Below are 56,964 nucleotides of genomic sequence, written 5' to 3' on the forward strand. Positions count from 1 at the left end.
CGGGCCGCTGATGCGGCTGACCGACCTGTTCCTGGCGCTGCCCCTGCTGCCGCTTCTGCTGGTGATGGTGCTGCTGTTCCGCGACGCGCTGAACCAGGCCTTCGGGCCGGAAACCGGGATCTTCATCCTGATCGTCTGCGCCATCGGCGTGACCAGCTGGATGCCCACCGCGCGGATCGTGCGCGGTGATGTGCTGGCGCTGAAGGAACGCGAATTCGTTCTCGCCGCACGCTCGATCGGCACCCGCAACACGATGATGATCCTGCGCCACGTGCTGCCCAATGTGCTGAGTCCGATCATGGTCTCGGCCACGCTGGGCATCGCCAACGCGATCATCACCGAAAGCGCTTTGTCCTTCCTCGGGCTTGGCTTTCCGCCGGATTTCCCGACCTGGGGCCGGCTGCTGTTCGACGCCACCGATTACCTGCAGCAATATCCCGAACGGGTGTTCTGGCCCGGCGTGGCGATTTCGCTGACGGTGCTGAGCGTGAACTACCTCGGCGACGGCCTGCGCGATGCGCTGGACCCGCGTATCCGGGGGCGGTGATCCGAGCGGCGATCAAAGCGAAATAAGAACAAAGGCAAGGCCCGCAGGTTTTCCTGCGGGCCTTTGTCGTGCCAGCGGCTGCGTTGGACGATACCGTTCCATCGGCCCCGCCTTGAGCAGAACGTTATTCCACCAACACGCCTCCAATCCGCTCCTTGAAAGATTGATTTCCCAAATCCGTTCCGCCAACTGTGCCTCCGTTCCAAACCAATGGGGGCTCCCATGTTCGAAACTTTTGGCTTTGAAAATCTGACCGCGCCCCAGGCCGCCGTTTACGCGGGCCTGATCCTCGGCGCCCTGTTCGGCGCGCTGGCGCAGATCACCCGTTTCTGCTTCCGCCGCGCCGTGGTGGGCGACGACCGCAGAGAGGCCGCAGGCGTCTGGCTGACCGCTTTGGCGCTGGCGATCCTCGGCACCCAGTTCATGGCGATGAACGGGCGGATCGGCTTCGGCGATCACCGCTTCATGGCCACCGACCTGCCCGTCGCCGCCATCGCCATCGGCGGGCTGCTGTTCGGGGCGGGCATGGTGCTGACCCGGGGCTGCGTGTCGCGGCTGACCGTGCTGACCGGGTCGGGCAACCTGCGGGCGCTGCTGGTGCTGGTGGTCTTCGCCACCACCGCCCATGCCACGCTGAAGGGCGTGCTGGCGCCGCTGCGCAGTGCGCTTGGCAACTACACCGTGGCGCTGGACAACGCCGCCCTGCCCGGCGCCGGTCCGATCCTCGCTGTCGTGCTGGCTGCGCTGCTGCTGTCCCAGGCCGCCCGCTCCGGCGCGCGGCCGCTGCACCTGGTCCTGGCCGGGTTCATCGGTCTGATCGCGGCCTCGGGCTGGGCCGTCACCGGTTACGTGCTCTACGACGATTTCGATCCCATCGCGCTGGAAAGCCTCAGCTTCACCCTGCCCGCCGCCGAAACCCTGTTCTGGGGCATCGCGTCCAGCGCGGTCTCGCCCACCTTCGGCACCGGGCTCTGGGGCGGCGTGATCGCGGGGGCTGCGACCGCGGCGCTGATCCGCGGCGAATTCCGCTGGCAAAGCTTCGAGACCCCGCGCCAGACCGGCCGCTACATGGCCGGGGCGGTGTTGATGGGCGTGGGTGGCGTGCTGGCGGGCGGCTGCACCGTGGGCGCCGGGCTGTCGGGCGTGCCGACCCTGTCCATCGCCGCCGTGCTGGCGCTGCTGTCGATCGGCACAGGCGGTTGGATCAGCGGCCGGATGCTCAGTGAAGGTGCCGCGTCATCCGCCGGATCATCAGCCACACGATCGCTACAACCGGCAGAGTGACGATGGCCGTCATTTCCCCCTTGCTGAGCCCCAGCGGTTCGGCAAGGGGATAGGTCGCATAGGACACCAGCGACACCGCGTAATAGCTGATCGCCACCACCGACAGGCCCTCGACCGTCTTCTGCAGCTTCAGTTGCAGATCGGCGCGGCGGTTCATGCTTTCCAGCAGCTTCTGGTTCTGCGCCGAGCGCTCCACGTCGACGCTGGTCCGCAGCAATTCGCCCGCCCGGATCGCCCGGTCGGCCAGCGCCGCCAGCCTCCCCTGCGTCGATTTCACCGTGCGCATCGCCGGGTCATAGCGGCGCATCATGAATTCCTTGAAGGTCTGGCGCCCGTCGAAACGCTGTTCGCGCATCACCTCGATCCGCTGGTGCACGATCGCCTCATAGGCCTCGGTGGCGCCGAAGCGGAAGGCGTTGCGCGCCACCATGTGTTCCAGCTCGGCCGAGGTCGACAACAGCCCCGCCAGGGTGCGGTCGGCCTGCGCCGTTTCCGCGCTCATCTCGTCCATCAACCCGGTCAGCTGATTGTCCAGCTCGGCCATCCGGCCCGACATCTGCTTGACCCGGGCAAAGCCCAGCATCGACAGGCTCTTGTAGGTTTCGATCTCGCACAGGCGCTGCACCACCCGGCCCACCCGGCGGCTGCCGGCGCCGGGATTGACGAAGACGGCAAAGCGCATGTGCCCCGCCGGATCGATGCGGAAATCCCCGGCGATCACCGCCGCATCGTCCAGCACCCGCGACGCGGCCAGGCTTTCGGGCACGAACCACTGGCCGAGCATGTCGCGCATGGCGTCCAGCTCGGGCCGCTCAAGCACCCGGATCAGCGCTGAACTGACCCGCGCGCCCGGCGCGGCGGCCAGCCAATCGGAGGGAAACACCTCGAAATCCGTCGGATCGTAGGGCCGGTCGCTCAGCGTGTTGGAAAAGGCGGTATAGGTCACGAATTCGGTATGGCTTTCCCATTTCAGCAGATGCCGCCCGATCTGGCCGGAATAATGCGTCGCGCCCGGCTTGGGATGCGGCGCGCCGTGGCGGTCCAGCAGCGCCAGCAGGTGATCCAGGTCCGCCTGCCGGTCCCGTCCGGCGGCATCGTCGGTGCGCTTGATCGCCAGATAGGCCGCGGTGCAGGGCACGTCGAGCGACGGGAAGGGTCGCGCGTGCAATTCGTTGGCCAATTCGTAGCGAAGCGGGTGATCTTCCAGCATGGCGCGGCCTTTTCTGATCCTTTTCCCCGTTTCTGACACAGCCCGCATAAAAAACCAATCCTTTTCAATGCGTTGAACGCATACCTTCGCATACGCGCAATAACCTACCAAGCCATAGCGGAAATTTCGGCTACCGGGCTGATCGGGATCAACCCGATCAACAGGTCCAGTCCCGCGAAATCGCGGTGCGGCACCTCATCAATCCGGGTCAACCGCCGAGCGATTGGGCTTAGAAGCCCCCTGCGCCCACACGAAAAAGGGCGCCCCGAGGGGCGCCCTTTCAATTCCGCGTCGACCAGGATCAGGAGATCTTGGTCAGCAGTTCGTCCAGCGACTTCTTCGCGTCGCCATAGAACATGCGGGTGTTTTCCTTGTAGAACAGCGGGTTTTCGATGCCCGAGTACCCGGTGCCCTGACCACGCTTGGACACGAAGACCTGCTTCGCCTTCCAGCATTCCAGAACCGGCATGCCGGCGATGGGCGAGTTCGGATCTTCCTGCGCCGCCGGGTTCACGATGTCGTTCGAGCCGATCACGATCGCCACGTCGGTATCCGGGAAATCGTCGTTGATCTCGTCCATTTCCAGCACGATGTCATAGGGCACCTTGGCTTCGGCCAGCAGCACGTTCATGTGCCCCGGCAGACGGCCCGCAACGGGGTGGATCGCGAAACGCACGTTCTTGCCCTTGGCGCGCAGGCGCTTGGTCAGTTCGGAAACCGACTGCTGGGCCTGTGCCACGGCCATGCCGTAACCCGGGATGATGATGATGCTGTCTGCTTCGTCCAAAGCGGCAGCAACGCCATCGGCGTCGATCGCCACCTGTTCGCCCTCGACTTCCATCGCCGGACCGGTGGTGCCGCCGAAGCCGCCCAGGATCACGCTGATGAAGGACCGGTTCATCGCCTTACACATGATGTAAGACAGGATCGCACCCGAGGAGCCGACCAGCGCGCCGGTCACGATCAGCAGGTCGTTACCCAGCGAGAAGCCGATGGCCGATGCCGCCCAGCCCGAATAGGAGTTCAGCATCGACACCACCACCGGCATGTCGGCGCCGCCGATGCCCATGATCAGGTGATAGCCGATGAAGAAGGCCAGCAGCGTCATCACCAGCAGCGGCCACAGCGCGCCGGTGCTGAAGTAGATCACCAGCAGCACGACCGAACCCAGTGCGGCAGCGGCGTTCAGGTAGTGACCGCCAGGCAGCTTCTTCGCCTTGCCGTCCACCTTGCCGGCCAGCTTGCCGAAGGCAACGACCGACCCGGTGAAGGTCACGGCACCGATGAACACGCCGAGGAAGACTTCGACCTTGAGGATGTTCAGCTCGACCGCGGTCTTGTGCGCGACCTTGCCTGCGAACCCGTCGATGCCCTGGTCATGCAGCCACGACAGCAGCCCGGTTTCGTTCAGCGAGGTGGGCGCGTTTGCCATGATCTCGGCCACGCGGCTCATTTCGAACTGCGCGTTGAAGCCGATGAACACGGCGGCCAGGCCGACGAAGCTGTGCAGCGCCGCAACCAGCTGGGGCATTTCGGTCATTTCGACCTTCTTTGCCACCAGTTGACCGGCAAAGGCGCCCGCCGCGACCATGACCAGCACGATCAGGTAGTTGCCGATGCCCGGGCCGAACACCGTGGCGAGAACCGCCAGGGCCATGCCGACGATGCCGTACCAGACAGCGCGCTTGGCGCTTTCCTGACCGGACAGACCACCCAGAGACAGGATGAAGAGAACAGTTGCCGCGATGTAAGCGGCGGAGACGATACCAATGCTCATTTATCCGCTCCCTCCGATCAAGATTTCTGGAACATCGCCAACATGCGGCGGGTGACCATGAAGCCCCCGACGATGTTGATCGTCGCGATGAGGATGGAGATGGCCGACAGGACCACGACCAGCCAGTTGCCGGACCCGACCTGCAGCAGCGCGCCCAGGATCACGATGCCCGAGATCGCGTTGGTCACCGCCATCAGCGGCGTATGCAGCGAATGCGACACGCCCCAGATCACCTGGAAGCCCACGAAGCAGGCCAGCGCGAAGACGATGAAGTGCGACATGAAGCTGGCCGGAGCGAAGGCGCCGACGATCAGCATCAGGACCGCACCGACGGCCAGAAGCGTAACCTGGAACTTGGTCTGCGCCTTGAACGCGGCCACTTCCTTCGCGCGTTTTTCTTCCGGCGTCAGTTCCTTCGGCGCTTCCTTCTTCTGTGCCGCGATGGCCTGAACTTTCGGCGGCGGCGGCGGGAAGGTGATGTCGCCTTCGAAGGTCACGGTGGCGCCGCGGATCACGTCGTCTTCCATGTTGTGCACGATCTGACCGTCCTTTTCGGGGGTCAGGTCGGCCATCATGTGACGGATGTTGGTGGCGTAAAGGGTCGATGCCTGTGCCGCCATGCGCGAGGGGAAGTCGGTGTAGCCGATGATGGTCACGCCGTTATCGGTGACGATCTTCTCATCCGCGACGGTCAGCTTGCAGTTGCCGCCCTTTTCCGCTGCCAGGTCGACGATGACGGAGCCGGGTTTCATGGCTTTCACCATGTCTTCGGTCCACAGTTCCGGCGCTTCGCGGTTCGGGATCAGCGCGGTGGTGATCACGATATCCATCTCGGGCGCCAGTTCACGGAACTTGGCCAGCTGCGCTTCACGGAATTCGGGGCTGGAAACAGAGGCATAGCCGCCGGTGGCGGCGCCGTCCTGCTGTTCTTCCTCGAAGTCCAGATAGACGAATTCGGCGCCCATCGATTCAACCTGCTCGGCCACTTCGGGCCGCACGTCGAACGCATAGGTGATCGCACCCAGCGAGGTCGAGGTCCCGATCGCGGCCAGACCGGCCACACCGGCGCCCACCACCAGAACCTTGGCCGGGGGCACCTTGCCCGCCGCCGTGATCTGGCCGGTGAAGAAGCGGCCGAAGTTGTTGCCCGCCTCGATCACCGCGCGGTAACCGGCGATGTTGGCCATCGACGACAGCGCGTCCATCTTCTGGGCGCGCGAAATACGCGGCACCATTTCCATGGCGATCACGTTGGCGCCCTTGGACTTGGCGGCCTCCATGCCTTCTTCGTTCCCGGCCGGGTTGAAGAAGCTGATCAGGGTCTTGCCCTTGGTCAGGCGCTTCAGCTCGGTTTCGTTGGGCTGACGCACCTTGGCAACGATATCCGCGGATTTCCACAGCTGGGCGGCGGTCTTGATGACCTCTACGCCGGCTGCTTCATAAGCCGCATCCGAAAAGCCGGCATTCGCACCTGCCCCGCTTTCGATGGCGCATTCGTAACCCAGCTTCTGCAATTGCAGCGCCGAGTCCGGGGTCATCGCGACGCGATTTTCCCCTTCGAACACTTCTTTTGGCGTTCCGATTTTCAACTTTCACGTCCCCCTTCAGAACATTATTGGACCCGCTCCGACAGAACAGAGCTATATAGCTTCGCTTCGCGCAATTATATTGCGCAGAATATCGCACCCCAGATGCACGTATCGACCGCCGCTGTCAAATCCAACGGCGAGTCTTTTCGCAGTATCTGGCAAAATCGGCACGATATTTTAACCTTAAACGATTTTCCTCGGGAATCACGAAGCGTTTTTCGATCACCCAAAGAAACAAAGGGATCAGCGGCAGCGCTAACACCGCGTCAAACCGCAGAATCAACCCGGCCAGGACCAGAAGGTCGCCCAGATAGATCGGGTTGCGCGACCGGCTGAAGATGCCGCTTTGCACCATCGTGCTGGCGTCGCGGTGCGGAATGACGGTGGTGCGGTGCTTGCGCATCTCGGTGAAGGCCAGCGCCATCAGGATCACGCCGCCGCCGACCAGGATACCGCCGAGGAAATCGGCGACCGCGCCGCCGAAGCTCAGCCCCATCGGATAATAGGTCGCCTGCAGCCAGGCCAGCACCACCGCGCCCAGCAGCCAGACCGGCGGGATATCGATCCATTTCATCATGCGCTTATCGCACCCTTTACCTTGGCGCCCGAACCGTCATTCCGGTTTCCAGGCGGCCTCCTGCTGCCAGCCGGTGAACCCGTCCTGCAGCACCAGCACGTTTTCGTGCCCCATCAGCCGCGCGGCGAAGGTCGCCTGCGCCGACAGGCTGCCGGTATTGCAGTACAGGATCACCATGCCGTCTTCGGGCAATTCATCGATCCGCCCCGGAATTTCGCGCCATTCTATATTCACCGCGCCGGGGATATGGCCGGCCTCAAACTGCTGCGCATCGCGGGTATCGACGAAACGCGCGGACTCGAACACCGCCTGGTCGATCTGCTGCGGCAGGATGACGCCGGATTCGTAGGTGGCGAAATCCATGTAGTCGATGATCGCCTCGGCCACGGCGTCGTCCTGCGCCAGAACCGGGCCCGAAAGCCCGATCAGCGTGGCAATACCAATGGCCGACAGACGGATCATTCCCACTCCATTTCCTCGAAGACCCGGCCCGCGTTCTTGGTCGCCAGTTCCTCGAACGTATCGAGATTGCGCCAGCGTTCCTGGTCCACGTAATAGGCCCCGGCCAGGTCGCCGCCATTTTCGATATGTTCGCCGATCTTGGTCCGCAGGTCGACAAGATAATCGTGGGTATACCGGCGCACCTGCGCCAGGTTGGTCGGATGGCCATGGCCCGGGATCACATAGGTCGGGTTCAGCGGCTCCAGCTTGGTTTCCCAGGTTTCGATCCAGCAGCTGGTGCAGGTGCCCTCGAAGATCGGAGGCATCCGTTCGTGGAACGCGATATCGCCCGCGATCATGAAGCCCCATTGCGGCAGCCAGACCTGGGTATCGCCCGGATCATGCGCCGGACCCAGATGCAGCACCTTGATCTCGACCCCGCCCAGGGTCAGGTCGTATTCGTCCTCGAAGCTCAGGTTCGGGGTGACGATCCGGGTGCCCTCGGCCTTGTCGCGGTTATAGCCTTCCATCCCCTGCAGGATGAAATCGGCGTCCGAGGTGAAGGCTTCGATCGCGTCCACATGGGCCAGGATGTCGACCCCCTGGTCGACCCAGTAGGAATTGCCCAGCATCGCGTGACCCTGGCCGTTTTCATTGATCACCAGCTTCACCGGCTGATCGGTCACCTTCTTGATCTCGTCATGCAGCGCCTTGGCCAGGCGCGCGGAGGCGCCGCCGTTCACCACCACCACGCCCTCGTCGGTGACGATGAAGGACAGGTTGTTGTTATGGCCCGAATTTTCATAAGTCGGCGGCGCGGTGGCGCCAATGGCGGAAAACACGTGCGGGATCACCTCGACCGGCTTCGAATACAGCTCGGATTGCGGGTATTGATCGGCGATGTCTTCGCTGGCGGCAGCGGCCTGTGCCGCAAGGGCCAGGGCCCCGGCAAGAATAAGCGGTTTCATGAAAACTCCTCCTGGTACCAAATCAGGCCGCGAAATTCACAGATATGAATTTGATTGTAAAGGCCAGAGCCTACCGTGACGTAACGCTCGTCTTGCGGCACGGTCGCGGGCGGCTACCCTGCCCTGGAAGCTACGGGAGGAGCATAACATGGAATTGACAGGTAAACACGCATTGGTCACCGGCGGCGGCACCGGAATCGGCCTGGCCATCGCCCGGGCGCTGGCCGGCGCCGGGGCGCAGGTGACCATCACCGGACGGCGGCAAAACGTGCTGGAAGAGGTGGCCGAGGCCAACATGTACCCCGCCGCGATGGACGTGACCGATGAGGCCCAGGTGGTGCAGGTGATCGACGATGCGGTCGCCGCGCGCGGCCCGATCCAGATCTGCGTCGCCAATGCCGGCATCGCGGTGGGCAAGAAGCTGCACAAGACCGATACCGAATTCTGGCGCCAGATCATGGCCACCAACCTCGACGGCGCCTTCTTCACCATCCGCGAATCGATGCGCTCGATGCTGACCACCGACTGGGGCCGGGTGATCGCCGTGTCGTCCATCGCGGGCGTTCGCGGCCTGCCCGGCGGCGGCGCCTATTCGGCGTCGAAACACGGGGTGATCGGCATGATCCGCTCGATCTCCGAGGATTTCATGGGCCAGCCCTACACGTTCAATTCGCTCTGCCCCGGTTACGTCGACACCGACATCATCAGCCGCAACGTGGAATCGATTTCCCAACGCTCAGGCATGAACGAAGACCAGGCGCGCGAGGTGATGGTCAACGCCAACCGCCACAAGCGCCTGATCGCCGCCGAAGAGGTCGCCGCCGCCGCGCTGTGGCTCTGCGATCCCAATTCCGGTTCTGTCAACGGCCAGGAAATCCAGATCGCCGGCGGCAAGGTCTGACATAATGAAACATCCGTCCGGCCCGGCATTGCCCCGGGCCGGAGGCCCAAGCTAGACGATTGTGACGACATCCGGGCAGCGCGCCACATCCGCGCCCAGATCGCGCCGATCCGTCCCAGACTTACCTCAATTCCCGCCCAATTCGGTCTCACCGCGATTGTAGTCATTTCGGAAACGGTCGGTCGGCTGCCCCCTTTTGCCTCGGCAAAGCGGAAACAGCCCCCCGGCCCGCGATCTGGAATTGAGTACGATGGCAACGATGAATTCAGGGCTGGGCGGCCCAGCCGGTTACGGTGAAAACACCTTTTCCTCCGCCGTGAAAGCGGTGGGCGGCAACGATGACGGCTCGGTCGAAATCGACGTCACCTCGGTCTTCGGCCCCGAAGGCATCGATTACTTCGGCACCAGCTACGACTCGGTCTTCCTGAATTCAAACGGCACGATCAGCTTCGGCGCGCCCCAGACCGCCTATGCCCCCGATCTGGCCGGCACCGACATCCCCACCATCGCCGTGTTCTGGAGCGATATCGACATCGCCGAGGGCGGTGAGATCTATTGGGATATCGACCCCGACGCGGGCACGGTCACCATGACATGGCTGGATGTCGCGCCCTATTCCGGCCGCGGCGACAATTCCTTCCAGCTGGTGCTGACCTCGACCGGCGACGGCAATTTCACCAGCGAATTCATCTATGAAGACGTCAGCTGGACCAATGGCGGCAGCGGTACCGCGCAAACCGGTTTCAGCGATGGCAACGGCACCGTCATGGCGCTGGACGGATCGGGCGATGGCCGGGCGTTGCGCGATTACGAAACCCGGGATTTCGGGACAGAAGACCCCGCCGGCAGCTTCAGCCAGGACTTCGCCAACGGCACCCCCGCCGATCCCGACGGGGTGGTCGATGGCAGCACCGGCGCGGATGCCATCGACAGCGCCTATTACGACGCCGACGGCGACCGGGTCGGCAGCGGCGCCGATTCCGTGATCGCCGGGGCGGGCGACGACACCGTCCAGTCCGGCGCGGGCAATGACACCGTCTCGGGCGGCTCCGGCGCCGACGCGATCGATGGCGGCGACGGCGACGACCTGATCTATGGCGACAACCAAACCGATCCGGCCCCGACCGCGCAAGTGCTGGACTGGACCGCCCAGGGCAATGACGGCGCCAACCTCAGCGGCGGCTTCACCCAGGACACCGGCGACATTTCGGTCACCGTCGACTTCACCGACGACGGCAACAACAACGCCACCTACGAAGTCGACACCGCGACCCAATATGTCGGCGCGGGCGAGGATTTCGATGCCAATTCCGGCCTGCGGCTTTACGGCAATGGCGACGGCCCCACCTCGACCACCACGCTGAGCTTTGCTGCCAATCCCGGCAGCGACGCGGCGGACGAGGTGCAGAACGTATCCTTCCGACTGAACGACATCGACTGGGGTTCAAACAACCACACCGATGTCGTCACCATCAACGCCTATGACGCCGACGGCAATCCGGTCGCGGTGACGATCACCCCAGGCAGCGGCGACACGGTCAGCGGCAACACGATCACCGCCGAAACGGTCGGCGAAAGCGAAAGCGACCTGGGCGGATCGGCCCTGATCGAAATCGCGGGCCCGGTCGGCAGTATCGAAATCATCTATGGCAACGGCCAGGACGGCACCCAGGCGATCTGGATGACCGACATGCATTTCGACACCATCCCGGTGATCGAAGACGGCAGCGACACCCTGTCGGGCGGGGCGGGCAATGACGCGATCTTCGGCCAGGGCGGCGATGACAGCCTCGACGGTGGCACCGGCAGCGACACGCTGGACGGTGGCGACGACAACGACACGCTGCAGGGCGGCGCGGGCGGCGACAGCCTGTCGGGCGGCGCGGGCATGGATTACCTCGACTATTCCGGTTCCGACGCGGCGGTCGATATCGATCTCGGCGCCGGCACCGCCTCGGGCGGTCATGCGACGGGCGACACGCTGGCGGGCGGGCTCGACGGGATCATCGGGTCGGACTGGAACGACACGCTGACCGGCTATGACGGCGAAGGCGCGGACTGGACCAACGTGTTCTATGGCGGCGCGGGCGACGACCTGATCGACGGCGCGGGCGGCGGCGATCTGCTTTACGGCGAAGACGGCAACGACACGATCATCGGCGGCGCCGGGGCCGACCTGATCGACGGCGGCGCGGGCGACGATGTCATCCACGCCGGATCGGGCGACAGCGCCGTGGGCGGCGCGGGCAACGACCTCTTTCTGATCGATGAGACCGCGCTTGGCGGCGGCACGATCAGCCTCGACGGCGGCGAAAGCGACGAACCCCTCGGCGACACGCTCGATTTCGGCGGGCTGATCGATTGGGACGACGTCACCTATACCAGCACCGACCCGTCCGCCTTGGCCGGGTCCGCCACCCTGTCGGACGGGACGCTGGTGGAATTCTCCAACATGGAGGACGTGATCATCTGCTTCACCGGCGGCACAATGATCCAGACCGCCCGGGGCGCCCGCCCGGTCGAGGACCTGCGCCCCGGCGACCTGGTACTGACCCGCGATCACGGCATGCAGCCGCTGCGCTGGATCGGATCGCGCGGCGTTACCGGCACCGGCAATTTCGCCCCGATCCGCTTCGCCCCCGGCACGCTTGGCAACGACCGCGCCCTGCTGGTGTCGCCGCAGCACCGAATGCTGCACAAATCGACCTCGGCCAATCTCTATTTCAACGATCCCGAGGTGCTGATCCCGGCCAAACACATGATCGACGGCAGCGCGATCCAGCAGATCGAACAGCTGAGGGTCGACTATTACCACCTGCTGTTCGACCGCCACGAAATCGTCTTCGCCGAAGGCGTCGCCTCGGAAAGCTTCCATCCCGGCCACATGGGCCTGCGCGCGCTGTCGCAGCCGTCGCGCGAGGAACTGTTCACCCTGTTCCCGGAGCTGCGCAGCGATCCCAACGGGTTCGGCGATACCGCCCGGCTGTGTCTGAAAGCCAATGAGGCGCGGGTGCTGATGGCCGCCTGAGGCGGAAGAAGGGGCCCTGCCCCTCTTGGCTTTCAGCCAATTCACCCCGGGATATTTTCGAACAGAAGAAGACTTGAAGCCTTCACCCCTTCTCCTGTTTCCCAAATATCCCCGCCGGAGGCATCCCGAAAGAAAATGTCGCAGGCATTTTCTTGAGATATAAAGCGCGCCCGGAACGGGCGCACAATCAGGTCACGCCGTTTGCTTCAGCGCGCCGCGCGCCTTGCCCGCGACCCAATCATGCACGGCGCGGCCGAAGGCTTCGAACAGCGGCCGCGACACCGGATCATTGGCGGCGTCGTATTCCGGGTGCCATTGCACCGACAGGGTGAAGCCCGGCGCGTCCTTGACATAGATCGCCTCGGGCGTGCCGTCGGGGGCGTAGCCGTCGATGACGATCCGTGCGCCCGGCTGCTTGATCCCCTGGCCGTGCAGCGTGTTGGTCATCACCTCGCGCGCGCCCATCAGCCGGTGGAACGGGCCGTTTTCGCTGAATTCGACCGTGTGGCGCAGGGCGAATTTTTCCTCCAGCGTGCCGTCGGGGGGCATCCGGTGGTTCATCCGCCCCGGCAGGTCGCGGATTTCGGGGTAAAGCGATCCGCCCATCGCCACGTTGACCTCCTGGAAGCCGCGGCAGATGCCCAGGAAGGGTTGGCCGCGTTCGACGCAGGCGCGCACCAAAGGCAGGGTGATCGCATCGCGGTGGCGGTCGAAATCGCCATGCGCCTCGGTCGCGGCTTCGCCGTATTCCTCGGGGTGCACGTTGGGGCGGCCGCCGGTCAGCACGAAACCGTCGCAGGTGTCCAGCAATTCCTCGACGCTCAGGAAACGCGGGTCGGTGGGGATCAGGACCGGCAGGCAATCGGACACGGCCGAAACGGCCTCTGTATTCATCTGCCCGCCAGCGTGGACGGGGTAGGAATCGTTGATGATATATTGATTGCCGATGATACCGACGACGGGGCGTGCCATCCTGAGCCTCTGCTAACCTTACGACATATGAAATAATATGATCGCGCGGCGAATGAAATAGCAGATCGCCCAGACTGCACCCTGCGCCAGCGCACATGCCGCAACAATGATCATTCCGCGGTGTCCGGCGTCACCACCACCATCGCGCTGCAGGGATCATCGCCGGCATTGCGATAACTGTGTTCGAAGCTCGGATCGAAATAGACCGAATCCCCCTCCTCCAGCAGCTCGATCCCGCCATGAATGCTCAGCTCCAACCTGCCCGAGATGACATAGACGATTTCGGCCCCGTCATGCCGATGCGGCTGCGACGGGTCGGCCTTGGTGGGGAATTGCGCCAGGTAGGCGTTCAGCTTGCGCGCGGGCACCGGGAAATCGAGGCTTTCGAAGTAATAGCCCGGATCGCCCCGCATCTGGTCCGGCAGCCGCAGCCGGTCCTTGGCCCGCACCACCTCGACCACCGGGCGCGCGGCCCCGTCGGCGAAGAAATGGTCCAGCCCGACGCCGAACACCATGGCGATCCGCAGCAGCGTCGGCAGGGTCGGGAAGACCTGGCCGCGTTCGATCTTCGACAGCATGCCGGCCGACAGCCCGGTATGATCGCCAAGCTGCGCCAGCCCCAGCCCGCGCTCCGATCGCAGGGCCCGGATCTTCGGACCGATTCGGTAATTTTCCAGACCTTCGACCAGGGTTTCGGACAGCATTGCAGACCTTTCCTTTCCCGACACGCAACGGGATCGCGCCCGTTTTTCATGATAATAAAATAATGTTCTCTTCACGCAAATGTGCATTTAGTGAACATTTTTTTCACATCATTCATTTTCCCCACGTTTCGCCGGAAAGGCAACGCAATTCAGCAAGGAGAGACCCAATGCCCTTTGGAAAGACCCTGAAAGCCGCAACCGTCGCCCTGACCTTGGGCCTGGCCCCGCTGGCCGCCTGCGCCGACGGTCATGGCACGAAGATGGATATCGTCGACACCGCCGTGAAAGCGGGCCAGTTTGAAACCCTCGCCGCCGCGCTTGGCGCCGCCGGGCTGGTCGACACGCTGAAGGGCGACGGCCCCTTCACCGTCTTCGCCCCCACCGATGCCGCCTTTGCCGCGCTGCCCGCCGGCACGGTCGATGATCTGCTGAAGCCCGAGAACAAGGACAAGCTGACCGCGATCCTGACCTATCACGTGGTGCCCGGCAAAGTGATGTCGACCGATCTGTCTGACGGCATGATGGCGGACACCGTTCAGGGCGAGGACCTGACGATCAAGCTGGGCGACGCGGTGATGGTGGGCGACGCCAAGGTGGTCAGCGCCGATATCGAAACCTCGAACGGGGTGATCCACGTGATCGACAAGGTGCTGCTGCCCTGACGGCGCGCGCCCCCTGTGAATTCAATCAAACGGAGACATCATCATGAATGCGCTTAATCTTCTCACCCTGATCCTGCTGATCGTCGGCGGCCTGAACTGGGGGCTCGTCGGGTTCGCCGGGTTCGATCTGGTCGCCGCGATCTTCGGCGACGGGTCCGTTCTGGCCCGGATCGTCTATGCCCTCGTGGGCCTGTCGGCGGCCTGGCAGATCGTCGCCGCGAACAAGCGGATGAGCCCCGCAACCAGCTGATTGCCAGCTGAACGAGCACAGCCGGCGGCGGGATCACGACCCGCCGCCGTACCCCTGCCATCGGCTATTGCAGCCCCTGTCCCCTGCGCCTAACGTCTGCGGCAACACCCAAGAACAGGAGAGCCCCCGGATGAAAGACGCCGCCCCTCAGACCATTTTCCTGAAGGATTACACCCCGCCGGCCTATCTGGTGGACAGCGTGCATCTGACCTTCCGGCTGAGCCCCGAACATACCCGTGTGATCAGCCGCATCGCATTCCGCCCCAACCCCGATGCCCAGAGCAAGGACTTCTTCCTGCATGGTGAAAACCTGCGGCTGTTCTGGGCCAAGATTGACGGGCAGGAGGTCGAGCCGGAACAATCACTCGAAGGGCTGACCTGCGCCGTGCCCGACGCGCCGTTCACCTGGGAAGCCGAGGTGGAAATCAGCCCCATCAGCAACACCGCGCTGGAAGGGCTTTATATCTCGGGAGGTATGTATTGCACCCAGTGCGAGGCCGAGGGCTTCCGTAAGATCACCTATTACCCCGACCGCCCCGACGTGATGGCGACCTTCACCGTGCGGATCGAAAGCGACCTGCCCGTGCTGTTGTCCAACGGCAACCCGGTGGCTGAGGGCGAAGGTTTCGCCGAATGGCACGATCCCTGGCCGAAACCGGCCTACCTGTTCGCGCTGGTGGCGGGCGACCTGATCAACCACCCCGACAGGTTCACCACCAAGTCGGGCAAGGAGGTCGAGCTGAACATCTATGTCCGCCCCGGCGACGAAGACAAATGCGCCTTCGGGATGGAGGCGCTGAAGAAGTCGATGAAATGGGATGAAGACGTTTACGGGCGCGAATACGACCTCGACATCTTCAACATCGTCGCGGTGGACGATTTCAACATGGGCGCGATGGAAAACAAGGGGCTGAACGTCTTCAACAGCTCCTGCGTCCTGGCCTCGCCGGAAACCTCGACGGACGCCAATTTCGAACGGATCGAGGCGATCATCGCGCATGAATATTTCCACAACTGGACCGGCAACCGGATCACCTGCCGCGACTGGTTCCAGCTGTGCCTGAAGGAAGGGCTGACGGTTTACCGCGATTCACAGTTCACCTCGGACATGCGGTCGGCCCCGGTGAAGCGGATCGAGGATGTGATCGCCCTGCGCGGCCGCCAGTTCCGCGAAGACAACGGCCCGCTGGCCCACCCGGTGCGCCCCGCCAGCTTCGTCGAGATCAACAACTTCTACACCGCCACCGTCTATGAAAAGGGCGCCGAGCTGATCGGGATGCTGAAGACGTTGGTGGGCGACGCGGATTACGCCAAGGCGCTCGATCTCTATTTCGACCGCCACGACGGCGACGCCGCGACGATCGAGGATTGGCTGAAGGTGTTCGAGGATACCACCGGCCGCGACCTGTCGCAGTTCAAGCGCTGGTACGAACAGGCCGGTACCCCGCGCCTGTCGGTGTCCGAGGCCTATGAGGACGGCACCTATACGCTGACCTTCAAGCAGGACACGCCCCCCACCCCGGGGCAGGACCAGAAAGACCCGCGGGTGATCCCGATCGCGGTCGGGCTGCTCAATCCCAATGGCGACGAGGTGGTGCCGACCACCATCCTGGAAATGACCGAAGCCGAACAGAGCTTCCGCTTCGAAGGGCTGGCGGCCAAGCCGGTGCCGTCGATCCTGCGCGATTTCTCCGCCCCGGTGATCCTGCAGCGCGAGGTGAGCGACAGCGAACGCGCCTTCCTGCTGGCCCATGACACCGACCCGTTCAACAAGTGGGAAGCGGGCCGCGCGCTGGCGCGCTCGGGGCTGATCGCGATGATCCGCGACGGCGCGGCGCCCGATACCGGCTATCTGGACGCGCTGCAGGCGGTGGTGCGCGACGACACGCTCGACCCGGCGTTCCGGGCGCTGGCGATGGGCCTGCCCAGCCAGGACGACCTGGCGCAGACGCTGGTCGATCTAGGCGAGACCCCGGACCCGAAGGCGATCTGGCAGGCCGTCGAGGTACTGAAACAGGAGATGGCGCAGCATATGCAGGATCTGCTGCCGCGGATTTACGCGCAATATCAGGTCGATGACGCCTATCGCCCCGATGCGGACCAATCCGGCGCCCGCGCGCTGGCCAATGCCGCTCTGGCGCTGATTTCGCGGATGGATGGCGGCGTGCAGGCGCAGGCGCAATATGACGCCGCCGACAACATGACCCAGCAGCTGGCCGCGCTTGGCTGCCTGATCGCCGCCGGCAAGGGCGATGCGGCGGTGCAGGCCTTCTATCAGCAATGGAAACACGACCGGCTGGTGATCGACAAATGGTTCAGCCTGCAGATCATGCAGGCCGATCCCGACCGCGCCGTGGACACTGCCCGCGCGCTGACCGGGCATCCCGACTTCGCGATGAAGAACCCCAACCGGTTCCGCGCCACGCTGGGCGCGCTGGCTGGGCATCCGGCCGGGTTCCACCATGCCAGCGGCGCGGGATATGCGCTGTTGACCGACTGGTTGCTGAAGCTCGATCCGGTCAACCCGCAGACCACCGCGCGCATGTGTTCGGCCTTCGAGACCTGGAAACGCTACGACAGGGCCCGGCAAGCCATGATCCTGGCCCAGCTGGACCGGATTCTGGCGCAGCAGGGCCTGAGCCGCGACACGACGGAAATGGTGACCCGCATCCGCAACGCCTGATCCGCCGCCACGGCCACAAACCGCCGACCGCCGGGGCAGCCCGGCGGCGGGGTAAACTCTGCCCGCATATTGGCGTATTATGTTAATAGGGTGGAAATTATGTTGCGTATCGCGGAATATCACTTCGACGGGCTGGACCCGCTGCAATGGGCGAAAATGTTCGCCTTGGCAGTGCTTTGGGTCTTGCTGTTCGTCACCGCCCGCCACCTGTCGGCTGCCGAAGGGGTCGCGATGGTGTCCTTGGTGTCCTTCTTCACCGCCCTGGTCTGGCGCGGCATCGTCAGCAGCACCCAGTCGGGATGCTGGCTGACCAGCACGCATTTCCACATCTATTACGGCGACAAGCACTGGTCCTTCCCGCTGTCGGGGATCGTCGCGATCAGCGGCCGCAGCGGGCCGTTGTCGCTCACCCCGCCCCATCTGGAACTGACCGGCGGCCGCAAGCTGCGCCTGCCGCTCACCGCCCTGCCCCCGACGCGGCGATTGCGGCTCTGGTTCGCCGACAGCGCGATCCGGGTTGACGCCCTGCACAAGGCCGCCTGATACTTCCGCCCGGCAATGAGGGCGACACAGATGAACCTTTCCCGAACCATCCTGATCACCGGCGGCAGCGCCGGCATCGGCGCGGCCTGCGCCCGACTTGCCGCCGGGTACGGCGCCGACGTGATCCTTACCTACAATTCCGATCGCGACGGGGCCAAGGCGGTCGCGGCGGATGTCCGAAGCGCGGGCCGCAGCGCGCAGATCGTGCAATGCGACGTGTCCGATCCGGCCCAGGTCGAGGCGCTGTTCGCCGCCATCCCGGGCGATACCGCGCTCGACCTGATCAACAACGCAGGCATCGTCGCGCCCAAGGCCGCGGTCACCGAAATGTCGCCCGAACGGCTGACACAGATGTTCGGCGTCAACGTGATCGGCGCCTTCCTGGTGGCGAAACAGGCGGTGCTGCACATGCGCCGGGCCGGCAAGCCCGGCAATATCGTCAACGTCTCCTCTACCGCCGCGCGGCTGGGATCGGCCAACCAATATGTCGATTACGCCGCCAGCAAGGCCGCGATCGACACCTTCACCCAAGGTCTGGCCGATGAGGTTGCCGCCGAAGGCATCCGGGTGAACGCGGTGCGCCCCGGGCTGATCGAAACCGACATCCACGCCAAGGGCGGCGAACCCGACCGGCTGGAACGGCTGGTCCACATGGTGCCGATGCAGCGCGCCGGCCGCCCCGAGGAAGTCGCCGAGGCGATTCTGTGGCTGCTGTCGGACAAGGCTTCTTATATCACCCGCACCATCGTCGATGTGTCGGCTGGCCGTTGACGCGCGTCAATCTTCCGACGAAATCCGGCTGATTGCGAAACAATCGCGGCGGGGCTGCCGGTTTTGTCCCTAAATGCCCGGATGATCAGGACAAAGGGGACAGATTTGATCCCCCAATCACCGCGTCCGTGCCACTTTTCGGCCTGAAATCAGCGTCATCTTGAAGGGAACCAAAGAAACAGATCCCGAAACCGAGACGCGATGCCCCTGAACACCCAGATCCCCCAACACATCCGCAAACTGGCGCAGATCTCCGATCGGGCGCGGTCCCTGACGGGTCGATTGAAACCGGCACCGAAGGGCGGGAAACGGGCGGTTCGGCAATCGGTGGCGCAGCCGCTGCCCACCGACGCGCTGGATATTCCGGTCTGCGACATCAGCCTGGAACAGGCCGACCGCAGCGCGCTGGAACAGCGCGGCCAGTTCCTGGCGCGCCAGGACATGTGGGAAGAACTGGGTCAGGAAATCCGCGATTACGACCGGTCGCGCGCGGTGACCGCGGGCGGCATGTCCAAGGCCGACCTGCTGGTGCTTGGCGCGCGCAGCGATGTGACCGCCCCGGTGCTGGCCGCCTTCGCCGATCCCGCGCTGATGCCGCAGCACGCCCCGCGCCACGGGCTGCGCGATCTGGAAATCGTTCTCGAAGACCACCCCGGCGACTACGGCGTCGCCCTGGTGGTGATCAACGCCTATATCGACATCGCCTGGGCCTGGCGCGGCGAGGGTTGGATTTCCGACCTGCCCTCAAGGCAGCGGCGCGAATTCGAAACCCGGATGCGGCGGGCGGCGGAAATACTCGACCACTTCAACCCGTTCGAACATGACAGCCCGGCGCTGGCCGCCACCCGCTGCGCGCTGCTGGCCGTGCAGGCCGCCGCCGATCAGCGCATCGCCGATGATTACGAGGACCTGATCGAACTCGATCCGGCCAATCCCCGCCATATGCGCGCCTTCGGCAATCACCTGCTGCCGCGCTGGTTCGGCAGCTATCAGCAGCTGGAAATCGGCGCCCGCCGCAGCGCCATCCTGACCCGCGACATCTGGGGCATGGGCGGCTATGCCTGGACCTATCTCGACGCGCTGTCGGTCGATCCCAGGGCGATCGAGATGCTGGATGTCGATTTCTTCACCGACGCGATGCGCGACATTCTGCAGCGCCGCCCCGACCAGCATATCGTCAACAGCTTCGCCGCCTTCTGCGCGGTGACGCTGCAGCAGGAGCGGTTCCAGACACCCGCACACGCCGAGGCCGCCGCCGCCATCGCCCGCGCCTTCGACTGGATCCTGCGCGACCACCTGCGCGAAGTGCATCCGATGATCTGGGCCATGGCCAACGAGGACCCCACCCGCGCCTCCGGCCCTGCCGCCCTGGACAGCATCGCCCGCGACGGCGAAAAGCGCGCCCTGCACCGCATTGCCAGCCATTTCGCCGCCGATATCCGCCAGGGCGCCCGCATCGTGTTCGACGAAAGCGGCCCGATGGTGATTTCGCCGCGCTAATCGCCTCAGACGGGCGCGAAACCCGCCTGCCCTCTTGCCCCCTCCGCGCCCCTGTCCTAGAAGGCGGTTTGAACCCCGTGACTAAAGGACGGACGCGATGTTGGACCTGACCTATGAGACCCCCAAGCCCAAGGTGATCGCCGGGGCGAAGCATGACTGGGAACTTGTGATCGGCATGGAGGTCCATGCCCAGGTCAGCTCCAAGGCGAAACTGTTCTCCGGCGCCTCGACCAAATTCGGCGCCGAGCCCAATTCCAACGTGTCCTTCGTCGACGCCGCGATGCCCGGCATGTTGCCGGTGATCAACGAATTCTGTGTCGAACAGGCGGTGCGCACCGGGCTGGGCCTGAAGGCCGAAATTCACCTGTGGTCCGCCTTCGACCGGAAAAACTATTTCTACCCCGACCTGCCGCAGGGCTATCAGATCAGCCAGCTCTACCACCCGATCGTGGGCGAAGGTGAAATCCTCGTCGACATGGGGCCGGGAGTAGCGCGCAAGGTACGCATCGAACGCATCCACCTGGAACAGGATGCCGGCAAGTCGATCCACGACATGGACCCGAACATGTCCTTTGTCGATCTCAACCGGACCGGCGTGGCGCTGATGGAAATCGTCAGCCGCCCCGACATCCGCGGCCCCGAGGAAGCGGCGGCCTATGTCACCAAGATGCGCCAGATCCTGCGCTACCTGGGCACCTGCGACGGCAACATGCAAAACGGCAACCTGCGCGCCGACGTGAACGTGTCGATCTGCCGCCCCGGCGCTTACGAGAAATACCAGGAAACCCAGGATTTCTCGCATCTGGGCACCCGCTGCGAAATCAAGAACATGAACTCGATGCGCTTCATCCAGGCCGCGATCGAGGTCGAAGCGCGCCGCCAGATCGCCATTGTCGAGGCCGGCGGCGAGGTCGAACAGGAAACCCGGCTCTATGACCCGGACAAGAACGAAACCCGTTCGATGCGCTCGAAGGAAGAGGCGCACGATTACCGCTACTTCCCCTGCCCCGACCTGCTGCCGCTGGAAATCGAACAGGGTTGGGTCGACGATATCGCCAAGTCGCTGCCGGAACTGCCGGATCAGAAGAAGGCGCGTTTCGTGGGCGATTTCGGCCTGTCCGAATACGACGCCTCGGTTCTGACCGCGGAAGTGGAAGCGGCCGATTACTTCGAGCAAGTCGCCGAAGGCCGCGATGGCAAGATGGCCGCGAACTGGGTGATCAACGAACTGTTCGGCCGTCTGAAAAAGGACGATACCGAGATCGCAGACAGCCCGGTCAGCCCCGAACAGCTGGGCAAGATCATCGGTCTGATCGGCTCGGACGCGATTTCCGGCAAGATCGCCAAGGACCTGTTCGAGATCGTCTATACCGAGGGCGGCGATCCCGAGAAGATCGTGGAAGAGCGCGGCATGAAACAGGTCACCGACACCGGCGCCATCGAAGCGGCGGTGGACGAGGTGATCGCCGCCAACCCCGCCCAGGTCGAAAAGGCCAAGCAGAACCCGAAACTGGCGGGCTGGTTCGTCGGCCAGGTGATGAAATCCACCGGCGGCAAGGCCAACCCGAAGGCGGTGAACGACTTGGTGGCGCAGAAGCTCGGCCTGTAATCAAGCGGTGCGCCCTTTCAGGGCGCGCTGGTTGAGCTTTGCCCCAGGGGCAAAGCGGTGCGGGGGCGCTGCCCCCGGCGCCCGTGCCGGGCGACTCCCCCGGAGTATTTGGACCAAGAAGAAGACCGAAGAACGCCATTTCTTCTTGGCGCAAATACTCCCGCCGGAGGCGAACCCGAAAGAAAATGCCCGAAGGGATTTTCTTGAGATATAAGGCGCGCCCGGAACGGGCGCACAATCTGACAACGGGATTTCCCTTTGCGCCGCAAGCGGCAAAGCGTCTAGGGTCGGCGGCGGAAATGCACGATTGAAGGATTGCCGAGAGATGACGACCGCCACGCCCTTCATGTCCTCCGACATGGAAGTCCTGCCCGAATGGATCGATTATAACGGCCACCTGAACATGGCCTATTACAACGTACTGTTCGATCACGGCGCCGATCAGGCTTTCGAACTGATGGGCTTCGGCCCCGATTACGCCGCCAAACGCAAGATGACCACCTATACGGCGGAATTTCATGTCCGCTATCTGCGCGAAGTGCATCAGGGCGACAAGGTGCGGGTCGCGTTCCAGCTGCTCGATGCCGACGAGAAGCGGTTCCATTTCTGCCAGTGGCTCTATCACGAAGACGGCTGGCTGTCGGCCACCGGCGAGGGGCTGGGGCTGCATATCGACATGTCGGGGCCGCGCGTCGCCCCCTATCCGCCGGACGTGGCCGAAAAGGTGATGGCGCTGAAACAGGCCCATGCCGGGCTGCCGAAGCCCGATTTCGTCGGTCAGCCGATCGGTATCCGGCGCAAGGACGGCTGAGCGGCGAGAGGCGTTTGAAGCGGGGGCCTCGCGCTGCTAGGCTGCACGGGATTTCAAGGACGGATTTCACGATGACGATCTATGAGTACAAGGTTCTGCCCGCCCCTGCCAAGGGCGCCAGGGCGCGCGGCGTGAAAGGCCCCGGCGCGCGGCTGGCGCATGGGTTTGAGACCCTGCTGAACGACATGGCCCGCGACGGCTGGGAATTCCAGCGCGCCGAAACCCTGCCCAGCGAGGAACGCCAGGGCCTGACCCATTCCAGCACCGGTTTCCGCACCTTCCTGGTGTTCCGCCGCCCCCGGCCCGGCGATATCGCGGAGTTCGATCCGCGACCGGCCGATCTAAACGAAACACCAACCGACGACGACCCGGACAACCCGGACGAGCAGGATACCGGCGAAGACGACACCGGGAAAGAATAGCCGCGGCACCACCCCGGTTTCGGCCAGACTGCCGCAGCGGGCTTGCAGAGCGCCCTTCGGCTTCCTACCTGTATCACCGGCATTGACCACCAGGGCCCCGGATCGACCAATCGGTTCCGCGCCCAGAGCCCCGTCAAGGGGCCCGGTTTCGGCGCGGCTGCGATGAATTTCGCTTTCATCCGGCACGGTTAAAACGCAACACGAAAACGCAAAGCGCAAACCCGCGGCGATCCGCGATTTTCTGCTCATTTTCAGTCATGCCCCCTTCAATCTGGGGACAGATGGTCTAAACTCCACGGTCCGAGTCGAATAGGTGATCCAAATGGAAAAATCAGACCCCTTCGGGTTCGACATGTCGGTTAAGTCCGCCAAGAAGAAAAATCCGCGCGGCCGGCGCGGCATGTCTGGCGCGACCGAGACCTCGACCCGCCTTTGCGAGCATGAAGGATGTCAGGAGGCCGGCAAGTACCGCGCGCCCAAGGCGCCCGACGTGCTGGATGAATTCCGCTGGTTCTGCAAGGACCACGTGCGCGAATATAACCAGAAATGGAGCTTCTTCGACGGCAAGACCGAAGCGGAGATGAACGCGCAGCATTCCAAGGACAAGGTCTGGGAACGCGAAACCAAGCGGATGGACGACCCCGAGGCCCGCGCCTGGGCACGGCTGGGGATCGAGGATCCGCATCAAGTGCTGGGTGGCAACGCGACGCAGAATCCGGGCAAGTCGGGTGGCGCGGGTCGCCGCCTGCCGCCGACCGAACAACGGGCGGTCGATATCCTCGAAGCCGAGGTACATTGGGACAAAGCGGCGATCCGCAAGGCCTACAAGAAGCTGATCAAGGTGCTGCACCCCGACATGAACGGCGGCGACCGCAGCCAGGAAGAACAGCTGCAGGAAGTCATGTGGGCCTGGGACCAGATCAAGGACAGCCGCAACTTCAAGTGACGGCCCGGCCCGGCACAGAGATCACCGAAAAGAAAAGGCGCCCCGACGGGCGCCTTTCCTGTTTTCGGAATATGGCGCGGATCAGGCCGCGGCGACGGCCCGCTTGGTCAGCGTCTTGATCAGGCTGGCGCGGTATTGCGGCGTACCGTGCAGGTCACTGATCAGCCCGTCTGCGGATGCGGTCAGCCCGTCCACCGCCTCGGGGGTGAAATTGGCCGACAGCGCCTCTTCCGCCTCGGTCCAGCGGAACACGCCCTCTTCCGACGCGCCGGTCACCGCGACGCGCACGCCGTCGGCGGTCTTGGCCACGAAGACACCCGTGAGCGCGAAACGCGAGGCGGGCTGTTCGAACTTCTGGTAATTGGCCTTTTCCGGGATCGGGAATTTTACCGCGGTGATGATTTCGCCTTCCTCCAGCGCTGTGGTGAACACCCCGTCGAAGAAATCGTCCGCCGCGATTTCGCGCGCGTTGGTCACCACGGTCGCCCCGGTGCCCAGAACCGCAGAGGGGTAGCAGGCCGAGGGGTCGTTATTGGCCAGCGACCCGCCGATGGTGCCGCGATTGCGCACCGCCGGATCGCCGATGCCGCCCGCCAGCGCCGCCAGCGCCGGATAGGCCGTGGCCTCCGCCGCGACGGTGGCGTGGGTGGTGGCCGCGCCGATGGTCAGGGTACCGCCGTCAACCGACACGCCCTTGAGCGCGTCGATCCCGGTCAGGCTGACCAGTTTCGCCGGCGCGTTCAGCCGCTGTTTCATCGACGGGATCAGTGTCTGACCGCCGCTCAGCGGCAGGGTATCTTCGGCCTGAAGCGCCGCAACGGCGGCCTCCACGCTGGCCGGTTGTTCGAAATCGAAATTATACATCCTTGTTCCTCCTGCGAGGGTGCGGGGACCAAGCCCCGCCCCGAGGTTGATATCATTTCACCGACTGGATCGCGTTCCAGACGCGCGACGGGCTGAGCGGCATGTCGATATGTTCGACAGGATAGCCGCCCCGATGCAGCGCGTCGATCACCGCGTTGACCAGCGCCGGCGGCGATCCGATCGCGCCCGCCTCGCCGCATCCCTTCACCCCGAGCGGATTGTGGGTGCACGGTGTCTGGCAGGAATGATCGACGCCGAAGCTGGGCACGTCCGCGGCGCGCGGCATCGCGTAATCCATGAAGGACCCGCTCAGCAACTGGCCGTTTTCGTCATAAGCCGCGTGTTCCAGCATCGCCTGTCCGATCCCCTGCGCCACGCCGCCATGGACCTGGCCTTCGACGATCATCGGGTTGATCACGTTGCCGAAATCGTCCGCCGCGTTGAAGCTCAGGATGTCGATCGCGCCGGTATCGGGGTCCACTTCCACTTCGCAGAAATAGGCGCCCGACGGGTAGGTGAAGTTCGACGGGTCGTAGAACGCCGTTTCCTCCAGCCCCGGTTCCAGGTCTTCCAGCGGGTAGTTGTGCGGCACGTAGGCGGCCAGGCAGACATCGCCCCAGGCCACCGATTTGTCGGTGCCCGCCACCGAGAACTGACCGTCGGCCAGTTCGATATCGGCCTCCGAGGCCTCCATCAGGTGGGCGGCGATCTTCTTGGCCTTGTTGATCACCTTTTCCGCCGCCTTGAACATGGCCGAACCGCCGACCGCGATGGACCGCGATCCGTAGGTGCCCATGCCCATCGGCGTTTTCGAGGTGTCGCCATGCACGATATCGACCTGGGATTCGTCGATGCCGATCATTTCCGCGATCACTTGCGGGAAGGTGGTTTCGTGCCCCTGACCGTGGCTGTGCGACCCGGTCAGCACGGAAATCGACCCGGTGGCATTGACCCGCACCGTGGCGCTTTCGTAAAGCCCCGCGCGCGCGCCCAGCTGGCCCACCAGGTTCGACGGCGCGATGCCGCAGGCCTCGATGTAATGGGCAAGCCCGATGCCGCGCAGCTTGCCGCGCGCCTTGCTTTCCGCCGCGCGGGCTTCGAAGTTGGCGTAATCGACCATCTTCAGCCCGGTATCGAGCGTGGCGTGGTAATTGCCGGTGTCGTAGCTCACCGCGACCGGAGTGTCATAGGGGAACTGTTCGGGCTTGATGAAGTTCTGCCGCCGCAGTTCCGCCGGGTCTACGCCCAACTCGCGCGCCGCCTTGTCGACCACCCGTTCCAGCTGGAACGTGGCTTCGGGCCGGCCGGCGCCGCGATAGGCATCCACCGGCACGGTGTTGGTGAACACCGCCTTGACGTTCACGTAGATCAGCGGCGTTGTGTAGTTGCCCGCCATCAGCGTCCCGTGCAGCCAAGTCGGAACCGAGGGCGCGAAGGTCGACAGATAGGCGCCCATGTTGGCATGGGTGTCGGTGCGCAGCGCGACGAAATTGTTGTCGGCATCCAGCGCCAGTTCGATCTTGGTCACGTGATCGCGGCCATGGGCGTCGGAAATGAACGCCTCAGAGCGGCTGGCGGTCCATTTCACCGGGCGGTTCACCACCTTGGCGGCGAAGGTGACGAAGGCTTCTTCGGCGTAATGGAAGATCTTGGTGCCGAAGCCGCCGCCCACATCGGGCGCCACCACCCGCAGCTTGTGTTCGGGAATGCCCAGCACGAAGGCGCCCATCAGCAGGCGGATCACATGCGGGTTCTGCGAGGTGGTGTAGAGCGTGTGTTCGTCCGTGCCGCGGCTGTAATCGCCGATTGCGACGCGCGGTTCCATCGGGTTGGCGACCAGACGGTTGTTGGTCAGCTCCAGCGTGGTGACATGGGCGGCGTTCTTGATCGCCTCATCCACCGCGTCCTTGTTTTCCTCGACGAAACCCCAGTCGTAGCAGAGGTTCGAGGTCAGATCGTCGTGCACCTTGGGCGCGCCCGCGGCCAGCGCCGCCTTCATGTCGACCACCGCGGGCAGTTCGTCGATATCCACGACAATCGCCTCGGCCGCGTCGCGCGCGATTTCCGGCGTTTCGGCCACCACGGCGGCAATCGGATCGCCCACGTGGCGCACCTTGCCCTCGGCCAGGATCGGGTGCTTGGGTTCCTGCATCGCTTCGCCGAACCGGTCGGTCACCTGCCAGCCGCAGGGCAGCCCGCCTACCGCTTCGAAATCCTTGGCGGTAAAGACCTTCAGCACGCCCTCCATCGCCTCGGCTGCCGAGGCGTCGATGCTGTTGATCGTCCCGTGCGCCACGTCCGAGCGCAGGAAATGGACATAAGCCTGTCCGTGGATGTTGATGTCGTCGGTGTAATTTCCGGCCCCGGTCAGGAACCGTATGTCTTCGCGCCGCTTCGGGCTGGCGCCGATGCCATGATCTTTCGGCATTTCAAATCCTCCCTGTGATCGGGTCCGGGTCCTCCCCCGGCCCTTTCATCTCATCGTTCTGAAATTACTTTATCCCCCGCGCGACACCCGCGCGGCGGCGATCATTCCGCGGCCACCGCCGGCACGTCCTGACCGCTGGCGGCCATGATCGCGCGAACGATGTTGTGATAGCCGGTGCAGCGGCAGATATTGCCTTCGAGGTAATTGCGGATCTCGGCCTCGGTCGGCTTGGGGTTTTCCTTCAGCAGCGCCGCCGCCGACATCACCATGCCCGGGGTGCAGAAACCGCATTGCAGCCCGTGGTAATCCTGGAACGCCTGCTGGATCGTATTCAGCGACCCGTCGGCGCCCGCCTGGCCCTCGATGGTCGCCACATCGGCGCCCGCCGCTTCCTGCGCGAACATGGTGCAGGATTTCACCGCCTTGCCGTTCACATGCACCACGCAGGCCCCGCATTGCGAGGTATCGCAGCCGACATGGGTCCCGGTCAGGCCAAGGTTTTCGCGCAGGAATGTCGAAAGCAGCGTGCGCCCCTCGACATCGCCCGAAACCTCGCGGCCGTTCACTGTCATTTTCACTTCTGTCATCGTGCCCTCCCTAAGCCGATAAACGTCGCTAATTCATCGTTAAAACAAACTGGGGTCATCCCCCGAAAACCTTCTTCACCCAGCCCTTTTTCTGTTCGCCTTCCGGGGCCTCATCAGAGGCCTCTTCCGGCTCTGCCGGGCCTTCCACGGTGGTCTGGAACCGCTCGAAGAACTGGTCCGCCATCTTGCGCGCCACCCCGTCGATGATCCGGCTGCCCAGCTGCGCCAGCTTGCCGCCGACCTTGGCGTCGACCTCGTAGCTCAGCTTGGTGCCGCCCTCGGGCAGGTCTTCCAGCGTGACCTTGGCGCCGCCCTTGGCAAAACCGGCCGCGCCGCCCTTGCCTTCGCCGCTCAGGGTCAGGCTTTCGCCCTCGACGATATCCGACAGGCTGACCGCGCCCTTAAAGGTGGCCTTCACCGGGCCGACCTTCTGGGTCACGGTGGCTTCGAACCCGTCCTCGGGCGATCCGGTCATTTCCTGGCAGCCCGGAACGCATTCCTTCAGCACATCCGCCGACAACAAAGCGGCCCAGACGGTTTGCCGGTCCGCAGCTATTTCGCGGGAATCAGTCATTTGCATCTGTTGGCCCTCCTGCTGTTTTAAAATCCTAGGCGCATTCGAGGCGCCTTTGCTATTCGACTATCGGCGTAGACCGGCGATTGCGCAAGCATCCTCGCATACGACTTTCGACCACTTTCCCGTGACCCGTGGGATTGCTAGTCTGGCAGGCAGTTCCGTTCCGCCAGAAGGGGAAGCCATGCCAGACAGCGCCGCGCCCTGCCCGCCCGCCGAATTCAAATCGGCGCTGGTCGTCGACGATCATCCGCTGTTCTGCGACGCGCTGGCGATGACGCTGCAAGCGGTGACCGGCACCGCCGATATCCGCGCCACCGCGAACCTGCAGGCGGCGCTGGACGAGATTGCCAAGAACGGCAGCCCCGATATCGTCGTGCTGGACCTGAACCTGCCCGACGTGAACGGGTTCGACGGGCTGATCCGGCTGAAGACCGCGACGCGGGCGCCGGTGATCGTGGTGTCCTCGATGAGCGACGCGCGCGTCATCAGCTCGGCCATCAAGGCGGGGGCTGCGGGCTTCGTGCCCAAGCACAGCCAGCGCGACGTTTTCGCCGCCGCCTTCGGTGCGATCCGGCGCGGCGCGGTCTATATTCCCGACGGTTACGACCTGCTGGACGATGACGCCGATATTGGCCGCGAAGACGCCAGCGCGCGGCTGGCCACGCTGACCAACCAGCAGGCGCGCATCCTGCAGCTGATCTGCGAGGGCAAGCTGAACAAGCAGATCGCCTTCGACCTGTCGATCGCCGAAACCACCGTGAAGGCGCATGTCACCGCGATCATGCGCAAGCTGGGGGTGCAAAGCCGCACCCAGGCGGTTCTGATCGCCAAGGAAACGAGCTTCAGCGCGATCTTGCAAGAGGGCGGCTAACCGGCAACAATCGGTGCCGGAGGAAACAAGGGAGGAACCAGGATGGACCAGTTCGCGGGTCCGTCGCATGCGGTGCGCTGCGCACCCGAAATCATGCGCACCGCCAGCGTTGCCTGCACCGCCCACGATCCCGTCGCGCAGCTGTCCGAGGCGCTTGGCGACGTGGCCTTCGACCTTGTTCTGCTGTTCGTGTCGCCACAGGCCGATATCGAAAACGTGGCGGCGCGTTCGGCGCAGGTGTTCGGCGACAGCCTGGTGCTGGGCTGCACCACGGCGGGCGAGCTGAATTGCGACGGCTATTCCGAGGGCAATATCGTCGCCGTCGGCTTTCCCCGCGCGCAGTTCCGCGCCCGGATGCTGCTGGTCGAGGACTTGGACGGCTACGACCCGCAGGCGCTGATCGACCGGATGATCCAGGGCCGCAACGCGCTGCTGCGCGACGTGCCGGACTGGGATTACGAATTCAACTTCCTGATGATCGACGGGCTGTCGCGCTGCGAGGACAAGCTGACCGCCGATCTGGCGCTCGGCTTCGGGCCGGTACCCTTGTTCGGCGGATCGGCCGGGGATGGCGAAAGCTTCGAAACCACCTTCGTCATCGCCGAGGGCCGCGCGCTGCGCAACGCCGCCATCGTGGCACAAATCCGCACCCTTTGCCCGATCCGGGTGTTCAAGAGCGACCACCTGATCCCCACCGACCGGCGCATGGTGGTGACCGGCGCCGATCCCGACCGACGCATCGTGCATGAAATCAACGCCGAACCGGCGGCGCGCGAATATGCGCGGGTGCTGGGCAAGGATCCCGAACAGCTCGACACGTTCACTTTCGCCGCCCATCCGGTGGTGGTTCGGATCGGCGAACAGCATCACGTGCGCTCGATCCAGCGGGTGGCGGAAAACGGCGATCTGGTGTTCTTCTCGGCCATCGGCGAAGGGTTGGTGCTGTCGCTGGCCGAACCGATGGACATGGTGGGCCACCTGGAACGCGAAATCGAAGCCCTGTCCGAAAACGGCGCGCCCGATGCGATCCTCGCTTGCGATTGCCTGCTGCGCAAACTCGAAGCGGAACAGAAACAGGTCAAGGGCCAGCTGTCCGACATACTGGCGCGCAACCGCGTCGTGGGGTTTTCCACCTATGGTGAGCAGCTGAATTCGATGCATGTGAACCAGACGCTGACCGGGGTGGCGATCTATCCGCCCGAAAGGGGCTGAGCGCATGACCCACCCCCTGATCGACCCCAGCGATTCCATCGAGCGGCAGAACCAGAAACTGACCCGGATCGCCGAGGCGCTGATGCGCCGTGTCGAACAGGGTGGCGATGCGTCAGGCGCGGCCTATGCCCAGTTCCAGCGCGCCGTCATTCTGGAGGAAGAGGTCCGCGCACGCACCCGCGATCTGGGCCGAGCGCTGGAATTGCTCAACGATTCGAACGCCAAGCTGGCGCAAGCCAATCTGGAAACCGAAGCCGCCCGCGCCAACCTGACCAACGCGATCGAGACGGTGCAGGAAGGTTTCGCGCTGTTCAATTCGGACGAAAGGCTGGTCATGTGCAACAGCCGCTTCGGCATGCACATGCCCGATATCCGCGACCAGATGGTGCCGGGGCTGGCCTTCGCCGATTACATCCGGCTGGTCAGCCAGTCGAATTTCCTGTCGCTGGGCCAGGACGAAACGCCCGGTGACTGGGTCGCGCGGCGGATGGAGCGGCACAAAGACAGCCACGTCATCTTCAACGTCCGCATGATCTGGAACCGCTGGGTGCAGGTCAGCGAACACCGCACGCCCGATGGCGGCACCGTCATCCTGCAGACCGACGTGACCGACATCATGCGGCTGGAACGACGCGAACGCGACCGGATGCTGGACGATCAGGCGAAACTGATCCGTGCCACGCTGGAACATCTGGATCAGGGCGTGTGCATCTTCGACCAACAGGCAAGGCTGGTCGGCTGGAACGAACGCGCCAGCGAGCTCTTGTCGATCCCGCTGGGCCGATTCCGCATCGGCATCGGATTCAACATGCTGTTCGAACGGTTCCGCCACGAACTGGCCTTCGAGCCGGGTATGTCGGCGCAGGCGGTCGAGGACTGGGTCGAAAGCGAAAAGCGCCGCCGCCCGCTATCCTTCGAAGTCCTGCACCGCAATTCCAAGACCCTGACCGTGTCGGCGCAGGAAATGCCCGACAAGGGGTTCGTGTTTTCCTTCACCGATATCAGCGCCGAACGCGCCGCGGTGCAGGCCGTTTACGACGCCAACGAAAGGCTGGAACAGCGGGTGATCGACCGCACGCTGGAACTCGAAGACGCGCTGGCCGAGGCGGAACGGGCCAACGCGTCGAAATCCCGCTTCGTCGCGGCGGCCAGCCACGACCTGCTGCAACCGCTGTCTGCGGCCAAGCTCTATGTCGGATCGGTGGCGGCCGATCACCCCGACGATCAGGTACGCTCGGTTCTGGGCCGCGCCAATAACGCGTTGAGCAGCGTCGAGAATATCCTCGGCGCGCTGCTGGATATCTCGAAGCTGGATTCGGGCCGCGCCTCGGTCCATGTGGGCCAGGTGCCGCTCAGGCGGATGATGGCCCAGCTGCAGGATGAAATGGCGCCGCTGGCGCAGCAGAAGGGGCTGGATTTGCGCGTGGTCGCCTCATCGGCGGTGGTGGCCAGCGACGCGACCTATCTGCGCCGCATCCTGCAGAACCTGATGGCCAACGCGGTGCGCTATACGCAGACGGGCCGCATCCTGGTCGGCGCGCGGCACCTGAAAAACGCGGTGCGGATCGAGGTGCACGATACCGGCCCCGGCATCCCCGAGGATCAGCAGGACCTGATCTTCAACGAATTCCACCGCGTCGACAGCCCCGGCAGCGCCAGCGAAGGGCTGGGGCTGGGATTGGCCATCGTCGACCGCGCCTGCGCGCTGCTGCAGCACCCGCTGCAGGTCCGCTCCACCCCCGGGATGGGCACGATGTTTTCGGTCGAATTGCCGCTGGCCGCAACCGAACGCGACACCACCAACCCGGCGCGGCCGCCGCGGGTCACGCAGAGCGACAGCCTGAAGAACATGATCGTGCTGCTGGTGGAAAACGATGCGGAGCTGCGCAACGCGCTGAGCGTCGCTATGGAACGCTGGGACGTGACCGTGCTGGCCTGCGCCGATGAGGCCGGTGCGCGCGCGTTGATCGAGGAAATCGATGTCGCCCCCGATGCCATCGTCGCCGATTACCAGCTCGACAACGGGGTGCTGGGCACCGACCTGATCGCCGCACTGATCCGCGATCTTGGGCCGGTCCCCGCCTGCCTTGCCACCGCAACGCGTTCGGTCGAACTGGCGCAGCTTTGCCGCGACGCCGGGCTGCACCTGCTGCACAAGCCGATTGCGCCACGGGAATTGCGCGGCTTCCTGATGCGGTCGCTGCAGCGATCCGCGGCGCCCTGACAGCGCCTTTCCGCCTACCCGAAGGAGCAGGCGCTCCACCTCCCTTATTTAACTTGTTATCCTTTTGAGAGGACAGACGCAGGCGGCCGAATTTACTATGATAATAAGCAATGGCTTGTCCGGCTTTGTCTTTTTCAGCCGCGTGAAACCGGGATCCTTGTCGGATCACCGATGCAGGCGGGACCGAATGGCGTGATCAGAAGGGAACGGTAACAAACACGTCTCAGCCTGCCGTAAAGTCAAACATTGGTTATGGTATACAGTGCCCGATTCATCTTTTTATCCTCCCCATATTGAACGCTCGACAGACCCGCACGCACTGCATAATGTGCCCCCTGAAGGATCGCCTGAATACCCCTCGGGCGGCAAGACGGTCGCGGTGGGGGGCCGGGTATACATGGGCAGCACCCGAATCTTGATGGCGATTGCGGCGATCAGCTTCCTGCTGGTCGTTTTTCAGTCCATCGGCGTCATCAGCAAGGTCCGCGATCTGCGCGTCGCCAATGGCGACAATGTGCAATGGGCGCTTGGCCAGGCCGAAAACGAATTCCTGAAATTTCAAAGCAGCCTGATCAAGGCGGCCGACGGGGATGCCGAAAGCCTCGCAACGGTGCGGCACCACTTCAACATACTCTACAGCCGGGTCGACGTTTTCGAGGAAGGCTCTTCCTACGACGAACTGCACAAGATCGAATCCTTCGAGAAAGCGATGACATCGGTCCACGAATTTCTGGCGCAAACCACGCCGCTGATCGACGCCAGCGACGCTCAACTGACCGCAGGGCTGAACAGCATCGAAGAAAACTCGGTCGACGTTGCCCGCAACCTGCAGCAACTCTCCATCACCGCGCTGAACCAGCGCGCCGAGGCGCGCGAGGTGCGGCGCAAGGACATTTCCTCCACCCTGCTGGTGCTGACGGCAACCTCGACCCTGCTGATGGGAACGCTGCTGCTGCTGGCCTACTATTTCAACACGCTCACCCGCCGCTCCGAGGAACGCCGCCGCCAGGTGAACGAGGCCGGGCAGAGAACTCGGGCGGTGATCTCGACCGCGCTGGACGCGGTCATCGTCACCGATGCCAAGGGCATCATCGAGGAATTCAACAACGCGGCGGTGGAAATCTTCGGCTATTCCCACGCCGAAGCGATCGGCCGGAACGTGTCCGACCTGATCGTTCCCGATCAGTATATCGACTCGCATGACAGGGCGATGAAGCGCATCGACGACGGCGGCCCGTTCCACATCGTCAGCAAGGGCCGGGTCCGGCTGGACGCCAAGCGGTCCAACGGCGAAGTCTTCCCGATCGAACTGGCGCTGCAGAAAAGCGATCTGCACGGGCGCCGGTTCTTCATCGCCTTCATCCGCGACATTTCCTTCCGGGTGCGGGCCGAACAGGACCTGATCGAAGCGCGCGACCAGGCGCTGGCGGGCGAAAAGGCCAAGGCGCGGTTCCTGGCGGTGATGAGCCATGAAATCCGCACCCCGCTGAACGGGTTGATGGGCAACCTGTCGCTGCTGCAGGAAACGCCGCTGAGCGGCAATCAGCAGGGCTATGTCGACAACATGAGCACCTCGGGCAAGCTGTTGATGGACCATATCAACGACGTGCTGGACATCGCCCGCTACGAGGCCGGCAAACCGATCCTGCGCAACCGCCCGACCGACCTGCAAGAGGTCGTCGATACCGCGCTGAACAACCTCAAGGATCACGCCGACAAGCGCGGCAACACGATCCACAGCTACTGGCTGGGCCCCCGGCGCAAATGGGTCAAGACCGACCCGGGCCGGATTCAGCAGATCCTGATCAACCTGGTCAGCAACGCGATCAAGTTCACCAAGGACGGCGAGATCACCGTCGAAGTCATCGCCGAACCGGGCACCGACATCATCGAATTCAAGGTCGCCGATACCGGCATGGGTATTTCCGAGGCCGACCTGGCGACGATCTTCGACGATTTCGTGACCAGCGACAGCGCCTATAACCGCGAGGCGGGCGGCACCGGGCTGGGGCTTGGCATCGTCAAGCGGATCACCTCGCTCTTGGGCGGCGAACTGGGCGTCGACAGCCGGCTGGGCGAGGGATCGACCTTCTGGGTCAAGATCCCGATGGAAGACGCCGACGCACCGATCGAACAGGCCCCTTCGCGCGCAGCGGCGAAGGCTGGCAAAATCGCGGACGCGGCGGAAAAACGGCCCACGCGCAAGCTCGATATCCTGGTAGTCGAGGATAACGAGATCAACCGCAACGTCGTGCGCGCCATGCTCCAGCGCGACGGCCACCGGATCAGCGAAGCGCCCGACGGTCAAAGCGGCGTCGCCCGTGCGGCGGAAAAGAAATTCGACCTGATCCTGATGGATATCTCGATGCCGGTGCTGGACGGGCGCGAAGCCACCAGGCGCATCCGCAGCGGCAACGGCGCCTCAAGCACCACCCCGATCATCGCCCTGACCGCCCATGTGCTGCCCGAAAACGTATCCGAATTCATGCAGGACGGGATGCAGGACGTGCTGCCCAAACCGCTGATGCGGCAGGACCTGGAACGGATCATCGCGACCTATACCCAGGACCGGCCCGAAGAAACCGACAGCCGCGACGCGCCCCCCATGCCCGCCGCGCCGGGACGGCAGCTGATCAACCCCGAAACCAATACCGCCCTGCGCGACAGCCTCGGAGAGGGTTATGACGCGCTGCGCCTGCAATTGACCGAGGAACTGACCGAATTGGTCGAGTGGCTGCAAGGCGAGTGCGATGACATGATGGAAATCGCCGCGCGTTGCCACAAACACGCGTCGAGCGCCGCGCTGTTCGGGGCCGAACAGATGCGCCAGGCGCTGATCGATATCGAGATCGCGGGCAAGAAGGGCGATAACGCGGTGGTGTCGGTGCGGCGCGAAATGCTGCCGGCGCTGCTGCGCGACACGCTCGACGCGCTGGACCGGCAGGACGCCGAACAGGGCTGATCAGAACGCCTTGAAGGTCAGCGTCGTCAGCGTGCGTTCGATCCCCGCGATATTGCGGACATTTTCGTTGATGTATTTGCCGACATCCTCGCCCCCGGGGATGTAGAGCTTCATCAGCAGGTCGAATTCGCCGCTGGTGGAAAAGAGCTCGGAATGGATTTCGCGCAGCGCGATTTCCTCGGCCACCTCGTAGGTGGTGCCGGGTTTGCAGCGGATCTGGACAAATACACAGGTGGTCATGTCGGCCTCGTTGGTCTTTGCGCCAAGCTGTCACGTCCGCGCCCGCGCTGCAACGGTCATTTGCATTCCCGCGCCGCGCCGCATTGCAGCCTTGGAAATGCCCCCGCCGCGGCCTATAAACCCGCGACAGCACACGGAGAACGACATGCGGACGGCCCAGATCACGCGCAAGACGGCGGAAACCGAAATCTCGGTCGAGATCAATCTCGACGGGACCGGCGCCTATGACAACCAGACCGGCGTGGGCTTCTTCGACCACATGCTGGACCAGCTGGCGCGCCATTCGCTGATCGACATGACGATCCGCGCCAAGGGCGATTACCACATCGACGACCACCACACCGTCGAAGATACCGGCATCGCCCTGGGCCAGGCGCTGACCCAGGCCTTGGGCGACAAGAAGGGCATCCGGCGCTACGGCGAATGCCACCTGCCGATGGACGACGCGCAGGTGCGCTGCGCGCTCGACCTGTCGGCGCGGCCCTATCTGATCTGGAACGTCGATTTCCAGGCGCCCAAGATCGGCACATTCGACACCGAGCTGGTGCGCGAATTCTTCCAGGCGCTCAGCACCCATGGCGGCATTACCCTGCATGTGGATCAGATTCACGGCTTCAACGCCCACCACGTGGCCGAGGCCGCGTTCAAGGCGGTCGCCCGCGCCCTGCGGCTGGCGGTGGAAACCGACCCGCGCAAGGCCGACGCGATCCCCTCGACCAAGGGCGCTCTTTAAGACATCCGGGATCAAAAGGGGCGCCCTTGCAGGGCGCACAGGTCTTGCTCCGCCTTTCAGGCGAAGCGGAATGGGGGCTCTGCCCCCAAACCCCCGGGGTATTTCGACCAAGAAGAAGCAAAAAGCGCGCGTGTTTCTTCTTGGTGCAAATACTCCCGCCGGAGGCGGATCCGAAAGAAAATGTCCGAAGGCATTTTCTTGAGATATCAGGCGCGCCCGGAACGGGCGCACAATCAGAACCAGCCCGCGCCCCTTGACCCCGCCCGCGTTTCGTTTCAGGTGAAGGGGGACAAGACAAAGGAACCCGGCCCATGCTGACAGCGATTGTGGATTACGAAAGCGGCAACCTGCATTCGGCGGAAAAGGCGTTTCAGCGCATGGCGGCGGAAACCGGCGCCGGCGGAGTCGTGGTGACCTCCGACCCCGAGGTGATCCGCACAGCCGACCGCATCCTGCTGCCTGGCGACGGCGCCTTCCCGGCCTGCCGTGAGGCGCTGTTCGACCATCGCGGCGTGTTCGAAGCGATGGAAGAGGCGGTCATCAAGGGCGGCAAGCCGTTCCTGGGCATCTGCATCGGCATGCAGATGATGGCCACCCGCGGGCTGGAATATACCGAAACCCCCGGCTTCGACTGGATCGGCGGCGAGGTGGTGAAGATCGAACCGTCAGACCCGGCGCTGAAAGTGCCGCATATGGGCTGGAACGACCTGGTGATCGACCGTCCGCACCCGGTCTTCGACGGGATCGAGACCGGCAATCACGCCTATTTCGTGCATTCCTATCACATGCAGGTGGCCGATCCGGCGCACCTGTTGGCACATGTCGAATACGGCGGCCCGATCACCGCCATCGTCGGGCGCGACAACATGCTGGGCATGCAGTTCCACCCGGAAAAAAGCCAGAAGACCGGGCTGCGGCTGATCGCCAATTTCCTTAACTGGAAACCCTGACCCGCTGCCAGGTCTGCGATTGACAGACGAAGGCAACGCAGCCGCGCACCACCATGCGGTCGCCCTGCACCTTCATCTTGCCCTGGAAGGTGACGTCGTGCAGTGGCACCCAGCCCATGCCGGCATATTCGCCGGGCGACACCTGCTTCATGTCCCAAAACAGCCGCTTGCCCAGGTTCGGGGTGGTGACGGGATTGCCCGCCTTGTCATAGGTGCGCACGATTTCGCCGCAGACCGCGTCGCCGCAAGGGCGCGCCTCGATATGGGCGACCTGACCCTTCTTGTCGGGCGGCGTCAGCCAAGTGCCCAGAACTTGATCGGCTTGGGCCGGAACCGCCGCCCCGGTCAGGACCGCGCAAATGGAAATGACTCGAAACATAACCCTACCTCGGTCAGACAACATCACCCGACCAAGATAGGAACTTTCTTAACATAATCCAAAAACACCGATCACTTTTCGGCGAAAACCGGCCGAAACGGACTTATTTCACCCGATTCCAGGTCTGTTTCTTGCAGATCGGCCCGACGCAGCCCGACACTTTCAGAACGTCGCCCTTCAGCGACATCTTCGAGCTGTAGATCTTGTCGGTCGAGGGCTGCCAGATCTTGCCCTTCTTGTAGCTGCCGCCGCCCTGGGGGCTCATGTCCCAGACCAGTTGCTTGCCGATATTGCCGGATTTGTATTCGCCGCCGGAATTGAAGGTGCGCGAAATGACGCCGCACAGGTTGGCGCCGCAGGGCGAAATGGTGACATGGGCATAGGACCCGTCATCGACCTGCGTTTTCCAGATGCCTTCGACCGGATCGGCCGAAGCCGCGCCCGCGAAGCCAAGGCCCAGAACGGCGGTGAGAATAAGCTTTTTCATCGGTCTCCCTCCCTTTGAATGGCCCGATCCTGACCCGGGATGGCGATTCCGATCAAGGCTGACATAGGGTCAAAGCGCGGGCAAAGCGGGAGGTCCGAACCGGGTATCGGCCCGCCCACATTGCATTTCCCGTTCTCCCGTGCAAAAGACCGGCCATGCACCAAGCGAAAGGCCGCGCCATGATCCTCTACCCCGCGATTGACCTCAAGGACGGCAAGGCCGTCCGGCTTTACAAAGGCGAAATGGATCAGGCCACCGTGTTCAACGACGACCCGGCGGCGCAGGCGATGGAATTCGTCGAAGCGGGCTGCGAATGGCTGCACCTGGTGGACCTCAACGGCGCCTTTGCCGGCGAACCCGTGAATGCCGCCCCGGTCGAGGCGATCCTGAAACGCACCAAGGTCCCGGCGCAGCTGGGCGGCGGCATCCGCGACATGGCGACGATCGAAAACTGGCTGTCGAAGGGGCTGGCGCGGGTGATCCTGGGCACCGTGGCGGTGGAAAACCCCGATCTGGTGCGCGAGGCGGCGAAAGAATTCCCCGGCCATGTCGCCGTCGGCATCGATGCCCGCGACGGCCGCGTCGCCACCAAGGGCTGGGCCGAGGAAACCGACGTCATGGTCACCGACCTGGCAAAATCCTTCGAGGACGCGGGCGTGGCGGCGATCATCTATACCGACATCAACCGCGACGGCGCCATGCAGGGGCCGAACGTGGAGGCCACCGCGGCGCTGGCCAACGCGGTGTCGATCCCGGTGATCGCTTCGGGCGGCGTCAGCTCGCTCGACGATCTGCGGGCGCTGAAAAATTGCGGCGCGCCGCTCAACGGCGCGATCTCGGGCCGGGCGCTTTACGACGGCGCCATCGACCTGAAAGAGGCGCTGGAGCTGCTGAAGGCATGATCCGGCGGCGGACCCTGCTGCTTTCCACCGTCCTGCTGATCTGCCTCGCCCCGGCGGTCAGCATGTTCTGGGCCAGCTGGTTCGCCGAACGCCACGACTGCATCCTGCACGAAGGCTACAGCAATCCCTGCTTCGTGAATGGCAAGGATTGGGGCGACACGCTTTACAGCGCTTTCGTCATGGGCTGGCTGATGATGCTGACCTTGCCCCTGGCGGCGACCATCGCGCTCTTCTTCGCCCTGAAGGCCGCGTTCACCCTGATCCGGCGCGTCCTCCGGCGTTGAACCGCCCCTGCCCCGGATGCGCGCGGGACATGCATGCGACACCGCACCACAGCCCTGAATAGCGCTTTTGGGCGCAGTATTGCCGCAGGCAACGATCCGAGGCCGCCGATGCGACACATTTCCCCTACCCCCCTGCCCGCGCATTCGCGCCTGTGGTCCAGGGTGCAAAGCGGCGATTTCATCGACGGCTACGCGGTGGACAGCGCGCTTTCCCCGCGCGCGGCGGCGGATATCGGCTTCACCCTGCCCGGCTGGGCCAAGGCCCTGATGACCCTGCGCAACACACTGATGCACCCCTTCGGCCTGAAGACCGAGGCGAGCGAAACCGGCGACGGCGCGATTTTCCCGGTCGAATATGAGGGCGAGGACGAACTGATCCTCGGCACCGACGACCGCCATCTCGATTTCCGCATCTGCCTGATGCAGGACGGCGGGCGGCTTCACATGGCGACCTGGGTGCACCGCAACAATGCCTTCGGCACGGCCTACCTGGCGCTGATCAAACCGTTTCACGTGCTGATCACGCGCAACACCATGCGCCGCATCGCCCGCGTTGCATCCGGCCCGGCTGCGGAGTAAAGACGGGGCAATCCCGCCCGAAGGTGCTCCGACATGCTGAAAACCCGCATCATCCCCTGCCTCGACGTCGCCGATGGCCGCGTCGTCAAAGGCGTGAATTTCGTCGACCTGGTCGATGCCGGCGACCCGGTGGAATCGGCCAAGGCCTATGACGCGGCAGGCGCCGACGAAATCTGCTTCCTCGACATCCACGCGACGCATGAAAACCGCGGCGTGATGCTCGATGTGGTGCAGCGCACGGCGGAACAATGCTACGTGCCGCTGACCGTGGGCGGCGGCGTGCGCTCCGTGCAGGACGTACGCAACCTGCTGTTGGCGGGCGCCGACAAGGTCAGCTTCAATTCGGCGGCCGTGGCCAATCCCGATGTGGTGGCCGAAGCAGCCGATCAGTTCGGCAGCCAATGCATCGTGGTGGCAATCGACGCCAAGACGGTCGAAACCGATGCGGACGGCAACGGCATCCGCTGGGAAATCTTCACCCATGGCGGGCGCAAATCCACCGGCATCGACGCGGTGGAATTCGCCAAGCTGGTCGCAGAAAAGGGTGCCGGTGAAATCCTGCTGACCTCGATGGACCGCGACGGCACCCGCGCCGGTTTCAACCTCGCCTTGACCAAGGCGATCAGCGACGCCGTCGACATCCCCGTGATCGCATCGGGCGGCGTCGGCACGCTCGACCACCTGGTCGAAGGCGTCACCAAGGGCGGCGCCAGCGCCGTCCTGGCCGCCTCGATCTTCCATTTCGGCGATTACACCATCCGCGAGGCCAAGGAACACATGGCGCAAGCGGGCATTCCGATGAGGATCGAATGACACTCGACGATCTCGCACAAACCATCGCCGCGCGCGCCGCGGCCGATCCCGACGCCAGCTGGACCGCGAAACTGCTGTCCAAGGGCCCGGAAAAATGCGCCGAGAAATTCGGCGAGGAAGCCGTCGAGGCGATCATCGAGGCCATCAAGGGCGACCGCGAAAGGCTGACCTCGGAAGCCGCCGACGTGCTGTTCCACCTGCTGGTGATGCTGCAATCGCGTGACGTGCCGCTGGCCGATGTGATGGCCGAACTCGCCCGCCGCCAGGGCACCTCCGGCATCGCCGAAAAGGCCGCCCGCAAAAGCTGATCCGTTTCTTCTTGGCAAAAATACTCCGGGGGTGAATGCGCGCAACGCGCGCAGAGGGGGCGGCGCCCCCTTCCCTTGCCGCGGGAGAGGCCCAATCCGGGAAACCGGCTCCTGCCCCGCCAGTGGCTCGGCAAAGCGCATCTTAACCACTTTTAAATCCCCACTGTCTTCAATGGCCGGGCAATGCAGGGAGAGGTGGCGACGTGATCGGCCTTTTGAAAACCAGATCGTTCCGATTTTGGATGGGACTTTGCGCCGCCCTGGCGCTGACGCCGATCGCGGTGTCTGCCATCGGTGGCTTCCTGCTTCTCGACCGCGGCGTGATCGGCCCGTTCGAGGACATTGCCGAACGCCACCGTTATCACATCGTCCCGGTGCAGCGGCTGAACATGCTGGTCAAGGATACCCTTGCCCCGGTCGATGAATTCGTGAACGGCGCCAACCCGACCGGGCCCCTGGCCTATCGCAGCATGCGACAACAGATCGAGGCGGAATTCGCCGCGCTCGCCTTACATACGCATATTGAAACCTCCGCCAATTCCCTGCTGAAACGCGCCCACGAGGACTGGATCGCGGCGGATCGCAGCGCAACGGAGCTGATTTCGCTCGCCCCGCCGGCCGGTGACGGCGGCGCTGCGCGGCTCATGCGGCAGTTCCACGCTCATGCCGCCGCGGCCTCCGACGAGCTGTCGGCGGTCAATGGCCAACTGATCGCCGCAATCGAGACCGATCACGACAGGGCGCTTTTGCATTATGAAAGGTCATTGTGGATCATGGGCATCGCCGGGGCCGTGTGCCTGCTGACGACGGTCGGCGGGATCTCCCTGATCAGCCGGATCATGACGCGCAGCGTGAACCGGCTGGTCGACGGGGCGGCGCGCTTCGCCCAGGGCGACCGCGACTACCGGATCGACATCCAGGTGCCGCCCGAACTGCATCGCGTGGCCGAGGAATTCAACCGGATGATCGGGCGCATCAAGATATCCGAAACGGCGCTGACCGATCTGGCCGTGCGCGACAGCCTCACCCGGCTGCTCAACCGGCGGGCCTTCGAGGAGGCCCTGGCGGAAACCTTCGACCGGGTACAGCGCTTCGGCGAAACGACGGCGCTTCTGGCTCTGGATATCGACCATTTCAAGCACATCAACGATACCTACGGACATGCCGCCGGGGACATGGTGCTGCAGGAAATCGGCGCCATACTGACGCGAAACCTGCGCTCCTTCGACCGCCCGTTCCGCGTCGGCGGCGAAGAATTTTCGGTGCTGTTGCCGGGCACGACCGCCATCGCTGCGCGCGACATCGCCGACCGTCTGCGCGAAGCGGTCGAACGCCACCCGTTCCGCTGCGGCGCAAACCGGATCGCCGTCACGGTCAGCATCGGCATCGCGGTCACCGGCCCCGAAATGACCCAGGCAAGCCTGGTCGAAGCGGCCGATGCCGCCCTGTACGAGGCCAAGCTGAAAGGCAGAAACCGGGTCGAACTCGTCCCCGACCCCGGGACCGAAGGCAGCAAGGTGGCGTGACGCCCCGCACTCAAAGCTTGGACGAAATCACCCCGGTCGCGAAGCCGCCCATGCGCAACTCGCCGTACAGCCGCTGGTATTCGATCTTCGGACACCGGTTCATGATCACGTCCACCCCGCGCGCACGGGCCTTTTCGGCGGCCTCGGCATGTTCCACCCCGATCTGCATCCAGATCGTGCCGAGGTCGGGGAAACACTCCAGCGCCTCGTCGACGATGGGCGGCACGTGATCGGAGCGGCGGAAGATGTCGACCATGTCGACCTTGCCCTCGATGTCGCGCAGGCTGGCCTTCACCTCGCAGCCGAACAGCACCTCGCCGGCATGGCCGGGATTGACCGGCACCACGTCGAAGCCCTTCAGAGACAGGTAACGCGCCACGTAATAGCTGGGCCGCACCGGGTTCATCGACACGCCCACCACCGCGACGCGCTTGGTTCGGGTCAGGACCTTTTTCAGGAATTCGTCGGAATACTGTTCGCTCATGCCCCAGCGATAGCGCGCCTGCGGGATCAGGGGAAGCCTCTTTGATCCCCCTGACCGCCAGGGGAAGACGGCGAACAAAGAAAAAGCGCCCAAGAAACCTTGGGCGCCAGTGTCGGAACGAGGGACAGTGAATGAGATCGCAAAGTTCCGGTTTCGCGTCTCTGATAGATAGATAGGAACGATTCCGGGCATTTGAAGGGCTGGTAAAGAAGCTGTGAACAAGAGGCCGAGGGCAGCTCGGGCTCAGTCGAAGATATCTTCCACCGCGTCGAACAACTCATCCAACAGCTTCGCCCCGAATCCCTTGCGGCGCTTGACCTTCTTCGCCTTGGATTTCTTCGGCTTATACGGCTTGAGCTTGGCCGCCTTTTCCGGCGCCGCCACCGCGTCCGACCGCAGCCGCTTGAGATTGTGCAAGGGCGCGCCACAGGAGGCGCAGCTCAGTTCGTGCCGGACCTCTCCGGTCAGGACCAGCTCGGCGCGGCGGCCGCAATAACAGCAAGTGGCGATTTTTCGGCTATGGGGCATGGGATCACAGATAGATACCAATCGGGCAAACGCAAGACCGTTCGGGATGGGCGATTCCCATGCTACCATGGGCTGCGCTGCAACCGAGGAGACAGCCGATGCAAAGCATAGTGAAAATGGTCGCCAAGGGGCCGCTGACCCGGGCCGGCAACCCGTCGCCGGTGCCGCTGGATCAGAAGAAGATCGCGCTCTATGTCGGGCTGATCGCCTTCGCCCTGCCCTGCCTGCTTTATGCGTCGTCCTTCGTGTCGCATTTCTGCCGGATGAGTTCGATCAGCCATTATTACTACATCCCCTTCTGGGGCAGTTTCTTCGTCGGCTGCATGGGGTTCATCGCGGTGTTCCTGTTCTGCTACCGCGGGCACACCAAATGGGACAATGTCATTTCCTCGATCGGGGCCGTGGGGGCGATGTGCGTCGCGATTTTCCCGACCTTCGGGCCGGGCTGCAGCACCGGTTATTCCGGCCGCGCCTTCGTCGCCTATGCCCCCAATCCCGACGATCCGCTGACCGTGCCGACCAATGCGGGCTATGACTACGTGGTGATGACCCTGTTCGGGAAGGTGCTGAATTCCCAGTTCTTCCACTTCCTGGGGGCCTTCGTGATGTTTTCGATCCTGGCCTATTTCGCGCTCTACGCCTTCCGCCGCGACAATGGCGAAGGCGTGGTGATGACCAAGCGGGGCGAGGCGGAAATGTCATCGGCCAAGGCGATCCGCAACACCATCTACCTGATTTGCGGGCTGACCATATTGGCCTGCATGGCCGCCATCGGCCTGACCGAAGGCGCGCCCTATGGCACCGCCGCGCTGTTCCCGCCGACCTTCACCTTCGAGGCGCTGGCGCTGTTCGCCTTCGGCCTGTCCTGGATGGTGAAGGGCCGGTTCCTGCGCCTGGTGCAGGAAAAGTCGGAGCTGCTGAAAGCGGCCTGATCAGCCCTTGGCGGCGTAAAGCGCCACGGCGGCGGCGTTGGACACGTTCAGCGACCCGAAGCTGCGGGCGAAGTCGATCCGCACCAGTTGATCGCAGGTTTCCTTGGTCTTTTGCCGCAGCCCCGGGCCTTCGGCCCCCAGCACCAGCGCGATGGGTTGGTCGCGATGGCCCTCGACCGCCTCTTCGATGGTGGCCTCGGCAGTGCCATCCAGCCCCAGGATCAGGTAGCCCATGTTGCGCAGTTCCTGCATCGCGTCCGACAGATTCTTGACCCGAAGATAGGGCTGGCGTTCCAACGCACCGCTGGCGGTCTTGGCCAGGGCGCCGGTTTCCGGCGCGCTGTGATGGCGCGGGGCAACCACGGCGGAGGCGCCGAACACCTCGGCCGAGCGCAGAATCGCGCCGACGTTATGCGGATCGGTCACCCGGTCCAGCATCACCACCCGCGGCACCAGCCCCGGCTGCCCGGCACAGACGTGATCCAGCCGCCCCCAGTCGAGCGGTTTGACCTCAAGCGCCGCGCCCTGATGGACCGATTGCGGATCAATGGGCGCGGAGAATTTGCGCGGATCGACGATTTCGGGTTCCACCCCGGCCTCGGCCACCGCATCCGCCAGCTTGTCCAGCGCGTTCTTGGTCACCATCAGCCGCAGTTTTTCACGCTCCGGGTTCAGCAGTGCATCGCGCACCGCGTGCAGGCCGAACAGCCACACCGTTTCCGACGCGGAGGCGCGTTTCGCCTGTTCCTTGGCGACGACCCATTTCGGTTTTTTCATGCCCCGATCCTTTCCCAGAAGCGTGGCTGCGTTAATGCGACGGGACATTGCCGCCTGCAAGGGATTTTCTGGTTGACGCCCGTTTCCGGGCACAGTAATCAGCCCCTCACCAGACGGCGTTGCCGTCGGAAGTGGGCGACAGGCCGCAAGGTGTGGCAGGGGACTGTAACTCCCTCGCGGAGACGCACGCCTGGTTCGATTCCAGGGTCGCCCACCACTTCCTCCTCCTCAGCGACAGACAGCAGTGACCGGCGAAAATCTGTGGGTGTTCCGGATGCGGGCAGCGGCGACCCCGACCATCAGGGCATCAGCACCGCCTTGCGCTCGAAACTGGCCGAATCCGTGGTCATGTCGTCATAGAAAATCTCGACATAGACCTTCTGCACCGATCCCGGCGCCAATCCCATGATCGGCATCGCCTCGTCGTCGATCAAGGCGTTGGGCGAGGCGGTGTCGTCGTGGCAGGGCGGCAGCGGATAGACCTGAATCGGCCCGTCATTGAAGGAATAGCGAATCGCGTTCAGCCCGCAGCGCCAGCTCAGCAGCTGGGTGAAGTAAACGATGTCCTGGCCGTCATATTCGCGCACCGCGATCCAGTTGGCCTTGGTCATGCCGAGGATCGGGCGCACCTCCTGCGCGGTGGTGAATTTGCCGCTGGGCACCTCGGGCGCGGGCTGCGGCGCCGGTTGCGGGGCGGCCTGGGCCGCAGCCTGCTCGGTCGGCGCGGCGCTTTCGGTTACCGGCGCGGGTTCTGCCGCGACCTCCGCCATCGAACTCGATCTGGCCTCGCCAGCGCCCTGCGCCGCCATCGCCACCAGCATCAGAAATACGTCGAGCATAAAATTCCCCTTTCGCAAAATACACCGCGGCCCCTTCTGTAAGCGCCGCCTTGCCCCTATAGTGATGAAAAAATGAGGTCAGGGCAGCCCGAGTATGGCCAAGGCGAACGGAAAAATCCAACCTTTCAACATCGTCATCGTCGGTCAGACCAACCGTCTGCAGTACGAGGCGCTGCTGTTCGCCGCCTCGTTCCGGGCCACCAATCCCGATTTCAAAGGGCGCTTCTTCGTCGCCGAACCGCAGCCGGGGCCGCTGTGGCAGGACGACCCGCGGATCACCAACGCCCATGTGCTGGAATTGCTCGATGAATTCGGGGCGGAAATCCTGCCCTTCGAGAACCGTCATTTCGGCCAGAAATACCCCCACGGCAACAAGATCGAAGCGCTGAGCGCCCTGCCCGAGGGCGACCCCTTCGTCTTCTTCGACACTGACACGCTGATCCTTGATGACCTGGCGCAGGTGCCGTTCGATTTCGACCGCCCCTCGGCGTCCAACCGGGTCGAAGGCACCTGGCCCAAGCCGGAACTCTACGGCCCCGGATATACCGGTATCTGGAAATCGCTCTACGACCGGTTCGGGCTGGATTTCGAAAGCTCGCTGGACCTCAGCCAGCCCGACGAATACTGGCGCCGCTATCTCTATTTCAACGCCGGGTTCTTCTATTACAAATGCCCCAAACTGTTCGGCGACCGCTTCGCCGAATACGCGGTGGAGATCCGCACCAACCCTCCGCAAGAACTGGCCTGCCAGTCGCTCAATCCCTGGCTCGACCAGGTCGTTCTGCCGCTTGTCATCCACAGTTTCCGCGGCGGCCGCGATGCGCTGCCCGAGGGATACCTGGACGGTTCACACAGCTGCCATTACCGGCTGCTGCCGATGCTTTACGCCCGCGAAAGCGACAAGGCGGTGGATGTGCTGGAAGAGATCGCCGAACCCAACCGGGTGAAGAAGGTGCTCAAGCAATATGAACCGATCAAGCGCTTCGTCTATCAGAACAAGGGCGAAAAGGCGCGCGCGCTGTTCGACCGGGACAACCTGCCCCGGCGCGAACAGCAAATCCGCCAGACGCTGAAGAAAAACGGGCTCTGGCTGCGCTGAGCCGCGCGCCCTGCCCGTTGCTCAGCTAGCGAAAACCTGATCGAAATCGGCAAAGCCCTTGATCTCGATCGGGTTGCCGGACGGGTCGCGAAAAAACATCGTCCATTGCTCGCCCGGTTCGCCCTCGAACCGGACCGAGGGCGGGATTTCGAAATCGATCCCCGCCGCTTCCAGCCGCTGCGCCAGCTTCTTCCATTCCGGCAGTTCCAGCACCACTCCCAGATGCGGCATCGGCACCATGTGATCGCCCACCTTGCCGGTCGGTGCGGTGGCGAAGGGTTCGCCCAGATGCAGGCTGAGCTGATGGGTGTAGAAATCGAAATCCACCCAGGTATCGGTGCTGCGCCCTTCGCGCGCGCCCAAAAGGCCGGAATAAAATTCCCGCGCAGCATCCAAATCCCGAACGTTATAAGCCAGGTGAAAGGCGGATCGCATATCTTGTTCCCTCGTGTCGCTTAGCCGTTGTGGGCCACAATCGGATGCCCTATCCCTTTTGGCAATACGCATAAATCGGATTGCATTGCAGGAGGAAACCCCATGTCCGACACCCCCAGCTACGGTTTCGACACGTTGCAGATTCACGCCGGCAGCCGGCCCGACCCGGCCACCGGCGCGCGGCAAACGCCGATCTATCAGACCACGGCCTATGTGTTCCGCGACGCCGAACACGCCGCCGCTTTGTTCAACCTGCAAGAGGTCGGATACATCTATTCGCGCCTGACCAACCCGACCGTGGCGGTGCTGCAGGAACGGATTGCGACGATGGAAGGCGGCGTCGGCGCGGTCTGCTGTTCGTCGGGTCACGCGGCGCAGATCATGGCGCTGTTCCCGCTGATGGCGCCGGGGCTGAACGTGGTGGTGTCGACCCGGCTGTACGGCGGTTCGATCACCCAATTTTCCCAGACCATCAAGCGTTTCGGCTGGTCGGCCAAATTCGTCGATTTCGATGACACCGCCGCGATCGAGGCCGCGGTGGATGACAACACCCGCGCGATCTTCTGCGAATCCATCGCCAATCCAGGCGGCTATGTCACCGACCTGCCCGCCGTCGCGGCGGTGGCCGACAAGGTGGGCCTGCCGCTGATCGTCGACAACACCTCGGCCACGCCCTACCTGTGCCGCCCGATCGAACACGGCGCGACGCTGGTGGTGCATTCGATGACCAAGTACCTGACCGGCAACGGCACCGTGACCGGCGGCGTGGTGGTGGATTCGGGCAATTTCAACTGGACCGCCAGCGGCAAGTTCCCGTCGCTTTCCGAACCCGAACCCGCCTATCACGGGCTGAAGTTCCACGAAACCTTCGGGCCGCTGGCCTTCACCTTCCACGGTATCGCCATCGGGCTGCGCGATCTGGGCATGACGCTGAACCCGCAGGCGGCGCATTACACGCTGATGGGGATCGAAACCCTGTCGCTGCGGATGGCCAAGCACAGCGAAAACGCCCAGAAGGTCGCCGAATGGCTGGAATCCAATCCGCATGTGGAAAAGGTCACCTATGCCGGGCTGCAAAGCTCGCCCTATCACGATCGCGCCAAGGCGCTGTTCCCGAAAGGCACCGGCGGGCTGTTCACCGTGGCGCTGAAAGACGGCTATGACGCCTGCGTCAAATTCGTCGGCGCGCTGGACCTGTTCAGCCATGTCGCCAACCTGGGCGACACCCGTTCGCTGGTGATCCACCCGGCCAGCACCACCCACCGCCAGCTGACCGAGGAACAGCAGGTCGCGGCGGGCGCGGGCCCCAACGTGGTGCGGATTTCCATCGGCATCGAAGACGCCGACGACCTGATCCGCGATCTGGGCCAGGCGCTGGACAAGGCTTCGGCCTGATCCCCCCAGCCCCTCTGCACCAAGCCCTCGGACCGGTCCCACCCGCCGGTCCGGGGCGCATCGGCGGTTTTCCCGCAGGAACAAAAGGATAGTTTCGCTTTCCCTTTCCCTGCCGGAGAAGCTGCTCTAAACTCCGCCCGGATCGAAACAACACTCCCGCACTCGGGGAGAGGGTGAAGAAACGAAGCCATGAAGCCGAACTTTGCTTTGACGCTTTCGTTCGAAGGCATTGACCTGTTGCATCGCGTGCCGACGGGCTGGCATCTTGTCGGCTCGGTCCGGTTTGACGATGCCGATCTGACCGGCGCCCTGGCCGGGCTGCGCGAAGCCGCGTTCGGGTTGGAACCGGACGGGCTGACCACCAAGCTGGTCCTGCCCGACGATCAGATCAAATATATCGACGTGGCGACCGACGGCACCGATGCCGACGGCTACGAGGCCCTGGCGCATAAGGCGCTGGAAGGGGCGACGCCCTACGACCTGTCCGAGCTTGCCATCGACTGGGCCGAAAAGGACGGCCGGTTGCATGTCGCCGCCGTCGCCCGCGAAACCCTGGCCGAGGCCGAATCCTTCGCCCATGAGCACCAGTTCAACCCGGTCAGCTTCGTCGCCCAACCGGCCGAGGGTACGTTCGAGGGCGAACCGTTCTTCGGCGGCACCCATGCGGCGACGGAATTGTTCGGCGGCCCGGTCACCCCGGACCGCGACCCGATCAAGGTCATCGGCAAGGCGCAGCCGCCCGAACCGGAAGCCGCGCCCGAACCAGAACCGCAGCCCGAACCCGCAGCGAAAGCGCCAGAACCGGCACCGCTGATCGAGGAAATCGGCGTTCCCAGCTTCGACATCATCGACGCCCCGGAAAAGGCGCCGGAGGCCGCCCCGGAAACGCCCAGCGAACCCGAGGATTACGAAGAGGCCGCCCGGCTGGCGGAACAGGAACTCGGCCCCGGCCGGGACCTGACGCCGGAAGAAGAAGAGATGCTGAAGGCGTTCGAGGCCAAGGAATCCGAACCCGCCGCGCAGCCCGATCTGCCGCTTGCCCCGCCCCCAGCCCCGGCCGCCGAACCCGCTGCAGTGAAAGCGCCCGCGCCGGAAGCAAAGCAAGCCGCTGACGCCCCCGCCCCGTCCTTCTCGACCGTGCGGGCGAAGCGGGACACGGCACCCGACAGCGCGCCGCCGCTCGAAGGCGCTCAGCGCGGCCTCAGCGGCGCATCCGCGGCCCCGGCCCCCGAAGCCCCCGCGCCGAAAGCCTTCGATCCGATCCCGGTGGCGGAAACCAGGGCTGCCGATCCCGAGGCGGCGATGCTCGACATGGCCGACAGCCTGCGCCCGACCGAGGTGCAGGCGCCCGAACGCACCTCCTTGCTCAGCCGGCTCAAGCAGGCCGGCCGCCGCGGCAAAGCCGTACCGCCGCCCGAAACCGAAGCGCAGCGCCTGACCGTCTTCGGCGCCCGCGACAGCAAATCCGTCGGCGGCAAGCCGCGCTTCATGGGGCTGATCCTGACCGCGCTCTTGCTGGTCTTCATGGTGATCATGGCCGCCTGGGCCTCGCTCGGCTCGGACGGGGTGGCGTCGCTGCTGGGCCGCGACACCCCCGACAACATCGCCGAAGTGCTGCCCACCGATACCGTCACCGAAGAGGAACTTGCCGAGGCCGGCACCCCCGCCACCGCCAGCACCGAACCGCCGCTGGAACAGGCCATCGCCCTGCCCGCGCCGGAGCCGGACGCCCCGGTTGAAGCGGAACTGGAACCCGAACCCGACCTGGCCGATAGCCCCGATCCCGCCGCCGCGCCGACACTGCAGGCCTCCGAGGAACGCTATGCCACCACGGGGATCTGGCAGATGGCACCGGAAAGCCCGGCCCTGCCCGGCACATCCGTTTTGGACGACCTCTATGTCGCCTCGATCGATCACCCGGTCATGGGCGTCGATGCCGTCGCCCTGCCCGATCCGCGGCGCATGGACGGCGACGCGGCGCTGGCGCAACCCGCCGATCCGGCCGCCGCGGGGACCAGTTTCGATTTCGACCCGCGCGGTCTGGTCAAGGCCAGCCCCGAAGGATCGATGTCGCCCGACGGCATCCTGATCTATTCCGGCAAACCGCCCGTGACACCGCCGAAGTGGCCGGAACGAGATGAAAGCCGCAACGAAACCAGCGAGTTAGACAACACCCGCCTGGCCGCCATGCGCCCAAAGCCGCGCCCCGACGACCTGATCGAACAGACCGAGCGCAGCAACCTGGGCGGCCGCACCCGGGTCGAACTGGCGGCGCTGCGGCCGCAGTTGCGCCCGGCCAGCGCGCAGGAACAGGCGGCGGTGGATGACACGCCGACGGAACAGGCGGTGGCGGCGTCGCTGAAGCCGAAGAACCGGCCGGAAAATTTCGCCGCCATCGTCGCCAGCGCCGAACAGCAGCCCGAACCCGACCTGCCCACCGGGTCGATTTTCAAGCAGCCGACCGCCCAGCCGGTCCAGCCTTCGCTGCCCAGCAAGGCCTCGGTGGCCCGCCAGGCGACGCTGAAGAACCAGATAAATCTTCATAAAGTCAACCTGATAGGCGTCTATGGCCAACCCAGCGACCGGCGCGCCCTGGTGCGACTGTCCTCGGGGCGGTACAAGAAGGTGCAGGTCGGCGACCGCATCGACGGCGGCAAGGTCGCGGCGATCGGCGACGGCGAATTGAGCTATGTGAAGTCGGGCCGCACCGTCACCTTGAAGATGCCCAAGGGCTGATCCCGACCACCCCTTCCGCTACAGAATTTTGTCGGCATTTGTGGCTTTTGCAGTGCCAAACGGTACGGAAGCCCTGCCCCCGCGCTCAGGGGGCTTCCCCCGCTTCGCCTCAGACCGGTTCGGGCCTTTTGCGGCGTACGGTGGTCAGCAATCCGACCGTCAGCAGCACCAGCGCCAGGACGCTCAGAAGGCTCAGCGTCTCGCCCAGGATCAGCGCGCCCAGCAACCCGCCCACCCCGGGCACCGCCGCGAGGATCGCCGAGGTATTGCCGTTGCCGATGCTGCGCGAGGCATGGGCGATGAAGATCAGCCCCACCAGGTTCGGCACGAAACCCTGGTAGATCGCCTGCAGCAGCAGCGGCTGCAGCGGCGCCTGCGCCAGCCCCGAGGGCAGCCACAAGAACCAGACCGGCAGGTACAGCACCGCGTTGACCACCGTGCCGCAGAAGATCACCTGCATCGCCCCGATCTGCCAGCGTTCGGACAGCAGCACGTAGGAGGAAAAGAACAGCGCCCCCACCACGAAAAGCAGATCGCCGATCCAGGCATCCTGCCCGCCGGTCGCCGCCGCGTCCCAGGCCAGCACCACGGCCGAGACGAGGATCAGCACCGCCCCCAGCACCTGCCGCAACCCGGGCAGCGCGCGAAACAGCACGATGCCGAACAGGATGCTGATCAGCGGCAGCATCCCGTTCATGAAAATCCCGCCATGGGCGGCGGGTGCATAGAGAAAGCCGGAAAAGACGCACAGGATATAGACCGGCCCGAGGATGAAGGAGATCACCGCGATCTGCCCCAGCCGCATCCCGCGCCACGGTTTGTAATAGAGGCTGAGCGGCACCGCGATCAGCGAGGCCAACCCGTAACGCATCGCGGTCAGGTCATAGATCGTCAGCCCGCTCTGATTGGCGATCCGGCTGACGATCAGCCAGAAGGACCAGACGAAAACGATGCTCCAGGCGGCGGCGAAGCCGGTGACTTGCGAAGGGGAGCGTGTGGTCATCTGCGCGGCGCCATGTGTTTTGGGGAAATTGCTGGGGCCTAGCAGTAGGTTGCGGGAGGGGCGGAGACAAGGGGGATTTGGGGGAGAGGTGGCCCCGGGGGGAGGGATGGTTCTGAGCTGTCTTTGAAAGGTAGAACCGCGAAAGACCGCTCTCAGCCCAAGCAAAACACTCGAACCAAGCGCGTAGAAGCCACTGCTGCAGCCACAAAACACTTCCCAAGAGCAGACCTTCGATTTGCTCAGATGGCCAAGGCTATGCTGCGCTGACGCAACCGGCAGGAGGCCAAAATTACAACCATAGGCATCGCATATCGATTTCATCTAGTGTAGTTATTTTTTCCAGGCACTTAGGGAGATTTTTAGTGTGACTGGCAAAATTGGCACGGACCTACTGCAAGAGCTGGCTGAAGTTCAGAACGCCGCAATCTCTCTGGAGCAAGCGATTGAGGCGCACAACTTCCTTCCAGACGACTTCCCAAGGTCTCAGGTTGAATATCTGATAATATCTCTCAGCGGTCTTCCGAATGGATCGTTGGAGGGTGTTCGAGCCCCGTTGGAGCATGCGAGCGTTCGACTTTCAGAGGTCCGGCGCAGGTTTTTCTATCATTCAGATCCCAGCGAACAGGAAGACGAAGAAAACGCTGAGCCTACGCTAGAAAGAGGTGACTCCCTCGATCATCGCTTTGTTTCTCTACTTTCTGCGATTTCCACGGCGCTGGATGCCTACAGAGAGCAAGCTAGAAGCGATTTTGAAACCACCAACACGCACGACTATCTTGAGGTCTTACCGCAACTTGGCTTGAATGCCTCGACCCGCCCACCAATAGCGCGACAAATTGAGCTGTTGGGGGAACTCTCAGGTGACGCAATGTCATCAGATGTGTCCGACGAGCGACACGTTAATAATTTAGGAAGATCAGCAGCGGATGCACGTAATCTTCTAGCGTCAACCAAAGCAGAAGTTGAATCCAAATTCGTTATTCGCGGGTGGCTGCGAACGCTTTCTTCAAAATCCGCTGATGCGCTCAAAGTGCTCCGTATATCAATCGACGCGATCGAAGTTTCTGGTGGCGTAGCCGCCGAATTTTACAAGAAATTCAAAGGAACAATAAGCAGCGTGCGCGACGTCGCAATCGAAGAGTCTAGAGAGTGGCTCCGATTCATTTCTCGACAACTCGAACGGGCTGAGAAGACGCTAAGAGAGACTGGTGAGGAAAAAACGGAACACTCAATCGGCGTGATAAGAGCGATGAGTGGGCAAAAATTAGTCGTGACCGAAGATGATATCCCATTTGCGGTACACCCTCAGGAGCGAGTGCTTCCCGAAATTGGAAGAGTAGTTAGTTTCAATGTCGACATGAGCGACGGAAAGCCTTTGGCGCGGGAAATCAAGGAGAACCTTGATTACCTTGTTCTGAATAAGAAATTTATTAGAGTCGAGGAGGCATACGCCCCCGCAATCAGGATTATTGAGAGTATTGTCGAGAGCTCAAACCTATCTGCCGTTCCGATTTCACACATAGAGCGAAAGACGGTAAGGTCTGGACTGCTGCCAAGCTCATTCTGGAAGTCTATGGGCTATCCAAATCTTGGAAGTTTTGCCGTCTCCGGAGGAAATCTCTTTGCATATCCAGATGATGAGAAACCGGCTTATCTAGGCTCGAAACCCTTTACTATTAGATCGACCTCTAAAGAACTTGTGAAAGAATGGGCTCTCGATTATTTATCTGAGAAGGGAGGGAAGGTGAAGATAGGAGACTTGGCGCAAGCGGCAGCCCTGTATTTTTCTGGGGGTGTTCTTCCCGTCAGGCATCAATTGGGCGGGTTAAAATTTTCCGATATTTTCCTCGAAGACATTAGGTTCGCAGTGGGGCGCGGGATGATTGGATTGACGGATCAGACCTAGGCACGGGCGATGCCGTGCAAGGTATCTTTTGGCGCATAAACCGTTCTGGGACGTTCCATTCTCGGTTAAGCCGCGCCCGGCGATGGGAAGGTCCTGCAGGCATGTCTACTTCGGGCCGGTCGGAGGGGTATTGTGCCCGACAGTCTCAACTTTGCGAAGTCTGCTTTCTGCGCAAAGCCGCCGTTGGACCTATACCCCCTCACCCCCCAACAAACCCCGCCTGAACCTCCGCCGCGAAGCCGGCGCAGTCTCCGCCGTAGCGCGCCGAGTGGTGGAAGGCCGTGACTCGGCGGGCGTGGGCGGCCTTGGCGATTTCTCCGGCGGCAAAGGCGGTCAGGTGGCGGGTGGCTTCGGCCAGGGCGCGGTCGGCGGTGAGGAAATAGGCCTCGATGAACAGTTGGTCGGCGTCGCGGGCCAGATCCGTGATGCGGGCGCGGTTTTGGGCCGTATCGGCGGCATCGGCGACATAGGCGAAATGCTGGCCCCGGCCGGGTTGAAAGGCGTCGCGCAGTTGCGCCAGCGTCACCTGCCCCGCCCCCGGCACCTCGATCGCGTGATCGTCGGGCAAGCCATCGCGCAGCGCCTCTTTCGCCATGTCGATCCAGGGGCCTACGGCCAAGCCCATGCCGTCCAGCAGGTTGCGCCGGACGTTGAAGCGCTGCGCCTGGCGGAAGGCGAAGGCGAGCGAGGGGGTGCCGTGGTCCAGCTCCGTGGCGTGGATTTCGAAGTCGGGTTCGCTGAGCACGATGCCGGGGGGCAGGCCCGGCGGGGACAGGTCGCGGCGGCGGAAGGCGTCGCGGGCGCGGAATTCGGCGGACTCATGGATGGTTTCGCCGTCGAAGCTTTGAACGGTGAGGCGGAAATCGACGGCGTCCTGATCGAGCAGGTTCCAGGTGTAGGAGCCGAGCCGGTTCTGCATCTGGGTGGTGAAGCCCCTGGGCCCCAGCAGGGTCAGCGGGCGCGGCCGGTGCAGCCGCAGCCGCAGCAAGCGGTCTAGCCCGGCGATGTGATCCATATGGGCGTGGCTGACGAAGACGTGGCTGACGCGCAGCAATTCGCGCGCCGACAGCGGCGCGGTGTCGCCCAGATCGAACAGGATCGCCCGGCGGCCGAAATGGAAATCCAGGTAGAGCCCCGGATCGCCGGTGGGATCGTTGATCAGGCGGGGCTGCACGAGAACGCTCATCGCGGGGCGGGTCCTTTCGCGGGGTATCTGGCCGGGATTTGACCGAGGATAGGAGGACGTCGGCGGCAAGGGAAGCCGCGGCGATTTACATGGCGGGCGGGGCTGTTAGTCTGATCGCGGCCATTCCGGCCAGCTTGGGGGCGCCATGGCACAAGGGTTGTCGCGCGAACAGATCGCGGATCGATTGGACGAAGCGGGCGAACTGCTGGAGGCGCAGGGCGCGAACCGGTTTAGGGTGCGCGCTTACCGGGTGGCGGCCGACACGGTACGGCAGTTGGCGGAGGACCCGGCGGAGATATTGGCACGGGAAGGCTTCGACGGGCTGGTGAAGCTGCCGGGGATCGGCGAGCGGCTGGCCCGCGCGATCGACGAGATGTCCTATACCGGCCGCTGGGTGCAGCTGGAACGGATGCGCGGCGAGGCGGAGCCGGAGGAATTGTTCCAGGCCATTCCGGGCGTCGGCCCCGACACCGCGCGGCGCATCCATGACGCGCTGCATGTGGACACGCTGGAGGCGCTGGAA

The 56,964-nt window shown here is 63.8% G+C and carries 54 protein-coding genes and 1 tRNA gene (2 of these 55 only partly in view); 33 read left to right on the forward strand and 22 right to left on the reverse strand.

Annotated features, from left to right (window positions below; translation table 11 throughout):
• Positions 1-547, forward strand: partial view of an ABC transporter permease gene (locus GR167_RS04485; RefSeq protein WP_160972236.1) — the 3' portion only. 416 nt of this gene lie to the left of the window's left edge; the window shows 547 of its 963 coding nt (coding positions 417-963); the start codon falls outside the window, past its left edge; it ends in the stop codon at positions 545-547.
• Positions 548-769: 222 nt separating this feature from the next.
• Positions 770-1,831 (forward strand): YeeE/YedE family protein, encoded by a 1,062-nt coding sequence (locus GR167_RS04490; RefSeq protein WP_160972237.1) that lies wholly within the window; start codon positions 770-772, stop codon positions 1,829-1,831.
• Here the strand turns inward: GR167_RS04490 and GR167_RS04495 are convergent.
• From GR167_RS04495 to GR167_RS04520, 6 genes are all read right to left on the reverse strand, one after another.
• Positions 1,767-3,041 carry a DUF3422 family protein gene (locus GR167_RS04495; protein WP_160972238.1) on the reverse strand — a complete coding sequence of 425 codons (1,275 nt, stop codon included), beginning with the start codon at positions 3,039-3,041 and terminating at the stop codon, positions 1,767-1,769. The two genes, GR167_RS04490 and GR167_RS04495, sit on opposite strands and share 65 nt — an antisense overlap.
• Positions 3,042-3,342: 301 nt before the next feature.
• Positions 3,343-4,818 carry an NAD(P)(+) transhydrogenase (Re/Si-specific) subunit beta gene (locus GR167_RS04500; protein WP_160972239.1) on the reverse strand — a complete coding sequence of 492 codons (1,476 nt, stop codon included), beginning with the start codon at positions 4,816-4,818 and terminating at the stop codon, positions 3,343-3,345.
• Between the two features lie 17 nt (positions 4,819-4,835).
• Positions 4,836-6,407, reverse strand: a complete 1,572-nt coding sequence (locus GR167_RS04505) for a Re/Si-specific NAD(P)(+) transhydrogenase subunit alpha (protein WP_160972240.1) — start codon at positions 6,405-6,407, stop codon at positions 4,836-4,838.
• 124 nt (positions 6,408-6,531) lie between these two features.
• Complete coding sequence (locus tag GR167_RS04510; RefSeq protein ID WP_160972644.1) at positions 6,532-6,981, reverse strand: methyltransferase family protein; 450 nt, start codon at positions 6,979-6,981, stop codon at positions 6,532-6,534.
• Positions 6,982-7,020: 39 nt separating this feature from the next.
• Complete coding sequence (locus GR167_RS04515) at positions 7,021-7,446, reverse strand: rhodanese-like domain-containing protein (RefSeq protein WP_160972241.1); 426 nt, start codon at positions 7,444-7,446, stop codon at positions 7,021-7,023.
• Positions 7,443-8,393: an MBL fold metallo-hydrolase gene (locus GR167_RS04520; protein WP_160972242.1), complete on the reverse strand. Its 951-nt coding sequence runs from the start codon at positions 8,391-8,393 to the stop codon at positions 7,443-7,445. The genes GR167_RS04515 and GR167_RS04520 overlap by 4 nt, the downstream gene beginning before the upstream one ends.
• A 148-nt stretch (positions 8,394-8,541) precedes the next feature.
• Here GR167_RS04520 and GR167_RS04525 point away from each other — a divergent pair, with 148 nt between their 5' ends.
• Together GR167_RS04525 and GR167_RS04530 are read left to right on the forward strand one after the other, a co-directional pair.
• Positions 8,542-9,294, forward strand: coding sequence for an SDR family NAD(P)-dependent oxidoreductase (locus GR167_RS04525; protein ID WP_160972243.1), 753 nt, complete (start codon positions 8,542-8,544; stop codon positions 9,292-9,294).
• A gap of 250 nt (positions 9,295-9,544) precedes the next feature.
• Positions 9,545-12,322, forward strand: a complete 2,778-nt coding sequence (locus tag GR167_RS04530; RefSeq protein ID WP_160972244.1) for a Hint domain-containing protein — start codon at positions 9,545-9,547, stop codon at positions 12,320-12,322.
• A 192-nt stretch (positions 12,323-12,514) separates the two neighbouring features.
• Here the strand turns inward: GR167_RS04530 and GR167_RS04535 are convergent, their stop codons facing one another.
• Together GR167_RS04535 and GR167_RS04540 are read right to left on the reverse strand one after the other, a co-directional pair.
• Entirely contained in the window at positions 12,515-13,294 is a 780-nt protein-coding gene (locus tag GR167_RS04535) for a gamma-glutamyl-gamma-aminobutyrate hydrolase family protein (protein WP_160972245.1), read from the reverse strand.
• A 110-nt stretch (positions 13,295-13,404) separates the two neighbouring features.
• The gene (locus tag GR167_RS04540; RefSeq protein ID WP_160972246.1) at positions 13,405-13,998 is read right to left on the reverse strand and encodes a helix-turn-helix domain-containing protein; all 594 of its coding nucleotides are present in this window, start codon (positions 13,996-13,998) and stop codon (positions 13,405-13,407) included.
• A gap of 167 nt (positions 13,999-14,165) precedes the next feature.
• On the opposite strand from GR167_RS04540, the gene GR167_RS04545 reads away from it, so the two are divergent.
• The 10 genes from GR167_RS04545 to GR167_RS04590 all read left to right on the forward strand — a co-directional run bounded on the left by GR167_RS04545 (position 14,166) and on the right by GR167_RS04590 (position 24,195).
• The gene (locus GR167_RS04545; RefSeq protein WP_160972247.1) at positions 14,166-14,660 is read left to right on the forward strand and encodes a fasciclin domain-containing protein; all 495 of its coding nucleotides are present in this window, start codon (positions 14,166-14,168) and stop codon (positions 14,658-14,660) included.
• Positions 14,661-14,703: 43 nt separating this feature from the next.
• Positions 14,704-14,910: a DUF378 domain-containing protein gene (locus GR167_RS04550; RefSeq protein ID WP_160972248.1), complete on the forward strand. Its 207-nt coding sequence runs from the start codon at positions 14,704-14,706 to the stop codon at positions 14,908-14,910.
• Between the two features lie 130 nt (positions 14,911-15,040).
• A complete protein-coding gene (gene pepN / locus GR167_RS04555; protein WP_160972249.1) occupies positions 15,041-17,593 on the forward strand; it encodes an aminopeptidase N in 2,553 nt (850 codons plus the stop codon).
• Between the two features lie 99 nt (positions 17,594-17,692).
• Positions 17,693-18,136, forward strand: a complete 444-nt coding sequence (locus GR167_RS04560) for a hypothetical protein (protein WP_160972250.1) — start codon at positions 17,693-17,695, stop codon at positions 18,134-18,136.
• A gap of 30 nt (positions 18,137-18,166) precedes the next feature.
• A complete protein-coding gene (locus tag GR167_RS04565) occupies positions 18,167-18,907 on the forward strand; it encodes an SDR family oxidoreductase (protein WP_160972251.1) in 741 nt (246 codons plus the stop codon).
• Positions 18,908-19,189: 282 nt separating this feature from the next.
• Positions 19,190-20,407, forward strand: coding sequence for a hypothetical protein (locus tag GR167_RS04570; protein WP_160972252.1), 1,218 nt, complete (start codon positions 19,190-19,192; stop codon positions 20,405-20,407).
• A 97-nt stretch (positions 20,408-20,504) separates the two neighbouring features.
• Complete coding sequence (gene gatB, locus GR167_RS04575) at positions 20,505-22,016, forward strand: Asp-tRNA(Asn)/Glu-tRNA(Gln) amidotransferase subunit GatB (RefSeq protein ID WP_160972253.1); 1,512 nt, start codon at positions 20,505-20,507, stop codon at positions 22,014-22,016.
• Positions 22,017-22,341: 325 nt separating this feature from the next.
• The gene (locus GR167_RS04580; protein ID WP_160972254.1) at positions 22,342-22,827 is read left to right on the forward strand and encodes a thioesterase family protein; all 486 of its coding nucleotides are present in this window, start codon (positions 22,342-22,344) and stop codon (positions 22,825-22,827) included.
• A 71-nt stretch (positions 22,828-22,898) separates the two neighbouring features.
• Complete coding sequence (locus GR167_RS20370) at positions 22,899-23,249, forward strand: DUF4177 domain-containing protein (protein ID WP_160972255.1); 351 nt, start codon at positions 22,899-22,901, stop codon at positions 23,247-23,249.
• A gap of 322 nt (positions 23,250-23,571) precedes the next feature.
• Complete coding sequence (locus GR167_RS04590) at positions 23,572-24,195, forward strand: J domain-containing protein (RefSeq protein WP_160972256.1); 624 nt, start codon at positions 23,572-23,574, stop codon at positions 24,193-24,195.
• Positions 24,196-24,276: 81 nt separating this feature from the next.
• On the opposite strand, the gene GR167_RS04595 is transcribed toward GR167_RS04590, so the two are convergent.
• The 4 genes from GR167_RS04595 to GR167_RS04610 all read right to left on the reverse strand — a co-directional run bounded on the left by GR167_RS04595 (position 24,277) and on the right by GR167_RS04610 (position 28,654).
• Positions 24,277-25,059 carry an FAD binding domain-containing protein gene (locus GR167_RS04595; RefSeq protein WP_160972257.1) on the reverse strand — a complete coding sequence of 261 codons (783 nt, stop codon included), beginning with the start codon at positions 25,057-25,059 and terminating at the stop codon, positions 24,277-24,279.
• 52 nt (positions 25,060-25,111) lie between these two features.
• Positions 25,112-27,487, reverse strand: a complete 2,376-nt coding sequence (locus GR167_RS04600; RefSeq protein ID WP_160972258.1) for a xanthine dehydrogenase family protein molybdopterin-binding subunit — start codon at positions 27,485-27,487, stop codon at positions 25,112-25,114.
• Positions 27,488-27,588: 101 nt separating this feature from the next.
• Positions 27,589-28,074 carry a (2Fe-2S)-binding protein gene (locus GR167_RS04605; RefSeq protein WP_160972259.1) on the reverse strand — a complete coding sequence of 162 codons (486 nt, stop codon included), beginning with the start codon at positions 28,072-28,074 and terminating at the stop codon, positions 27,589-27,591.
• 55 nt (positions 28,075-28,129) lie between these two features.
• Entirely contained in the window at positions 28,130-28,654 is a 525-nt protein-coding gene (locus tag GR167_RS04610; protein ID WP_160972260.1) for an SRPBCC family protein, read from the reverse strand.
• Positions 28,655-28,832: 178 nt separating this feature from the next.
• Here GR167_RS04610 and GR167_RS04615 point away from each other — a divergent pair, with 178 nt between their 5' ends.
• The 4 genes from GR167_RS04615 (at position 28,833) to GR167_RS04630 (ending at position 35,920) form a co-directional block, all read left to right on the forward strand.
• Complete coding sequence (locus GR167_RS04615; protein ID WP_160972261.1) at positions 28,833-29,522, forward strand: response regulator transcription factor; 690 nt, start codon at positions 28,833-28,835, stop codon at positions 29,520-29,522.
• 42 nt (positions 29,523-29,564) lie between these two features.
• A complete protein-coding gene (locus tag GR167_RS04620; protein ID WP_160972262.1) occupies positions 29,565-30,734 on the forward strand; it encodes an FIST N-terminal domain-containing protein in 1,170 nt (389 codons plus the stop codon).
• Positions 30,735-30,738: 4 nt separating this feature from the next.
• Positions 30,739-32,958, forward strand: coding sequence for a hybrid sensor histidine kinase/response regulator (locus GR167_RS04625; protein WP_160972263.1), 2,220 nt, complete (start codon positions 30,739-30,741; stop codon positions 32,956-32,958).
• A 328-nt stretch (positions 32,959-33,286) separates the two neighbouring features.
• Positions 33,287-35,920 (forward strand): PAS domain-containing hybrid sensor histidine kinase/response regulator, encoded by a 2,634-nt coding sequence (locus GR167_RS04630; RefSeq protein ID WP_160972264.1) that lies wholly within the window; start codon positions 33,287-33,289, stop codon positions 35,918-35,920.
• Here GR167_RS04630 and GR167_RS04635 read toward each other — a convergent pair whose 3' ends face one another.
• A complete protein-coding gene (locus GR167_RS04635) occupies positions 35,921-36,160 on the reverse strand; it encodes an Lrp/AsnC ligand binding domain-containing protein (protein ID WP_160972265.1) in 240 nt (79 codons plus the stop codon). It lies immediately after the preceding gene.
• A gap of 145 nt (positions 36,161-36,305) precedes the next feature.
• Here GR167_RS04635 and hisB point away from each other — a divergent pair, with 145 nt between their 5' ends.
• A complete protein-coding gene (hisB, locus tag GR167_RS04640) occupies positions 36,306-36,893 on the forward strand; it encodes an imidazoleglycerol-phosphate dehydratase HisB (protein ID WP_160972266.1) in 588 nt (195 codons plus the stop codon).
• 311 nt (positions 36,894-37,204) lie between these two features.
• Positions 37,205-37,843 (forward strand): imidazole glycerol phosphate synthase subunit HisH, encoded by a 639-nt coding sequence (hisH, locus tag GR167_RS04645; protein WP_160972267.1) that lies wholly within the window; start codon positions 37,205-37,207, stop codon positions 37,841-37,843.
• On the opposite strand, the gene GR167_RS04650 is transcribed toward hisH, so the two are convergent.
• Together GR167_RS04650 and GR167_RS04655 are read right to left on the reverse strand one after the other, a co-directional pair.
• A complete protein-coding gene (locus GR167_RS04650; protein WP_160972268.1) occupies positions 37,827-38,222 on the reverse strand; it encodes a DUF2147 domain-containing protein in 396 nt (131 codons plus the stop codon). The two genes, hisH and GR167_RS04650, sit on opposite strands and share 17 nt — an antisense overlap.
• Before the next feature lie 103 nt (positions 38,223-38,325).
• Positions 38,326-38,709 (reverse strand): DUF2147 domain-containing protein, encoded by a 384-nt coding sequence (locus tag GR167_RS04655; RefSeq protein WP_160972269.1) that lies wholly within the window; start codon positions 38,707-38,709, stop codon positions 38,326-38,328.
• A 179-nt stretch (positions 38,710-38,888) separates the two neighbouring features.
• Between GR167_RS04655 and hisA the strand changes: the two genes are divergently transcribed.
• The 6 genes from hisA (at position 38,889) to GR167_RS04685 (ending at position 43,121) form a co-directional block, all read left to right on the forward strand.
• Positions 38,889-39,611 carry a 1-(5-phosphoribosyl)-5-[(5-phosphoribosylamino)methylideneamino]imidazole-4-carboxamide isomerase gene (gene hisA / locus GR167_RS04660; protein WP_160972645.1) on the forward strand — a complete coding sequence of 241 codons (723 nt, stop codon included), beginning with the start codon at positions 38,889-38,891 and terminating at the stop codon, positions 39,609-39,611.
• On the forward strand, positions 39,608-39,895 hold the full coding sequence (locus GR167_RS04665; protein WP_160972270.1) for a hypothetical protein: 288 nt from the start codon (positions 39,608-39,610) through the stop codon (positions 39,893-39,895). The genes hisA and GR167_RS04665 overlap by 4 nt, the downstream gene beginning before the upstream one ends.
• A gap of 108 nt (positions 39,896-40,003) precedes the next feature.
• Positions 40,004-40,474 carry a DUF2867 domain-containing protein gene (locus GR167_RS04670; protein ID WP_160972271.1) on the forward strand — a complete coding sequence of 157 codons (471 nt, stop codon included), beginning with the start codon at positions 40,004-40,006 and terminating at the stop codon, positions 40,472-40,474.
• Between the two features lie 33 nt (positions 40,475-40,507).
• Positions 40,508-41,287 (forward strand): imidazole glycerol phosphate synthase subunit HisF, encoded by a 780-nt coding sequence (gene hisF, locus GR167_RS04675; RefSeq protein WP_160972272.1) that lies wholly within the window; start codon positions 40,508-40,510, stop codon positions 41,285-41,287.
• Positions 41,284-41,595, forward strand: coding sequence for a phosphoribosyl-ATP diphosphatase (locus GR167_RS04680; protein WP_160972273.1), 312 nt, complete (start codon positions 41,284-41,286; stop codon positions 41,593-41,595). The genes hisF and GR167_RS04680 overlap by 4 nt, the downstream gene beginning before the upstream one ends.
• A 242-nt stretch (positions 41,596-41,837) precedes the next feature.
• Entirely contained in the window at positions 41,838-43,121 is a 1,284-nt protein-coding gene (locus tag GR167_RS04685; protein WP_160972274.1) for a GGDEF domain-containing protein, read from the forward strand.
• Between the two features lie 10 nt (positions 43,122-43,131).
• On the opposite strand, the gene GR167_RS04690 is transcribed toward GR167_RS04685, so the two are convergent.
• Together GR167_RS04690 and GR167_RS04695 are read right to left on the reverse strand one after the other, a co-directional pair.
• Complete coding sequence (locus GR167_RS04690) at positions 43,132-43,605, reverse strand: CoA-binding protein (RefSeq protein WP_160972275.1); 474 nt, start codon at positions 43,603-43,605, stop codon at positions 43,132-43,134.
• A gap of 243 nt (positions 43,606-43,848) precedes the next feature.
• Entirely contained in the window at positions 43,849-44,133 is a 285-nt protein-coding gene (locus GR167_RS04695) for a hypothetical protein (protein WP_160972276.1), read from the reverse strand.
• A gap of 98 nt (positions 44,134-44,231) precedes the next feature.
• On the opposite strand from GR167_RS04695, the gene GR167_RS04700 reads away from it, so the two are divergent.
• On the forward strand, positions 44,232-45,065 hold the full coding sequence (locus GR167_RS04700; protein WP_160972277.1) for a hypothetical protein: 834 nt from the start codon (positions 44,232-44,234) through the stop codon (positions 45,063-45,065).
• Here the strand turns inward: GR167_RS04700 and rlmB are convergent, their stop codons facing one another.
• Positions 45,066-45,842: a 23S rRNA (guanosine(2251)-2'-O)-methyltransferase RlmB gene (rlmB, locus tag GR167_RS04705; protein WP_160972278.1), complete on the reverse strand. Its 777-nt coding sequence runs from the start codon at positions 45,840-45,842 to the stop codon at positions 45,066-45,068.
• Between the two features lie 133 nt (positions 45,843-45,975).
• Between rlmB and GR167_RS04710 the strand changes: the two genes are divergently transcribed.
• Positions 45,976-46,059: transfer RNA gene (locus GR167_RS04710), tRNA-Tyr, on the forward strand.
• 82 nt (positions 46,060-46,141) lie between these two features.
• On the opposite strand, the gene GR167_RS04715 is transcribed toward GR167_RS04710, so the two are convergent.
• Positions 46,142-46,681: a hypothetical protein gene (locus GR167_RS04715; protein WP_160972279.1), complete on the reverse strand. Its 540-nt coding sequence runs from the start codon at positions 46,679-46,681 to the stop codon at positions 46,142-46,144.
• Between the two features lie 94 nt (positions 46,682-46,775).
• Between GR167_RS04715 and GR167_RS04720 the strand changes: the two genes are divergently transcribed.
• Complete coding sequence (locus tag GR167_RS04720; RefSeq protein ID WP_160972280.1) at positions 46,776-47,780, forward strand: GT-B fold glycosyltransferase domain-containing protein; 1,005 nt, start codon at positions 46,776-46,778, stop codon at positions 47,778-47,780.
• A 21-nt stretch (positions 47,781-47,801) separates the two neighbouring features.
• Here GR167_RS04720 and GR167_RS04725 read toward each other — a convergent pair whose 3' ends face one another.
• Complete coding sequence (locus GR167_RS04725; RefSeq protein ID WP_160972281.1) at positions 47,802-48,215, reverse strand: VOC family protein; 414 nt, start codon at positions 48,213-48,215, stop codon at positions 47,802-47,804.
• Between the two features lie 102 nt (positions 48,216-48,317).
• Here GR167_RS04725 and GR167_RS04730 point away from each other — a divergent pair, with 102 nt between their 5' ends.
• Entirely contained in the window at positions 48,318-49,610 is a 1,293-nt protein-coding gene (locus GR167_RS04730) for an O-acetylhomoserine aminocarboxypropyltransferase/cysteine synthase family protein (RefSeq protein WP_160972282.1), read from the forward strand.
• 189 nt (positions 49,611-49,799) lie between these two features.
• Positions 49,800-52,346, forward strand: a complete 2,547-nt coding sequence (locus GR167_RS04735; protein WP_160972283.1) for a hypothetical protein — start codon at positions 49,800-49,802, stop codon at positions 52,344-52,346.
• Positions 52,347-52,455: 109 nt separating this feature from the next.
• On the opposite strand, the gene GR167_RS04740 is transcribed toward GR167_RS04735, so the two are convergent.
• The gene (locus GR167_RS04740; protein ID WP_160972284.1) at positions 52,456-53,349 is read right to left on the reverse strand and encodes a DMT family transporter; all 894 of its coding nucleotides are present in this window, start codon (positions 53,347-53,349) and stop codon (positions 52,456-52,458) included.
• A gap of 364 nt (positions 53,350-53,713) precedes the next feature.
• On the opposite strand from GR167_RS04740, the gene GR167_RS04745 reads away from it, so the two are divergent.
• Positions 53,714-55,255 (forward strand): hypothetical protein, encoded by a 1,542-nt coding sequence (locus GR167_RS04745; RefSeq protein WP_160972285.1) that lies wholly within the window; start codon positions 53,714-53,716, stop codon positions 55,253-55,255.
• Between the two features lie 199 nt (positions 55,256-55,454).
• Here the strand turns inward: GR167_RS04745 and GR167_RS04750 are convergent, their stop codons facing one another.
• Entirely contained in the window at positions 55,455-56,441 is a 987-nt protein-coding gene (locus GR167_RS04750; protein WP_160972286.1) for an MBL fold metallo-hydrolase, read from the reverse strand.
• A gap of 145 nt (positions 56,442-56,586) precedes the next feature.
• On the opposite strand from GR167_RS04750, the gene GR167_RS04755 reads away from it, so the two are divergent.
• Positions 56,587-56,964, forward strand: partial view of a helix-hairpin-helix domain-containing protein gene (locus tag GR167_RS04755; RefSeq protein WP_160972287.1) — the start only. Its footprint extends 474 nt past the window's final position; only the first 378 of its 852 coding nucleotides appear in the window; its start codon is at positions 56,587-56,589; its stop codon lies off the right edge, out of view.

The sequence above is a fragment of the Thalassovita mangrovi genome, assembly GCF_009857745.1.
In the GTDB taxonomy this organism is placed as follows: Bacteria; Pseudomonadota; Alphaproteobacteria; order Rhodobacterales; family Rhodobacteraceae; genus Thalassobius; species Thalassobius mangrovi.

Coding starts and splice junctions, on each gene's coding strand:
- GR167_RS04490 (WP_160972237.1), top strand. CDS start 770: ATGTTCGAAACTTTTGGCTTTGAAAATCTGACCGCGCCCCAGGCCGCC.
- GR167_RS04495 (WP_160972238.1), bottom strand. CDS start 3,041: ATGCTGGAAGATCACCCGCTTCGCTACGAATTGGCCAACGAATTGCAC.
- GR167_RS04500 (WP_160972239.1), bottom strand. CDS start 4,818: ATGAGCATTGGTATCGTCTCCGCCGCTTACATCGCGGCAACTGTTCTC.
- GR167_RS04510 (WP_160972644.1), bottom strand. CDS start 6,981: ATGAAATGGATCGATATCCCGCCGGTCTGGCTGCTGGGCGCGGTGGTG.
- GR167_RS04515 (WP_160972241.1), bottom strand. CDS start 7,446: ATGATCCGTCTGTCGGCCATTGGTATTGCCACGCTGATCGGGCTTTCG.
- GR167_RS04520 (WP_160972242.1), bottom strand. CDS start 8,393: ATGAAACCGCTTATTCTTGCCGGGGCCCTGGCCCTTGCGGCACAGGCC.
- GR167_RS04525 (WP_160972243.1), top strand. CDS start 8,542: ATGGAATTGACAGGTAAACACGCATTGGTCACCGGCGGCGGCACCGGA.
- GR167_RS04530 (WP_160972244.1), top strand. CDS start 9,545: ATGGCAACGATGAATTCAGGGCTGGGCGGCCCAGCCGGTTACGGTGAA.
- GR167_RS04535 (WP_160972245.1), bottom strand. CDS start 13,294: ATGGCACGCCCCGTCGTCGGTATCATCGGCAATCAATATATCATCAAC.
- GR167_RS04540 (WP_160972246.1), bottom strand. CDS start 13,998: ATGCTGTCCGAAACCCTGGTCGAAGGTCTGGAAAATTACCGAATCGGT.
- GR167_RS04545 (WP_160972247.1), top strand. CDS start 14,166: ATGCCCTTTGGAAAGACCCTGAAAGCCGCAACCGTCGCCCTGACCTTG.
- GR167_RS04550 (WP_160972248.1), top strand. CDS start 14,704: ATGAATGCGCTTAATCTTCTCACCCTGATCCTGCTGATCGTCGGCGGC.
- pepN (WP_160972249.1), top strand. CDS start 15,041: ATGAAAGACGCCGCCCCTCAGACCATTTTCCTGAAGGATTACACCCCG.
- GR167_RS04560 (WP_160972250.1), top strand. CDS start 17,693: ATGTTGCGTATCGCGGAATATCACTTCGACGGGCTGGACCCGCTGCAA.
- GR167_RS04565 (WP_160972251.1), top strand. CDS start 18,167: ATGAACCTTTCCCGAACCATCCTGATCACCGGCGGCAGCGCCGGCATC.
- gatB (WP_160972253.1), top strand. CDS start 20,505: ATGTTGGACCTGACCTATGAGACCCCCAAGCCCAAGGTGATCGCCGGG.
- GR167_RS04580 (WP_160972254.1), top strand. CDS start 22,342: ATGACGACCGCCACGCCCTTCATGTCCTCCGACATGGAAGTCCTGCCC.
- GR167_RS20370 (WP_160972255.1), top strand. CDS start 22,899: ATGACGATCTATGAGTACAAGGTTCTGCCCGCCCCTGCCAAGGGCGCC.
- GR167_RS04590 (WP_160972256.1), top strand. CDS start 23,572: ATGGAAAAATCAGACCCCTTCGGGTTCGACATGTCGGTTAAGTCCGCC.
- GR167_RS04595 (WP_160972257.1), bottom strand. CDS start 25,059: ATGTATAATTTCGATTTCGAACAACCGGCCAGCGTGGAGGCCGCCGTT.
- GR167_RS04600 (WP_160972258.1), bottom strand. CDS start 27,487: ATGCCGAAAGATCATGGCATCGGCGCCAGCCCGAAGCGGCGCGAAGAC.
- GR167_RS04605 (WP_160972259.1), bottom strand. CDS start 28,074: ATGACAGAAGTGAAAATGACAGTGAACGGCCGCGAGGTTTCGGGCGAT.
- GR167_RS04610 (WP_160972260.1), bottom strand. CDS start 28,654: ATGCAAATGACTGATTCCCGCGAAATAGCTGCGGACCGGCAAACCGTC.
- GR167_RS04615 (WP_160972261.1), top strand. CDS start 28,833: ATGCCAGACAGCGCCGCGCCCTGCCCGCCCGCCGAATTCAAATCGGCG.
- GR167_RS04620 (WP_160972262.1), top strand. CDS start 29,565: ATGGACCAGTTCGCGGGTCCGTCGCATGCGGTGCGCTGCGCACCCGAA.
- GR167_RS04625 (WP_160972263.1), top strand. CDS start 30,739: ATGACCCACCCCCTGATCGACCCCAGCGATTCCATCGAGCGGCAGAAC.
- GR167_RS04635 (WP_160972265.1), bottom strand. CDS start 36,160: ATGACCACCTGTGTATTTGTCCAGATCCGCTGCAAACCCGGCACCACC.
- hisB (WP_160972266.1), top strand. CDS start 36,306: ATGCGGACGGCCCAGATCACGCGCAAGACGGCGGAAACCGAAATCTCG.
- hisH (WP_160972267.1), top strand. CDS start 37,205: ATGCTGACAGCGATTGTGGATTACGAAAGCGGCAACCTGCATTCGGCG.
- GR167_RS04650 (WP_160972268.1), bottom strand. CDS start 38,222: ATGTTTCGAGTCATTTCCATTTGCGCGGTCCTGACCGGGGCGGCGGTT.
- GR167_RS04655 (WP_160972269.1), bottom strand. CDS start 38,709: ATGAAAAAGCTTATTCTCACCGCCGTTCTGGGCCTTGGCTTCGCGGGC.
- hisA (WP_160972645.1), top strand. CDS start 38,889: ATGATCCTCTACCCCGCGATTGACCTCAAGGACGGCAAGGCCGTCCGG.
- GR167_RS04665 (WP_160972270.1), top strand. CDS start 39,608: ATGATCCGGCGGCGGACCCTGCTGCTTTCCACCGTCCTGCTGATCTGC.
- GR167_RS04670 (WP_160972271.1), top strand. CDS start 40,004: ATGCGACACATTTCCCCTACCCCCCTGCCCGCGCATTCGCGCCTGTGG.
- hisF (WP_160972272.1), top strand. CDS start 40,508: ATGCTGAAAACCCGCATCATCCCCTGCCTCGACGTCGCCGATGGCCGC.
- GR167_RS04680 (WP_160972273.1), top strand. CDS start 41,284: ATGACACTCGACGATCTCGCACAAACCATCGCCGCGCGCGCCGCGGCC.
- GR167_RS04685 (WP_160972274.1), top strand. CDS start 41,838: ATGGGACTTTGCGCCGCCCTGGCGCTGACGCCGATCGCGGTGTCTGCC.
- GR167_RS04690 (WP_160972275.1), bottom strand. CDS start 43,605: ATGAGCGAACAGTATTCCGACGAATTCCTGAAAAAGGTCCTGACCCGA.
- GR167_RS04695 (WP_160972276.1), bottom strand. CDS start 44,133: ATGCCCCATAGCCGAAAAATCGCCACTTGCTGTTATTGCGGCCGCCGC.
- GR167_RS04700 (WP_160972277.1), top strand. CDS start 44,232: ATGCAAAGCATAGTGAAAATGGTCGCCAAGGGGCCGCTGACCCGGGCC.
- rlmB (WP_160972278.1), bottom strand. CDS start 45,842: ATGAAAAAACCGAAATGGGTCGTCGCCAAGGAACAGGCGAAACGCGCC.
- GR167_RS04715 (WP_160972279.1), bottom strand. CDS start 46,681: ATGCTCGACGTATTTCTGATGCTGGTGGCGATGGCGGCGCAGGGCGCT.
- GR167_RS04720 (WP_160972280.1), top strand. CDS start 46,776: ATGGCCAAGGCGAACGGAAAAATCCAACCTTTCAACATCGTCATCGTC.
- GR167_RS04725 (WP_160972281.1), bottom strand. CDS start 48,215: ATGCGATCCGCCTTTCACCTGGCTTATAACGTTCGGGATTTGGATGCT.
- GR167_RS04730 (WP_160972282.1), top strand. CDS start 48,318: ATGTCCGACACCCCCAGCTACGGTTTCGACACGTTGCAGATTCACGCC.
- GR167_RS04735 (WP_160972283.1), top strand. CDS start 49,800: ATGAAGCCGAACTTTGCTTTGACGCTTTCGTTCGAAGGCATTGACCTG.
- GR167_RS04740 (WP_160972284.1), bottom strand. CDS start 53,349: ATGACCACACGCTCCCCTTCGCAAGTCACCGGCTTCGCCGCCGCCTGG.
- GR167_RS04750 (WP_160972286.1), bottom strand. CDS start 56,441: ATGAGCGTTCTCGTGCAGCCCCGCCTGATCAACGATCCCACCGGCGAT.